Origin of the sequence: Burkholderia sp. NLJ2 (assembly GCF_049487195.1) — a bacterium.
GTDB classification, from domain to species: Bacteria; Pseudomonadota; Gammaproteobacteria; order Burkholderiales; family Burkholderiaceae; genus Burkholderia; species Burkholderia pyrrocinia.
In genome coordinates this window covers 1-57,671 of sequence record NZ_CP137808.1, presented here as the reverse complement: position 1 = coordinate 57,671, position 57,671 = coordinate 1, and the positions used below count along the sequence as shown (strand labels likewise).

The 57,671-nt window shown below is 61.3% G+C and carries 38 protein-coding genes, 1 tRNA gene and 3 rRNA genes (1 of these 42 running past the window's edge); 20 read left to right on the top strand and 22 right to left on the bottom strand.

Features of this window, described 5'->3' with window-relative positions; genetic code table 11:
* The 7 genes from R9B84_RS00210 to R9B84_RS00180 form a co-directional block, all read left to right on the top strand.
* On the top strand, positions 1–545 hold the 3' portion of the coding sequence (locus tag R9B84_RS00210; protein ID WP_423758811.1) for an ABC transporter ATP-binding protein. The gene continues 253 nt to the left of window position 1, outside the view; the window shows 545 of its 798 coding nt (coding positions 254–798); its start codon lies beyond the left edge, outside the window; its stop codon occupies positions 543–545.
* 38 nt (positions 546–583) lie between these two features.
* Positions 584–1,441, top strand: coding sequence for an ABC transporter permease (locus R9B84_RS00205; RefSeq protein WP_107310438.1), 858 nt, complete (start codon positions 584–586; stop codon positions 1,439–1,441).
* Between the two features lie 88 nt (positions 1,442–1,529).
* Complete coding sequence (locus tag R9B84_RS00200; protein WP_423759932.1) at positions 1,530–2,897, top strand: sensor histidine kinase; 1,368 nt, start codon at positions 1,530–1,532, stop codon at positions 2,895–2,897.
* A gap of 12 nt (positions 2,898–2,909) precedes the next feature.
* The gene (locus R9B84_RS00195; protein WP_053059928.1) at positions 2,910–3,587 is read left to right on the top strand and encodes a response regulator; all 678 of its coding nucleotides are present in this window, start codon (positions 2,910–2,912) and stop codon (positions 3,585–3,587) included.
* Between the two features lie 282 nt (positions 3,588–3,869).
* On the top strand, positions 3,870–5,000 hold the full coding sequence (locus R9B84_RS00190) for a porin (RefSeq protein ID WP_423758810.1): 1,131 nt from the start codon (positions 3,870–3,872) through the stop codon (positions 4,998–5,000).
* Between the two features lie 335 nt (positions 5,001–5,335).
* Positions 5,336–7,354 (top strand): site-specific DNA-methyltransferase, encoded by a 2,019-nt coding sequence (locus R9B84_RS00185; RefSeq protein WP_423758809.1) that lies wholly within the window; start codon positions 5,336–5,338, stop codon positions 7,352–7,354.
* Entirely contained in the window at positions 7,354–10,380 is a 3,027-nt protein-coding gene (locus tag R9B84_RS00180) for a type III restriction-modification system endonuclease (protein ID WP_423758808.1), read from the top strand. Before R9B84_RS00185 ends, R9B84_RS00180 begins: the two co-directional genes overlap by 1 nt.
* Before the next feature lie 174 nt (positions 10,381–10,554).
* On the opposite strand, the gene R9B84_RS00175 is transcribed toward R9B84_RS00180, so the two are convergent.
* The 6 genes from R9B84_RS00175 to egtB form a co-directional block, all read right to left on the bottom strand.
* A complete protein-coding gene (locus R9B84_RS00175) occupies positions 10,555–10,695 on the bottom strand; it encodes a hypothetical protein (protein WP_423758807.1) in 141 nt (46 codons plus the stop codon).
* A gap of 18 nt (positions 10,696–10,713) precedes the next feature.
* Entirely contained in the window at positions 10,714–11,094 is a 381-nt protein-coding gene (locus tag R9B84_RS00170; protein ID WP_423758806.1) for a hypothetical protein, read from the bottom strand.
* Positions 11,095–11,299: 205 nt separating this feature from the next.
* Positions 11,300–11,554 (bottom strand): hypothetical protein, encoded by a 255-nt coding sequence (locus R9B84_RS00165; protein WP_423758805.1) that lies wholly within the window; start codon positions 11,552–11,554, stop codon positions 11,300–11,302.
* Between the two features lie 37 nt (positions 11,555–11,591).
* On the bottom strand, positions 11,592–11,912 hold the full coding sequence (locus R9B84_RS00160; protein WP_423758804.1) for a hypothetical protein: 321 nt from the start codon (positions 11,910–11,912) through the stop codon (positions 11,592–11,594).
* A 295-nt stretch (positions 11,913–12,207) separates the two neighbouring features.
* Positions 12,208–13,221 (bottom strand): L-histidine N(alpha)-methyltransferase, encoded by a 1,014-nt coding sequence (egtD, locus tag R9B84_RS00155; RefSeq protein WP_423758803.1) that lies wholly within the window; start codon positions 13,219–13,221, stop codon positions 12,208–12,210.
* A complete protein-coding gene (gene egtB, locus R9B84_RS00150) occupies positions 13,205–14,428 on the bottom strand; it encodes an ergothioneine biosynthesis protein EgtB (RefSeq protein WP_423758802.1) in 1,224 nt (407 codons plus the stop codon). Before egtB ends, egtD begins: the two co-directional genes overlap by 17 nt.
* Before the next feature lie 565 nt (positions 14,429–14,993).
* On the opposite strand from egtB, the gene R9B84_RS00145 reads away from it, so the two are divergent.
* Both R9B84_RS00145 and R9B84_RS00140 read left to right on the top strand, forming a co-directional pair.
* Positions 14,994–15,470, top strand: a complete 477-nt coding sequence (locus R9B84_RS00145; protein ID WP_047899397.1) for a carboxymuconolactone decarboxylase family protein — start codon at positions 14,994–14,996, stop codon at positions 15,468–15,470.
* Positions 15,470–16,351, top strand: coding sequence for a sigma-70 family RNA polymerase sigma factor (locus tag R9B84_RS00140; protein ID WP_423758801.1), 882 nt, complete (start codon positions 15,470–15,472; stop codon positions 16,349–16,351). Before R9B84_RS00145 ends, R9B84_RS00140 begins: the two co-directional genes overlap by 1 nt.
* A 126-nt stretch (positions 16,352–16,477) precedes the next feature.
* Here R9B84_RS00140 and R9B84_RS00135 read toward each other — a convergent pair whose 3' ends face one another.
* Together R9B84_RS00135 and R9B84_RS00130 are read right to left on the bottom strand one after the other, a co-directional pair.
* Positions 16,478–16,993, bottom strand: coding sequence for a DUF2628 domain-containing protein (locus R9B84_RS00135; RefSeq protein ID WP_423758800.1), 516 nt, complete (start codon positions 16,991–16,993; stop codon positions 16,478–16,480).
* A 306-nt stretch (positions 16,994–17,299) separates the two neighbouring features.
* Positions 17,300–17,376, bottom strand: a tRNA-Val gene (locus tag R9B84_RS00130).
* Positions 17,377–17,724: 348 nt separating this feature from the next.
* On the opposite strand from R9B84_RS00130, the gene R9B84_RS00125 reads away from it, so the two are divergent.
* From R9B84_RS00125 to R9B84_RS00110, 4 genes are all read left to right on the top strand, one after another.
* Positions 17,725–18,660, top strand: a complete 936-nt coding sequence (locus R9B84_RS00125; protein WP_423758799.1) for a glycosyltransferase family 2 protein — start codon at positions 17,725–17,727, stop codon at positions 18,658–18,660.
* A 76-nt stretch (positions 18,661–18,736) separates the two neighbouring features.
* Positions 18,737–20,308, top strand: coding sequence for a hypothetical protein (locus tag R9B84_RS00120; RefSeq protein WP_423758798.1), 1,572 nt, complete (start codon positions 18,737–18,739; stop codon positions 20,306–20,308).
* Positions 20,309–20,370: 62 nt separating this feature from the next.
* Positions 20,371–21,159: a class I SAM-dependent methyltransferase gene (locus tag R9B84_RS00115; RefSeq protein ID WP_423758797.1), complete on the top strand. Its 789-nt coding sequence runs from the start codon at positions 20,371–20,373 to the stop codon at positions 21,157–21,159.
* Complete coding sequence (locus tag R9B84_RS00110) at positions 21,156–21,494, top strand: EamA family transporter (RefSeq protein ID WP_423758796.1); 339 nt, start codon at positions 21,156–21,158, stop codon at positions 21,492–21,494. The genes R9B84_RS00115 and R9B84_RS00110 overlap by 4 nt, the downstream gene beginning before the upstream one ends.
* 1,839 nt (positions 21,495–23,333) lie before the next feature.
* Here R9B84_RS00110 and R9B84_RS00105 read toward each other — a convergent pair.
* Together R9B84_RS00105 and R9B84_RS00100 are read right to left on the bottom strand one after the other, a co-directional pair.
* Positions 23,334–24,092, bottom strand: coding sequence for an anti-sigma factor family protein (locus tag R9B84_RS00105; protein WP_423758795.1), 759 nt, complete (start codon positions 24,090–24,092; stop codon positions 23,334–23,336).
* Positions 24,089–24,610 carry a sigma-70 family RNA polymerase sigma factor gene (locus R9B84_RS00100; RefSeq protein WP_034183763.1) on the bottom strand — a complete coding sequence of 174 codons (522 nt, stop codon included), beginning with the start codon at positions 24,608–24,610 and terminating at the stop codon, positions 24,089–24,091. The genes R9B84_RS00105 and R9B84_RS00100 overlap by 4 nt, the downstream gene beginning before the upstream one ends.
* Before the next feature lie 157 nt (positions 24,611–24,767).
* On the opposite strand from R9B84_RS00100, the gene R9B84_RS00095 reads away from it, so the two are divergent.
* From R9B84_RS00095 to rrf, 5 genes are all read left to right on the top strand, one after another.
* Positions 24,768–25,856 carry a catalase family peroxidase gene (locus R9B84_RS00095; RefSeq protein ID WP_175920595.1) on the top strand — a complete coding sequence of 363 codons (1,089 nt, stop codon included), beginning with the start codon at positions 24,768–24,770 and terminating at the stop codon, positions 25,854–25,856.
* Complete coding sequence (locus R9B84_RS00090; RefSeq protein ID WP_423758794.1) at positions 25,856–26,386, top strand: cytochrome b; 531 nt, start codon at positions 25,856–25,858, stop codon at positions 26,384–26,386. Before R9B84_RS00095 ends, R9B84_RS00090 begins: the two co-directional genes overlap by 1 nt.
* Before the next feature lie 576 nt (positions 26,387–26,962).
* A 16S ribosomal RNA gene (locus R9B84_RS00085) occupies positions 26,963–28,495 on the top strand.
* Positions 28,496–28,934: 439 nt separating this feature from the next.
* A 23S ribosomal RNA gene (locus R9B84_RS00080) occupies positions 28,935–31,816 on the top strand.
* Between the two features lie 120 nt (positions 31,817–31,936).
* Positions 31,937–32,049 (top strand): 5S ribosomal RNA (rrf, locus tag R9B84_RS00075).
* The 16S, 23S and 5S rRNA genes sit together here, the layout of an rRNA operon.
* A gap of 281 nt (positions 32,050–32,330) precedes the next feature.
* Here the strand turns inward: rrf and R9B84_RS00070 are convergent.
* Positions 32,331–32,618 carry a hypothetical protein gene (locus R9B84_RS00070; RefSeq protein WP_423758793.1) on the bottom strand — a complete coding sequence of 96 codons (288 nt, stop codon included), beginning with the start codon at positions 32,616–32,618 and terminating at the stop codon, positions 32,331–32,333.
* Positions 32,619–32,862: 244 nt separating this feature from the next.
* On the opposite strand from R9B84_RS00070, the gene R9B84_RS00065 reads away from it, so the two are divergent.
* Positions 32,863–33,555 carry a hypothetical protein gene (locus tag R9B84_RS00065; protein ID WP_423758792.1) on the top strand — a complete coding sequence of 231 codons (693 nt, stop codon included), beginning with the start codon at positions 32,863–32,865 and terminating at the stop codon, positions 33,553–33,555.
* Positions 33,556–33,697: 142 nt separating this feature from the next.
* On the opposite strand, the gene R9B84_RS00060 is transcribed toward R9B84_RS00065, so the two are convergent.
* Both R9B84_RS00060 and R9B84_RS00055 read right to left on the bottom strand, forming a co-directional pair.
* Positions 33,698–34,957: an IS256 family transposase gene (locus R9B84_RS00060; protein ID WP_423758791.1), complete on the bottom strand. Its 1,260-nt coding sequence runs from the start codon at positions 34,955–34,957 to the stop codon at positions 33,698–33,700.
* Between the two features lie 214 nt (positions 34,958–35,171).
* A complete protein-coding gene (locus R9B84_RS00055) occupies positions 35,172–35,384 on the bottom strand; it encodes an ankyrin repeat domain-containing protein (RefSeq protein ID WP_423758790.1) in 213 nt (70 codons plus the stop codon).
* Between the two features lie 349 nt (positions 35,385–35,733).
* On the opposite strand from R9B84_RS00055, the gene R9B84_RS00050 reads away from it, so the two are divergent.
* Entirely contained in the window at positions 35,734–36,153 is a 420-nt protein-coding gene (locus tag R9B84_RS00050) for a very short patch repair endonuclease (RefSeq protein WP_423758789.1), read from the top strand.
* On the opposite strand, the gene R9B84_RS00045 is transcribed toward R9B84_RS00050, so the two are convergent.
* From R9B84_RS00045 to dnaA, 9 genes are all read right to left on the bottom strand, one after another.
* Positions 36,135–36,761, bottom strand: coding sequence for an MAE_28990/MAE_18760 family HEPN-like nuclease (locus R9B84_RS00045; protein WP_423758788.1), 627 nt, complete (start codon positions 36,759–36,761; stop codon positions 36,135–36,137). The genes R9B84_RS00050 and R9B84_RS00045 overlap by 19 nt on opposite strands.
* 2 nt (positions 36,762–36,763) lie before the next feature.
* Positions 36,764–37,861: a DUF262 domain-containing protein gene (locus R9B84_RS00040; protein WP_423758787.1), complete on the bottom strand. Its 1,098-nt coding sequence runs from the start codon at positions 37,859–37,861 to the stop codon at positions 36,764–36,766.
* Positions 37,862–37,914: 53 nt separating this feature from the next.
* Positions 37,915–39,090 carry a DNA cytosine methyltransferase gene (locus R9B84_RS00035; RefSeq protein WP_423758786.1) on the bottom strand — a complete coding sequence of 392 codons (1,176 nt, stop codon included), beginning with the start codon at positions 39,088–39,090 and terminating at the stop codon, positions 37,915–37,917.
* A gap of 540 nt (positions 39,091–39,630) precedes the next feature.
* Positions 39,631–40,125, bottom strand: coding sequence for a DUF3883 domain-containing protein (locus R9B84_RS00030; RefSeq protein WP_423758785.1), 495 nt, complete (start codon positions 40,123–40,125; stop codon positions 39,631–39,633).
* Between the two features lie 457 nt (positions 40,126–40,582).
* Positions 40,583–46,405, bottom strand: coding sequence for a DEAD/DEAH box helicase (locus R9B84_RS00025; protein ID WP_423758784.1), 5,823 nt, complete (start codon positions 46,403–46,405; stop codon positions 40,583–40,585).
* Between the two features lie 8 nt (positions 46,406–46,413).
* The gene (locus R9B84_RS00020; RefSeq protein ID WP_423758783.1) at positions 46,414–48,645 is read right to left on the bottom strand and encodes a hypothetical protein; all 2,232 of its coding nucleotides are present in this window, start codon (positions 48,643–48,645) and stop codon (positions 46,414–46,416) included.
* A gap of 3,490 nt (positions 48,646–52,135) precedes the next feature.
* On the bottom strand, positions 52,136–54,610 hold the full coding sequence (gyrB, locus tag R9B84_RS00015; protein WP_423758782.1) for a DNA topoisomerase (ATP-hydrolyzing) subunit B: 2,475 nt from the start codon (positions 54,608–54,610) through the stop codon (positions 52,136–52,138).
* Positions 54,611–54,817: 207 nt separating this feature from the next.
* A complete protein-coding gene (gene dnaN / locus R9B84_RS00010; RefSeq protein WP_006750113.1) occupies positions 54,818–55,924 on the bottom strand; it encodes a DNA polymerase III subunit beta in 1,107 nt (368 codons plus the stop codon).
* A gap of 169 nt (positions 55,925–56,093) precedes the next feature.
* On the bottom strand, positions 56,094–57,671 hold the full coding sequence (gene dnaA / locus R9B84_RS00005; RefSeq protein ID WP_423758781.1) for a chromosomal replication initiator protein DnaA: 1,578 nt from the start codon (positions 57,669–57,671) through the stop codon (positions 56,094–56,096).

Sequence of the window (57,671 nt, the reverse complement as noted above, 5' to 3'; positions counted from 1 at the left end):
CGCGCATCGGCTTCGTGTTCCAGGCCGACGCCGTGTTCCCGTGGCGCAACGTGATCGACAACGTCGCGGCGGGCCCGCTGTTCCGCGGCCGCTCGAAGGACGTCGCGTACACGCAGGCCGAGGAATGGATCCGCAAGGTCGGCCTCGACAAGTTCACCAAGCACTACCCGCACCAGCTCTCCGGCGGGATGCGCAAGCGCGTCGCGCTCGCGCAGACCTTCATCAACCAGCCGGAAATCCTGCTGATGGACGAGCCGTTCTCCGCGCTCGACATGCAGACGCGCACGTTGATGCAGGACGAGCTGCTGCAGCTCTGGTCGGCGAACAAGGGCTCGGTCGTGTTCGTCACGCACGATCTCGAAGAGGCGATCGCGCTCGCCGACCGCGTGTTCGTGCTGACCGCGCGCCCCGCAACGCTCAAGCGCGTGTACGAGATCGACCTGCCGCGCCCACGCGTCACGTCGGAGATTCGCTACGACACGCGCTTCATCGAAATTTCCAAGGACATCTGGCACGACCTGCGCGAAGAAGTGCAGATCGGCTGACGCAGACGCCGCACGCAAAGAACAGCAAGGACAGGAGCATGACCGACATGACGCTTCCCCCCACCGCCCTTCCGGCGACCACGCTCGAGGACGACGAGCGCGCCGCGCAACGCCGGCTGCGCCGCCGGCGCAACCTGATCGTCACGCTGCGGATCGCCGTGCTCGTGATCGTGCTGGGCGGGTGGGAACTCGCCGCACGGCTCAAGTGGATCGATCCGTTCTTCTTCTCGATGCCGTCGCTGATCTTCGCGCAGATCCAGGACTGGTTCGTGAACGGCACGTCGCAGGGCCCGCTGCTCACGCAGGTCTGGGTCACGCTGGAGGAAACCGGGATCGGCTTCATAATCGGCTCGGTTGCCGGCGTGATCTGCGGGATCGTGCTCGGCCGCAACAAGCTGATGGCCGACGTGTTTGGCCTCTACATCCAGATCGCGAACTCGATTCCGCGCGTCGTGCTCGGCTCGATCTTCGTGATCGCGCTCGGCCTCGGGATGGCGTCGAAGATCGCGCTGGCCGTCGTGATGGTGTTCTTCGTCGTGTTCGGCAACGCGTTCCAGGGCGTGCGCGAAGCCGACCGCTACCTGATCGCGAATGCGCAGATCCTCGGCGCGTCGCGTCGGCAGATCACCACGGCGGTCGTGATCCCGTCCGCGCTGAGCTGGATTCTCGCGAGCCTGCACGTGAGCTTCGGCTTCGCGCTGGTCGGTGCGGTCGTCGGCGAATTCCTGGGTTCCAAGCAAGGCATCGGCCTGCTAATCTCCACCGCCCAGGGCGCGTTCAACGCGAGCGGCGTGTTCGCGGCGATGATCGTGCTGGCCGTGGTCGCGCTGGCCGCCGACTACCTGCTGACCTGGCTCGAGAAACGGCTCTTGAAGTGGCGCCCCGCCGCGTTCTGAACGCAGCGTCAGGACGCCTGACATGACACTCCCGACCGCGCCGGCGACCCCGGCGCGGTTCGGCATTTCGGAGAAGGAGCGCAACAGGATGGCGCACAGCCTGCGCGGACGGCTGCTGTGGTGGCTGCTGCTGCCGCTCGCGGTGTTCGTGCTGATCGCCGGCGCGATGTCGTACGACACCGCGCGGACCACGGCCGGGCTCGTGCAGGACAGCGCGCTCGTCGCGTCGGCGCGCACGATCGGCGAAGACGTCGAATGGCGCAACGGGCTGCCGGTCGCCGACGTGCCGCCGGCCGCGCTGGAGATCTTCGAATCGCCGTCGCGCGATTCGGTGTTCTACAAGGTGATCGACGGCCACGACCGCCTGCTGGCCGGCACGCCGACGCTCGACATGCCCGCGCGGCACGGCGTCGAGCCGACGCTGTACGACACGGCGCTCGACGGCGTGCCGCTGCGCGCGGCGGCCTACGATCGCCAGCTTTACAACGAGGGGCAGATCGAAACGGTCACGGTCGTCGTCGCGAAGACGGTGCGCTCGCGCAAAGCGATGGTCGACACGATCTGGCGGCCGCAGCTCGTGCGCCTGTCGCTGATGCTGATGCTCGCGGTGGTGCTCGTCTACCTCGGCCTCACCTTCGAGTTGCGCCCGCTGATGAAGCTGAAAGACGATGTCGCCGACCGCGGGCCGATGGAGCTGGAGCCGATCCGCCCCGAGCGGCTGCAGCACGAGCTGCGGCCGATCGTCGACGCGATCAACCAGTGCATCGCGCGGCTCAATACGCATACGGCCACGCAGCGCCGCTTCATCGCGGACGCCGCGCACCAGCTGCGCACGCCGATCGCGGTGCTCGACACGCAGATCCAGTACGCGCAGCGGCGCGGGCACGGCGATGCGGAACTCGCGTCGGTGCTCGACAGCATGCAGCGCAGCAGCCGCAAGATGGCCGACGTGACCGACAAGCTGCTGCTGCTCGCGCACGCGGAAACGACGCCGTCGACGCTGCTGACCCATCGCGTCGATCTCGCGGCCGTGGTGTCGAGCGTGCTGGAGGAGACGATCGTGCTCGCGCAGCGGCGCGATATCGACCTCGGCGCCGATCTCGGCGAGCGGCTCGACGTCGCGGGCAGCGACAGCCTGCTGACCGCGCTGGTGATGAACCTCGTCGACAACGCGGTGCGCTACACGCAGCCGGGCGGCTGCGTGACGGTCGCCGCGCGGCGCGACGGCGACGCGATCGTGCTCGACGTGGTCGACAACGGCCCCGGCATTCCGGCCGAGGCGCGGCCGCACGTGTTCAAGCGGTTCTACCGCGTGTCGGCGGATACCGAAGGCTCGGGCCTTGGCCTCGCGATCGTCCGCGAGATCGCGCAGGCGCACGGCGGCGGCGTGTCGCTTGCGCCGGGGCCGGGCAATCGGGGTATCGTCGTAACCGTGCGGCTGCCCGCTTACGATTGAAGAGATGTCGTCATGAAACTCCTGCTGGTCGAAGACAACGCCGAACTCGCGCACTGGATCGTGAACCTGCTGCGCGGCGAGGATTTCGCGGTCGACAGCGTCGGCGACGGCGAACGTGCGGACACGGTGCTGAAGACCGAACGCTACGATGCGGTGCTGCTCGACATGCGCCTGCCCGGCATCAGCGGCAAGGAAGTGCTCGCGCGGCTGCGGCGCCGCAACGACAATGTGCCGGTGCTGATGCTGACCGCGCACGGCTCGGTCGACGACAAGGTCGACTGCTTCGGCGCGGGCGCCGACGATTACGTCGTGAAGCCGTTCGAGTCGCGCGAGCTGGTTGCACGGATTCGCGCGCTGATTCGCCGGCAGGCCGGCGTCGGCACGACGCAGCTCGTGTGCGGCGATCTCGTCTATGCGTTCGGCACGCGCGAATTCCGCTGCGGTGAAGCGGTGCTCGCGCTGCGACGCCGCGAGCATGCGATCCTCGAAACGCTGATGCTGCAGCAGAACAAGACGGTGTCGAAGGCACGGCTGATGGACAGCGTGTTCGCGCTCGACGACGAACCGAGCGCCGACGCGATCGACATCTATATCCACCGGCTGCGCAAGCATCTCGCGGGCAGCACGGCCGAGATCATCACGCTGCGCGGGCTCGGTTACATCCTGCGTGCGAAGAGCGCGCAGGACTGACGGGCGTTCCTCCACCGCCCCGAGCCTCGATTCGTAGCACGAAACGCGTCAGAAGCCTGCCGGCGCGTCCGGCGGGCGCGCCTCCGCACGCCTGCCCGATCCGCGATTGTTGCGCGTTCGGTGTTTTCACCGATCCGATTCTTGCGTCCGGGAAAGCGTCGTGAAGGATTGCACCCTCTACGATGCTACGCGTCGGCCCTCTCGCTGTGGCCGGCAAGAGTCGGCATACATTGCGTACTGCCAACGACCAGATTTCAATGCGGCAGCTCGGAGGAGACGATCTTGAAACGAAAAACCCTTGCCCTTTCCATCGCGGCGGCAGGCCTGTGCGCCGGCACCCAGGCGCATGCGCAGTCGAGCGTGCAGCTCTACGGCCTGATGGACCTGAGCTTTCCGACCTACCGGACCCACGCCGACGCGAACGGCAAACACGTGATCGGCATGGGCAACGAAGGCGAACCGTGGTTCAGCGGCAGCCGCTGGGGCCTGCGAGGCGCCGAAGACATCGGCGGCGGCACGAAGGTCATCTTCCGCCTCGAAAGCGAATTCGTGGTCGCGAACGGCCAGATGGAAGACGAAGGCCAGATCTTCGACCGCGACGCATGGGTCGGCGTCGAGGACGAACGCTTCGGCAAGCTGACGGCCGGCTTCCAGAACACCATCGCGCGCGACTCGGCGGCGATCTACGGCGACCCGTACGGCTCCGCGAAGCTGACGACCGAGGAAGGCGGCTGGACCAACTCGAACAACTTCAAGCAGATGATCTTCTACGCGGCCGGCCCGACCGGCACGCGCTACAACAACGGCATCGCGTGGAAAAAGCTGTTCAGCAACGGCATCTTCGCGAGCGCCGGCTACCAGTTCAGCAACTCGACGCAGTTCGCGACCGGCTCCGCGTACCAGGTCGCGCTCGGCTACAACGGCGGGCCGTTCAACGTGTCGGGCTTCTACAACCACGTGAACCACGGCGGCTTCAGGAACCAGACGTTCTCGGTCGGCGGCAACTACACGTTCGACATCGTGCGCCTGAATGCGGGCTACTTCCGCTACAACGGCGACCAGGGCGCGCTCGGCCAGCGCCACGACGATTCGTGGACGGTGTCGATGAAGATCGCGCCGAAGGGCGCGCTCGACTACGAGCTCGGCTACCAGCAGATGCGCATCAAGAACGCCGCGAACAACGCGGACGGCTTCACGCCGAACGCGAACCTCGGCGCGTTCAGCCTGACCAACGGCGTCGCCAACGGCTTCAAGGAGACGATCTACGGGTCGGTGTTCTATCACCTGAGCAAGCGCACCGAGGTGTACCTGGCCGGCGACTACATGAAGCTGCATGGCGGCTACACGGCGGCGTCGACGTTCGGCGCGAAGAACCAGCTCGAACTGACTTCGGGCATCCGTACGCGTTTTTGACCGGAAGCGGGGCCCATCGGGCCCCGCCGTACCCTCCGTCCGGGATTCTCCATGCGGGCACGCCGGCGCTTTGCGCCGACCGTGCCCTTTTTTTCGTCCTTTCCGCGGTGCCGCCGGACACCCGCGACGCGGCCACCGGCGGCCCGTGCGACAACCGGCGCGAAACCGCTTGTGGCCCGTCCGGCGGGCGATCGCGGCCGATGCGCGCACGCTCGGCGCACATCGGCGCTTGACCTGCGCCGACCGACTCGCTAGCGTTTCGGGTTTGCCCGGGCGGCCATTGCCGCCGGTGCCGTGAGCGCGCCCGACGTCCTGGCGCGCGCGGCCGGGCTCCGATGGAAAAGACGATGCAGAAACTCGATGCGGCGAACCCGCAGGCGATGTCGACGGATTTCACCGCCGACAACGTCGCGCGCCTGAAGGCGCTGTTCCCCGAACTCGTGACCGAAGGCCCCGACGGCGCGTCGGTCGACGTCGACGTGCTGAAGGCGCTGGTCGGCGAGCGCACGGTCGGCGACGCCGACGAGCGCTACGGCTTCCACTGGCACGGCAAGCGCAGCGCGCGCCAGGCCGCGCTCACGCCGTCGACTGGCACGCTGCGCCCCTGCCCCGACGACAGCGTCGCGTGGGACGACACGCGCCATCTCGTGATCGAGGGCGACAACCTCGACGTGATGAAGCTGCTGCACAAGAGTTACGCGGGCAAGGTGAAGCTCGTCTACATCGACCCGCCGTACAACACGGGCAGCGATTTCGTCTATCCGGACGACTTCAGCGACAGCATCCGCCACTACCTGGCGATGACCGGGCAGACCCAGGGCGGCGCGAAGCGCAGCACCAACACCGAGGCGAACGGCCGGTTCCATACCGACTGGCTGAACATGATGTATCCGCGCCTGAAGCTCGCGCATGCGCTGCTGTCCGACGAAGGGCTGATCGCCGTGCATATCGACGAGCACGAAGTGCATGCGCTGGTGCTGATGCTGCGCGAGATCTTCGGCGAGGAGAATGAGCTGGGCGTCGCCGTGTGGGACAAGCGCAATCCGAAGGGCGACGCGCGCGGCGTCGCGTACCAGCACGAATCGCTGGTGCTGTTCGCGCGCAACGCCGAGACGCTGCTCGAACAGGCGCCGCTCAAGCGCCCGAAGCGCAATGCGCAGCGCATGCTCGACGCCGCGCACGACGCGGTGTACCGCAGCGGCAACCCGAAGGACGCGCAAAAGGCGTACCGCGCGTGGATGAAGGCGCAGACCAACCTGTCCGGCGGCGAAGTGATGTACGACCGGCTGTCGGAAGACGGCCGCGTGTACCGCCTCGTGTCGATGGCATGGCCGAACAAGAAGAAGGCGCCCGAAGAGTATTTCACGCCGCTGATCCACCCGGTCACCGGCAAGCCGTGCGCGATGCCGGCGCGCGGCTGGCGCAACCCGCCCGCGACGATGCAGGCGCTGATCGAGCGCGGCCAGATCGAATTCGGCGCGGACGAAAGCACGCAGCCGCAGCGGATCTACTACCTCGACGAGAACATGTACGAGAACGTGCCGTCGGTGCTGCCGTTCGCCGGCTCCGACGACGCGCTGCTGAAGACGCTCGGGATCCCGTTCGACCTGCCGAAGCCGGTCGATTTCGCGGCGGCCGTGATCGGCTGGTGCACGCGCGGCGACGACATCGTGCTCGACTGCTTCGCGGGCTCCGGCTCGACCGGCCACGCGGTGATGCAGGTGAACGCGACCGACGGCGGCGCGCGCCGCTACGTGATGGTGCAACTGCCCGAAGCGCTCGACCGCCGCGACAAGACGCAGCAAAGCGCGGCCGATTTCTGCGCGAAGCTGAAGAAGCCCGCGACGCTCGCCGAAATCACGAAGGAGCGCCTGCGCCGCGCCGCGCAGCAGGTCGCGCGCGACTATCCGGAGAGCTATGGCGACCTCGGCTTCCGCGTGTACCGGCTCGACACGACCAACGTGATCGAGTGGGATCCGCGCCGCGACGACTTCGACCATGCGCTGTTCGCGTCCGTCGAGCACGTGAAGACCGGCCGCAGCGAGGACGACCTGCTCGCCGAGCTGACGCTGAAGCTCGGCCTCGACCTGTGCACGCCGGTCGAGCATCACCCGATCGCCGGCAAGACCGTGCACCTGATCGGCCGGTCGATCGTCGCGTGCTTCGATGCGCGCATCTCGCGCGACGACGCGGGCCCGCTCGCCGACGGCATCGTCGGGCTGCTCGACGCGACCGGCGCGACGCGCGACGTCACGTGCCTGTTCCGCGACAGCGGCTTCGTCGACGACGTCGCGAAGCTCAATCTCGCCGCGCTGCTCGAACAGCACGGCGTGAAGCGCGTGCGGAGCCTGTGATGCGGCTGCATTTCGAAGCGGATCTCGACTACCAGCGCGAGGCGATCGACGCCGTCTGCGACCTGTTTCGCGGCCAGGAATCGTATCGCGGCGACTTCAGCGTGCTCGCGAACGCCGCGCCCGGCACGACGGCCGCAGCGCAAGGCTCGCTCGGCTTCGCAGTATCGGAACAGGGCGTCGGCAACCGGCTGTCGCTGACCGACGACGCGCTCGCGCGCAATCTCGCCGACGTGCAGTTGCGCGGCGGGCTGCCGCCGTCCGGCCTGCCCGGCTCGCGCGACTTCACCGTCGAGATGGAGACCGGCACCGGCAAGACCTACGTATACCTGCGCACGATCTTCGAGCTGAACCGCCGCTACGGCTTCACGAAGTTCGTGATCGTCGTGCCGTCGATCGCGATCAAGGAAGGCGTGCACAAGACGCTCGCGATCACCGAGGATCATTTCCGCGCGCTGTACGCGGGCGTGCCGTACGACTACTTCCTGTACGACTCCGCAAAGCTCGGCCAGGTGCGCCACTTCGCGGCGAGCGCGGCGATCCAGGTCATGGTGATGACGGTGGCCGCGATCAACAAGAAGGAAATCAACAACCTCTACAAGGACAGCGAGAAGACCGGCGGCGAGAAGCCGATCGACCTGATCCGCGCGACGCGGCCGATCGTGATCGTCGACGAGCCGCAGAGCGTCGACGGCGGGCTCGAAGGGCGCGGCCGCGAAGCGCTGGCCGCGATGGCGCCGCTCTGCACGCTGCGCTATTCGGCGACGCACGTCGACCGTCACCACATGGTGTACCGGCTCGACGCGGTCGACGCGTACGAGCGCAAGCTCGTCAAGCAGATCGAGATCGCGTCGGCGATCGTCGAGGATGCCCACAACAAGCCATATGTGCGGCTCGTCGGCGTGTCGAACCGGCGCGGCGCGATCAGCGCGCGCGTCGAGCTCGACGTCGCGACGACGGCCGGCGTGAAGCGCCAGATCGTGTCGGCCACCGACGGCGACGATCTCGAACGCCTGACCAGGCGCGCGCTGTACGCGGGGCTGCGGATCGGCGAAGTGCATGCGGTGAAGGGCGCCGAATACGTCGAGCTGCGCCATCCGGAAGGCGAGGCATTCCTGTCGCTCGGCGAGGCGTTCGGCGACATCGACACGCTCGCCGTGCAGCGCGAGATGATCCGCCGCACGATCCGCGAGCATCTCGACAAGGAGCTGCGCCTCGCGGAGCGCGGCGTGAAGGTACTGTCGCTGTTCTTCGTCGATTCGGTCGAGCGCTATCGCCGCTACGACGAGAACGGGATGCCCGTGAAGGGCGACTACGCGCTGATCTTCGAAGAGGAATATGCGCGCGCGGCGCGTGTGCCGGCCTACCGTGCGCTGTTCGACGGGGTCGACGTGGCGCTCGAAGTCGGGCGCGCGCACAACGGCTACTTCTCGATCGACCGCAAGGGCGGCTGGACCGACACGAGCGAAAGCAGCGCCGCGGCCCGCGAGAACGCGGAGCGCGCGTACGGCCTCATCATGCGCGAGAAGGAAGCGCTGCTGTCGTTCGACACGCCGCTGAAGTTCATCTTCTCGCACTCGGCGCTGAAGGAAGGCTGGGACAACCCGAACGTGTTCCAGATCTGCACGCTGCGCGATATCCAGACCGAACGCGAGCGCCGCCAGACGCTCGGCCGCGGGCTGCGTCTCGCCGTCGACCAGGACGGCGAACGCGTGCGCGATGCGGGCGTGAACACGCTCACCGTGATCGCGACCGAGCGCTACGAGTCGTTCGCGGAAAACCTGCAGAAGGAAATCGAAGCCGATACGGGCATCCGTTTCGGGATCGTCGAGGAGCACCAGTTCGCGGCGCTGCCCGTGCAGGAAGGCGACGGGCCCGCGCATGCGCTCGGCATCGAGCTGTCGCGCGTGCTGTGGACCCATCTGCACGAGCAGGGCTACGTCGACGCGCAGGGCAAGGTGCTCGACCGGCTGAAGGATGCGCTGCGCCAGAGCGCGCTCGTGTTGCCGGGCGCGTTCGAGATGCTGCGTGCGCCGATCGTCGCGACGCTGCGCAAGCTGTCGGGCCGCTTCGCGGTGCGCAACGCGGACGAGCGCCGCGCGATCGCGCTGCGGCGCGATGCGTCGGGCAAGGCCGTCGTGTTCGGCGAGGATTTCGGCGCGCTGTGGGACCGTATCCGTCATCGCACCGTGTACCGCGTCGAGTTCGACAACGCGAAGCTCGTGCGCGACTGCGCGGCCGCATTGCACGACGCGCCGGAGATCGCACGCGCACGGCTGCAGTGGCGCAAGGCCGAGATCGATATCGGCAAGGCCGGCATCGAGGCGATCGAGGTCGCCGGCGCCGGCACGGTGCTGATCGACGAAGGCGAGCTGCCGCTGCCCGACCTGCTCACCGAACTGCAGGACCGCACGCAGCTTACGCGCCGCTCGCTCGCGACGATCCTGGCCGACAGCGGCCGGCTCGACGATTTCCGCGTGAATCCGCAGCAGTTCATCGCGGTCGCGGCCGATGCGATCAACCGCTGCAAGCGGCTCGCGCTCGTCGCGGGCATCGCTTACCGCAAGCTCGGCGAGCGCCACGTGCATGCGCTCGAATCGTTCGAGAACGAGGCGCTGACCGGCTATTTGCGCAACCTGCGGCCCGATGCGCAGAAGTCGATCCACGAAGCGGTCGTGTGCGAGACGGATGCGGAGCGCGCGTTCGCCGATGCGCTCGAAGCGCACGACGGCGTGAAGCTGTACGCGAAGCTGCCCGCGTGGTTCCGCGTGCCCACGCCGCTCGGCAGCTATCACCCCGACTGGGCCGTGCTCGCGGAACAGGACGGCGGCGAGCGGCTGTACTTCGTCGTCGATACGCCGAATGCGGACGGCAACGTGCCGAGCGAGCACGAGCGCGCAAAGCTCGCGTGCGGCGAAGCGCATTTCCGTGCGCTGGTGGACGGCGACGGCGCGGCGCGCTTCGTCCGCGTCAGGCACGCAGACGCGTTGTTCGATCCTGCGGCGCCGCTGGCGGGCGCCGGGCGCTGAAACGAAGGGCGGCGATGAGCCGCCCCAGACTGCTGACGAACCCCACGTTTTTCGGAGCGTGGGGTTTTGTTTTTCCAGGAACAGACTCGGGGGCGCGAGGCGCGGTTTTTTCATGGATCGGGCTGTGCGCCGGCACCCGTGCGATGCCCGCTACCGACGTCGATTTCCCGTCTGTTAACCGCGTGAAAGCGATTCGTATTCTTGTGCGTTTGCGGCGCGGTTACGGCTGGTTGCAAATCGGGTCGGCACGATGTTTTCGCGCGACAGCGGCGTTGCGTTGCCGCAATAAAAAAGGGCGCCGAAGCGCCCTTCCATCGCATTTGCGCGCCGTGCTTACAGCGTGCGGCCGAATGCGTTGTGATGCGAATGCGAATGGTGCGTGGACGTCGACGCATGCGTGGTATGGCCATGCGTATGCCCGTGCGTGTGACCGTGGCCCGGCTGCATGCCGGCACGATCGGCGATCGTGTCGGAGCGGTCGGCCGCGCGCGACAGTCCCTTGTCGCGGTCGCCCGCATGCACGCTGTTCGAGTTGCTGAGCGCCGAGCCGCTCATGTGGCCGCCGGACATGCCGCCTGCGTTGCCGCCGAGGCCGCCTGCGCCATGACCTCCGCCGTTGCCACCGCCATTGCCGCCGGCAGCCGCATACGCGGAAACCGTGCCGAGCGCGAGCAGCGCGGCCGTCAGGACGGACAGATATCGTTGATGTTTCATTTTGGGTTCCCTGGAGCGCGTTCGTATGATTGCATTCTAAGAACGCGCACGATTCGCGCCACACGACGTTGTAAATGATCGTAACGATGCGCGCGGCGTGCATTCGTCAGATCAATCCGGATGGCGCCGCCATCCGGTCATGCGAGAACGGGGAAACGAAGCCGGGAGGCGCGGCGCCGCAGCGCCGCCCCGGTGACGTTTGCGCCTACTGCGCAGGCTGCATGCCCTGCGCGGCGGCCTTGTGCTGCGCGGCCTGCTCTTCCGCGTGTTTCTTCGCCATGTGATGGCCGACGATACAGCCGCCGACCGCGCCGACGACGGCGTGGTGCCCGGCGTAGTGGCCGGCAACACCGCCGACCACCGCGCCCTTCATGCAGCCCGCCGCGTGCGCGCTGCCGATCGTTGCGAGCGCAACGACGGCGGCGGTCGCGCACAGCCTGATGTGTCGAATGGGCCTCATGTGTTTACACTCCTCTTGTTTTGGTCATTCGAACCGCTTAGTCCCAGCGGCCGCCGCGCCAGCCGCCGCGGTCGTGCCACTCGTGCTCGCGCCATTCACGGCGACGCCACTCGTGTTCGCGCCATTCGCGCTGACGCCAGCCATCGCCGCGCCAGCCATCTCCGCGCCAACCGTCATCGCGATAGCCGACCGGCGCATACATGACGGGCGGAGGCGGAGCCACGTAGACGGGCGCCGGCGCCGCGTAGACGCCCGGCACGCCGATACCGACCGACAGGTCGACGTGGGCCGATGCGATGCCCGAGGCTGCCAGCGCCGCTACACCAAGAACTGCACCGAGAATAAGTTTCTTGCTCATCTCGCGACTCCCTGCACGTGTCGTGCGTCATGTGAATACGGTTCGGAGTCTAGGCACGGGGCGCCGACACAGGTGAAACCGGTATGCGAGACCGGTAACGGACGATTACGGCGATCCGCAAAGCGTTGCGGGACAAGGGAGAGGCGGCATTCCAGGCACCGTTGCAACGGCGCATCGAGCCGGTAAAAGGGGATTTTCGGCACGAATCCGGGCGATCGGAACGCGCCGGAGTGCGCTGGTGTGCCCGGAGTACAAACCGCCCGCACCGTGCGCGAGCGGTTCGCCGGAGCGCGCGTTACGCGCGGATATCGTCGACGCTGCGCAGCCAGTGCACGCTGAACAGGTTGTCCGCGTCGGTCCACACGGTATCGGGCTCGAATCCTGCACGGCGCGCGATTGCATGGAAGCCGTCGATCGTGAACTTGTGCGAGTTCTCCGTGTGGATGCGCTCGCCGGCTTCGAAGCGGAACGCATGGCCGCGCACGTGCACCGTCTGCGCGATATCGCTGACGAGATGCATCTCGATGCGCTGCCGCTCGCGGTCGTAGAACGCGCAATGCGAGAACGCGTCGAGATCGAAGTCCGCGCCGAGCTCGGCGTTCGCGCGCACGAGCAGGTTCAGGTTGAACTGCGCGGTCACGCCCTGCGCGTCGTTGTACGCGTAATGCAGCGTGCGCTCGTCCTTCACGAGATCGGCGCCGACCAGCAGGCCGCCGCCGCGCAGCAGCCGCGCGGCATCGCGCAGGAACGCGTCGGCCTCTTCCGGCGAGAAATTGCCGATCGTCGAGCCGGGAAAGAAGCCGATGCGCCGCCGCGGCGTCGCGGTCAGCTCGGCCAGTTGCTCGGCCTTCGTGTAGTCGGCCGCGATCGGCGCGACGTCGAGCCACGGATAGGCCGAACGCAACCGCGCGGCCGCGCCGTGCAGGTAGTCGGCCGAGATGTCGACCGGCACGTAGCGCGCCGGCGCGTTCGCGTAGTTGCCCGCGAACGCGTCGAGCAGCACGCGGATCTTCTCGAGCGAGCCCGCGCCGAATTCGACGATATCCGCATGCGGGCCGACGCGCCGCACGATCTCCGCCGCGCGATCGCGCAGGATGCCGAGCTCGGTGCGGGTCGGGTAGTACTCGGGCAATTCGCAGATGCGGTCAAACAGCGCGGAGCCGGCCGCATCGTAGAAGTATTTCGGCGGAATGCTGCGCGGCGCGCGCGACAGTCCGTCGATCAGGTCGCGCTCGAACGCGCTCGGCCGCGATTCGCGGGCGGGTTGCTGGCCACCGCTCGTGGCCGCCAGGTCAGACGTCTCGCGCAAGTCGCACCCCCGTGAACTGCCAGCGCGCGGCCGGCGGAAAGAAATTGCGGTACGTCGGCCGTTCGTGCCCGGGCGGCGTCGCGATGCTGCTGCCGCGCAGGACCTGCTGGCCCACCATGAACTTGCCGTTGTATTCGGCCGCGACACCCGCGAGCGGCCGAAAGCCCGGATACGGCTCGTAGGACGAGCGCGTCCACTGCCACACGTGCCCGAGCATCTGACTGATGCCGTCCGCGGCGAACGCGGCTTCCCATTCGAACTCGGTCGGTAGCCGCGCGCCGGCCCATTCCGCATACGCGGCCGCTTCGTAGAAGCTCACATGGCACACCGGTGCGTCGGGCGCGAGCGGTTCGACGCCGTGCAGGCCGAACGTGCGCCGCACGCGCGTCGCGGCCGCATCGTCGTCGTCGGGCATCCAGTACGCGGGGCCTTGCCACCCTTCCCGCTGCACCGTCGCCCAGCCGTCCGACAGCCAGTATTCGGGGCGCGTGTAGCCGCCGTCGGCGACGAACGCCGCGAATTCCGCATTCGTCACGAGCCGGTTAGCAATTTCGTACGGCCGCACGAGCGCCGTGTGGCGCGGCCGTTCGTTGTCGAACGAGAACGCATCGCCGTCGTGGCCGATCTCGACGAGCCCGCCCGGCTGGTGCAGCCAGTGCTGCGCACCGGCATCGCCCGCGGCCATCGCATCGCCGTCGATCCCGTTGCGCGGCCGGAACGCCGGCTTCAGCGGGTTGCACGAGAACGCATGCAGCATGTCCGTGACGATCAGCTCCTGGTGCTGCTGCTCGTGATGCAGGCCGAGCTCGATCTCGGGTGCGATCGCATCGAGCAGCGCCGGATCGGCGCCGGCCAGCGCGCGCAGCATCGCTGCGTCGACGTGCTGCCGGTACGCATGCACCTCGTCGAGCGACGGACGCGTGAGCAACCCGCGCTGCGGCCGCGGATGGCGCGGGCCGAGCGCTTCGTAATAGGAATTGAAGAGGAACTGGAAGGCGTCGTTGAACGGCGCGTAGCCGGGCACGCGGCGCATCAGCACGACGGTCTCGAAGAACCAGGTCGTATGCGCGAGGTGCCATTTCGTCGGGCTCGCATCGGGCATCGACTGCACGGCCTGGTCTTCGGCGGACAGCGTCGCGGTCAACGCGACGCTATGGGCGCGCACGTCCTGGAAACGGCGCTCAAGCTGTGATGCAAGGAGGCTCATCGGTTTACCGTTCACGTCGCGATTCGCTGCGTTGCGTTGCCGGAAAAGGGAAAGCCTTGCGCGTGATGCGCGCGGCTGACTAGCGACCTGCTGCTGCGTCGTCGGGCAGCCGGCGCGCGCGCCGGGCCGCTGATGCGGCTTCACTTCATCTGCCCGTGCAGAACAGTATGGTCCAGAAATGTGAATGCTGCGAATCGGGATGCCGATGAAGCGCGATCGAAAGAAAAATGAAAGTGTTGGCCGCGCGCGTGTCGCATGCGTGACAAGCCGTCGACGCGTGCCGGGACGCGGCCTTGCGGGCGGGCGCAACGCGCATGCCGGCGGTTGCGGCTACTGACGGCCCATGACATACGCGCGGCGATCGTGATGGCATCGCCGATGCATGGGCTCTCGTCTGACAAACCCCGTCATGTCGTTCGTGGTCGTCGGCGCCCTGCTGAACCGCCCTGCCGTTCATCCGCGCCCCGCGTCCCCGCACGCCTCGAAAATTTTTTTGCGTCGATGTCACACACGCGGGGGGCTCGCTCGTCATATCACCGGAACCCACACGAAAGGAGAAGGAACCATGACTGCGAAACTCAATCCGTTTGCCGCCGCGCCCGCGCTGATGAAGAACTGGATGACCGTGTCGGTCGCCGCCGCCGGGAGCCTCGAGCCGACGCTGATCGAGCTGGTCAAGATCCGTGCATCGCAGATCAACGCGTGCGCGAACTGCATTAACATGCACACCGCCGAGGCGCGCGAGCAAGGCGAGACCGAGCAGCGCATCTACCTGCTGTCCGCGTGGCGCGAAGCGCCCTGCTACACCGACCGCGAACGCGCGGCGCTCGGCTGGACCGACGCGCTCACGCGGCTGTCCGAGGGGCACGCCGCGCACGAAGCGGCCTATGCGGCGCTGAACGACCACTTCAGCCAGGAGGAACAGGTGAAACTCACGCTGATGATCAACGTGATCAACGGCTGGAACCGGCTTGCCGTCGGCTTCGGGCTGTGGATCGATCCGGCCGACGCGAAGGCCGCTGCCGCGAAGATGGTGGCCTGATGACGCACCTCGATCCGGCCAAGGGCAGCGCCGAGGAACGGGCCGACGCGGCCGCGAGCTTCGACCCGCTGCGCCGCACGCTGATCCGCGTCGCGTACCGGATGCTCGGTTCCGTCGCGGATGCCGAGGACATGGTGCAGGAGGCGTTCATCCGCTGGATGGACGTCGACCGTACCGAAGTGCGCGTGCCCGAGGCGTTCCTGCGCCGCATGGTGATGCGCATGTGCCTCGACCAGTTGAAGTCCGCGCGGCACCAGCGCGAGACCTATATCGGCCCGTGGCTGCCCGAACCGGTCGTCGAGGAAGATGAACAGGAGGATGTCACGCTGCCGCTGATGCTCGCGCTCGAACGGCTCTCGCCGCTCGAACGCGCGGCGTTCCTGCTGCACGACGTGTTCGGCCTCGAATTCGACGAAGTCGCCACGACGATCCAGCGTGACCCGGCCGCGTGCCGGCAGCTTGCCGCACGGGCGCGCACGCATGTGCGCGAGGCGCGGCCGCGTTTTCATGTCGAGAAGCAGCGCGGGATCGAGCTGGCCGAGGCGTTCTTCGCGGCATCGCGCAGCGGCGACATGCGTGCGCTCGGCGCGATGCTCGCCGAGGACGTGAGCCTGCATTCGGACGGCGGCGGCAAGCGCGCGGCAGCGGGCAAGCCGGTGTTCGGCTTCGAGCGCGTGATGAAGGTGCACGAATACCTGGCCGAACTGTTCGCCGCGCATGCGTCGAAGCTCGTGCGGGCCGGGTTCATCAACGGGCTGCCGGGTTTCGTTACGCTGGAATCGGATGGTGAGCTGCAGACGACGGCGCTTGAGATCGAGGACGGCAAGATCGTCGCGATCTATGTCGTGCGGAATCCTGACAAGTTGAAGCATCTGCATTGAGGGTGGCGGGGTGACGCGTCGCGCGCACGATGTTGCCGCCCTCGCCCGCTTTTCGCTGCTTCTTCTTGTTTCCCGCCCCGCGTCGCTTTGCCGGGTCGCTCGTCGGCAACGGCGGCATGACTTCGGTTATCCCAGCACAACCACGATGTAGCGGATCATGAACACCAGATAGCCGAGTACCGGCGTCGCGACCGCGAAACCGGTCGCCGCGAGCCAGTTCGTGCCGCCTTGTGCCTCCAGCAGCGCGAGAAACGATTCGTTGGACGTCGCGTTCGGGCGCAGCTTTTCGATCTTGCGTTCGACGTGCGTCTTGTAGATGTTGTTCCCGCACCAGCCGAGCGTCACCGCGATCCCGATGGTGACCGGATCGATCGTGGTCGATTCGAAGTATTTCGGGAAGTACAGCAGCTCGACCAGCGTGATGCCGAGCGTGACGCCCAGCACGGCGGCTGCCTGCCAGTACATGCATCGATACGCCATCCAGACCGGGCCCAGGAAACAGGCTGCCCAGTTCCAGGACTGCCGGTTCTTGCGCGAGGCGGCGATCGCCCATTTCTTCTCGAACCAGTCGGCTTTCTTGCCGACGTAAGCGGCGATCTCGTCGTTGCTCGCGGATGATGTGGCGGTCGTGACCTCGGACATGGTCGTTTGCTCTCAGTCGCGCGAATCGCGCGTTGTTGTTGTGATGCGGTTTGGGTGCGCTGGTAATCGGACGGCGTGCGGTGCAGCGCGCTTCGATGCGCACACGATTCTACTCGGTGCGTATTGCGATTCGGGATGTCGGTGAGGATGCGATGCCGCGGATCGCGCAACGCATCGGGGCACCGTGCGCTGTTTCGGCCGGGAAAAGAAAAACGCCACGCGAAGTTGCCGCGTGGCGTTTGTATGTTTGGCGAGCCGCATTGCCTGTAGGCAATTTGCGCTGCCGGACCCCTTCATTTTGTTCGTTGGTAGGCTCGATTGGATTCGAACCAACGACCCCCACCATGTCAAGGTGGTGCTCTAACCAACTGAGCTACGAGCCTAAGAAGCCGCGAATTATAGAGAGGGTTTTTGCAGAGCACAAGCCCCTTCGTGAAAATTGTTCGATCGATGGCGCTGCGCGCGGGATGGCGCCGATCCCCGACCCCGCGCGCGACGCGAACCGCGATCGCATCCGGGTTCATCCTCCTCACCGGGCGGATGCGCGTCCGCCATAATGGATTTGTCGCGAATCCGGATCCGGGTTCGCGAACGATAATCAAGCGCAGAAACCGGCTCGATCCGGCCGCGAGAAGACACGCGCATGGTGCACCGCTCGTCCCGCATTGCGCGGACCGGCGGCTTCTCGCGACGACAGACCGCAACCGGTGCATAACGATATCGGGGTGGGTATGGTCGCGCTCAATCTGGTGATTCCCTGCTTCAACGAAGAAGCCGTGTTGCCGGAAACCGTACGCAGGTTGACGATCCTGCTCGACCGGCTTGCCGGCGACGGCGTCGTCGACGGTGCGAGCGGCGTGACCTTCGTCGACGACGGTTCGCGCGACCGCACCTGGTCGCTGATCGAAGGCTTCCATGCCGCCGATTCGCGCATCCATGGCCTCAAGCTGTCGCGCAACCACGGGCACCAGAATGCGTTGCTCGCCGGCCTGATGAGGGTGAACGGCGACGTGCTGATCAGCCTCGACGCCGATCTCCAGGACGACCTCGACGCGATCCCGCGCATGCTCGGCGAATACCACGCCGGTGCCGAGATCGTGTTCGGCGTGCGGCAGCGTCGCGACAGCGACGGCTTCTTCAAGCGCGTCAGCGCGCGCGCCTACTACCGGCTGCTGCGCCGCTTCGGCGTCGACATCTTGCCGGATCACGCGGACTTCCGGCTGATGAGCCGCCGCGCGATCGAGGAATTGCGCGGCTTCCGCGAGGTCAACCTGTTCCTGCGCGGCATCGTGCCGCTGCTCGGCTTCCGTACCGCGATCGTCCAGTACGACCGGCAACCGCGCTTCGCCGGCGAAAGCAAATATCCGCTGGTCAGGATGATCATGCTCGCGTCGGACGGTGTCGCGTCGTTTACGACGAAGCCGCTGCAATGGAGTGCGTACGTCGGCGGCCTGCTTGCGCTGGCGTCGACCGTGTGCGGCATGTGGGCGCTGTCGATCCGGCTGTTCACCGATCGCTCGGTCCCCGGCTGGGCGTCCACCGTGATCCCGATGTACTTTCTCGGCGGCCTGCAGTTGCTGTTCCTCGGCGTGATCGGCGGTTATGTCGCAAAGATCTATGCCGAGACGAAGCAGCGTCCGCGCTTCATCGTCGAGAAGACGCTATGACGCGCGATCGGTCCTGTGCCGCAACGATCCGGCATCAAGCCGGCAGTGCAGGATTTTCCTGCTGGGCGCGCGCGCCATGGACGACTGCACGGTAAGCAGCCGCCTGCCGCGCGCATGGCCGTATCGCACGGCGGATCGCGCATTGCGCGCGCTGTTCGTTGCGACGGTCGCGGCGGCCGGCCTGCTGTTCTGGCTCGCGCCGCATCCGCCGATGGTCGATCTTCCGCAGCACGCGGCGCAGGTCGCCACGCTGCACGACCTGCTGCTCGGCCAGTCGCCCTGGGCGCCGCTGCTGCGGATCAACCTGTTTACGCCCTACCTGCTCGGCTATGGCGCGGCGGCCGTGCTGTCGTTCGTGATGCCGGTCACGGCTGCATTCAAGGTCATGCTGACGCTGTCGTTCTACGGTTTCGTCGCCGCGTACATCGCGCTGCGCCGGCGTCTCGGTGCGGACCCGCGTCTCGACTGGCTGTGCGTGCCCGGGTTCTTCGGCTTCGCGTACGAATTCGGCCTCTATTCGTACCTGGTCGCCGCGCCGATCGCGATGATCTTCCTGGCACTCGCGCTCGAATATGCGGAGCGGCCAACGGCCCGCCGTGGCGCCGTGCTGGCGCTGGTGAATCTCGCGCTGTTTTTCTCGCACGGGCTGATCTTCGTGTTCGCGAACGCGATCGGCGGATTGTTCCTGCTCGTGCGCCAGACCCGCACATTGCCGCGCACGCTGCTCGCCGCGTGGCCGTATGCGGCCCTCGCGTTCGTTACCGTGCTGTACTCGGTGTTGCATCGGGATATCGATCTGGCGCCGATGTACCCGTTCACCGTGATCTGGTCCGTCGATCCGCTGCTGCGCCTGTTCGCGGCCGTGATCTATCCGTGGGGTGTCACCGCCGGCAGCCATCCGCTGCCGGCGTTCCTGCTGATCGTCGCCGCGCCGTTCCTGATGGCGTCGAAGGCAAACCGGCACGTCGTCGCCTATGTGCCGGCGATCGTCGTGGCCGTCGTCTGGTTCGGCGTGCCGATGTTCGCGATCAACACGTTCTTCCTGTTTCCGCGCTTCGCGCTGTTCCTGTTTCCGTTCTATGCATTGATGTTCCAGGCGCCCGCGCCGGCGGACCCCGGCCGCGCGGGTGCGCCGTGGCTCGCGCTGACGTCGCAACTGATGCTTGCCGCGATCTGCGCCGGCTTCGTCGTGCAGCAAGGCGTGCGCGCGCTGCGCTTCGCCGACGAGAGCGCCGATTTCGACGTGGTCGCCAACGCGATCGAGCCCGCGCAGCGCGGCCTCGGGATCATCGTCGACAAGGCGAGCTTGGCCGCCGGCAACCCGGTCGTCTACGAGAATTTTCCGGTCTGGTATCAGGTCGAGCATCGCGGGTTCGTCGATTTCAATGCCGCGCAGTTTCCGCCGCAGATCGTCCGCTTTCGGCTCGACCGGCTGCCGGGCGTCGGGCCGTCCGATGTCTCGCCGCAACCGCTGTACCGGAACTTCAACTGGCAGCGGCACCAGGGGCGCCTGTACCGGTATTTCTTCGTCCGCGCCGAGACACCGCTGCCGGACGCGTTTTTCGCCAATCCCGACTGCCGCGTCGTGCGCGTGAAGACGGCGGGCGAATGGTCGGTGTATGAGAAACAGGCTTGTCGGGGCGATTGATTGCACGGCCGTCGCAGGTCATGCGATGCGCCGTGCACCGATCGCGCCATCGGGAGATTGCGATGCCATTTGAATTCATTGCGGACGACGCGCCGCGGCCGTATGACGAGACCTTCTACCGGTACCAGCGCGAAGGATCGGTGCGATCCGCGCGCGGCGTACTGCCGGGCATCAATGCGCTGCTGCGGCCCGCAAGCATCCTCGACGTCGGTTGCGGCGCCGGTGCGTGGCTCAGCGTGCATCGCGAGCTCGGCGTGCAGGACGTCACCGGCGTCGACGGCGACTATGTGGATCGTTCGGTGCTGCTGTTCGACCCGGCCCGCTTCGTGCCGGCCGATATTTCGAAGCGCTTCGATCTCCGGCAGTCGTTCGACCTCGTGCAGTGCCTCGAAGTCGGCGAGCACGTGCCGAAGGCATCCAGCGAGGCGCTCGTCGACAATCTCGTCCGGCATGGCAAGCGCGTGCTGTTTTCCGCCGCCGTGCCCGGCCAGGGCGGCGAAAACCACGTGAACGAACAGGGCTACGGGTTCTGGCGCGACCTGTTCGCACGGCGCGGCTACCTGCTGTTCGATTTCGTGCGGCCACTGATCGGCGCGGATACGCGCATCGAGCCGTGGTATCGCTACAACCTGCTGTTCTTCGTGGCCGCCGAGGAAGCGGAACGGCTGCCGGACGCGATCCGGCAACGCCTCGTCGACAGCCGTTCGGGCGTACCGGACGTGTCACCGCCCGGCTACAAGGCGCGCAAGCTACTGCTGCGCTGGCTGCCGGTGCGCATGAAGACCCGCATCGCGATCCTGAAGAGCCGCATGGTCGTCAACCGCTTGAAGCGCAACGGGGAAAACCGGTGAGACTGTCCGTCTACGTTCTCATTCTGGCCGGCGTGTTCCTGGCCGCGGCCGGCCAGGTCGCATTCAAGGTCGGCGCCGACGGCCGCCACGCACTCACCGAATTCATCAACGCATGGGTCGCGCTCGGGCTGGTCTGCTACGGCGCCGGCACGGTGCTGTGGATCTTCGCACTGAGCAAGGCCGAGCTCACCGTCGTGTATCCGTTCACCGCGCTCACGTTCGTGCTCGTCTTTCTGGCCGGAATCGTGTTCCTCGGCGAGCGTGTGTCGTATGCGCAGTGGGGAGGCGTCGCGATGATCCTCGGCGGGCTGTACCTGATTACGGTGGTTCGATAGCGGGCGGGTTGGCTCGCGGATTGCGTCGCAAGTTATCCACAACACCCTATGGATAACCGTTTTGCAAGCATCTGGATTCACAGTGGAACGATTGAGGATATCTGTGCGATCCGCGAATTCGACGGAAAGTTGTTCAATGCTTTCGCCAGCTGTGCACGCGCGTCACCCGGGGTTATGCATTCCGCATCGCATTGATTTTTCAGTGGGTTAACCAGGTTATCCACTGTGGGGCACAGGGTTTGTTAACTATTACTACGTATGTATACGAACTCTGTTAACACCTTTGGATAAGCACAGTCCGACGACTGTGATCCGGGCAGGATATGCACTGCGTGCGGTGAACAGACGAACGAATCGGCAGGCTGTGGTGCGTGTAGGCGATGTGCGAACCGCAGTGTCTGTAGAATCGCCGGCATTCAGGATGCGAAGGCCATGGCGACATGGCACTTGCGATTCGGGTTCGTCAAGAAAGAGGGGTGGTTGACGCGGCCCGTTTTTCGTATCGACGTCGGCAGCGACGGATAGCTGGATGAAGATGTCCAGCGCTTATGCTCACCGGCGTAGCTGCTGACAAGTGGAGCGGTGCGTTATCGCATGTCGCAGAAGGTCACCTCCGGTGGTCATGCGGGCGAAGCAGTGGAAGCACCAATGCATCCGCTGGCAATTCGCGAAGTACTTGATAGGAAAGGATTTCCGTTGTGGATATCCACGCCGCGCGACAACTCGAAACGCTGTGCATCCCGCCGGTGAAGGTCGCAGACATGTGGATATCCGCCCGTCAAACAACTCCGGATGCTGTGCATCCAGATGGTGAGCGGTGGCCGACGTCGGGCTTTCGCTCGTGCGGCTTGTCTCGCATTGCTTCACGACGAGCGATGTGCGGGAAAGCGGTGCAGCGATTGTCGTAGCGCGGGCCGCTTTCCCCAGCGTCATCGGGGAACGCCTGTTACTGCTTTGCGGCAACCCACGGATCGGCGCCGGAGAATGTCATCCAGTCGGGGGCTCCGGTGCGTCGGAGAACGCGTGCATGAGATCGATGCCAAGATCGATCAGGGCGCCTGGATCAGGTCCTGCGCTTGTGACTCGAGGTGTGCGTTCGCGACTTGCCCGTGCATCCTCCGGCAGGACGCCTCGACCATCATGCGTGGTAACGCGCAACGGGGATCGGACGGCGCGAGGTATCGAACTGCCACGTATTCGAACGGATGTGGACAAGCGCTGCCGAATACTTTGCAAACGCTGTGGCGGCATCGAGTATGCTTGCGCCGCGTGAAGTTTGCGCATGGCGAAGCCGGCAAGTGTGTCGACGATTGTCGCGGACACCACGGCGCGCGCTGCACTCGATGTGGACAACTTCACCGCAAATCACTCGAAGCACTGTGCATCGAAGCGGTGAGCGTCTCGTCGGCTGCGGGGTTTCGTGCGCTCGAAGCCTTGTCCGGTATGAGGTGCGGGGAAGGAGGGGGTTGAATCGGCCAGCGTGTCGATCATTTGTCGCACTGTCGGGTGCGATGTGGATATCTTCGACGAAAACCACTTGAAACGCTGTGCACCCGGCCGGTGAGGGCGATCGACTACGACCGCAAGCGTCAGATCGCGTGGTTATCGGTGTGGATATTTACCCCGGAAGCGACTCGAAACGCTGTGCGATTCGATGGTGAGGATGTCGCGACCCGGTGCGCATTCGGCACCGTCGGCACGATGTGGACAACCCATTCAGCGACAAGTAGAAATGCTGTGCATCCCGATGGTGATGCGTGCGCATTCGGCCGCTCAAGCCACGCAGTGCAAGGCACTGCCGGCCGACGTACGCGGCACGACAGCACGCGTCGTGATCGCTCAAGTCTGCTGATCGAGCGCCTGCGCGACCGCCTTTTCCCCAAGACTCCCGGCCGGCCCGACCACCGCATAGTTGAGGCCGTTCACCGACCCATACCGCGCGAGCAACGCGCCATCCACGCGTTGCCCGGCCGGCAGCAGCCGATGTGCCGATTCCGCCGGCCGGAGATAGAAGCTCAGCGTTCGCCCGGCACCGTCCTCATAGAGCACCATCGCAGCCGTGCCCCCACTGTCCGTCGTGAACAACCGTCCGCCGACCGGCCTGAACCCCGCCGCGCTCAAATCCGGCAGCTTCGCCGACGCGCCGACGCGCCGGGTGAGCCACCCCTGCAAATCGCCCGCACCCGTCGGCCGGTAATCCACTTTCGCCGTTTGATCGACCACCATCATCCGGTAAGCCTCGACCGCGTCGCTCATCGGCGCGACCGCCGGCGCCGCGTTCCACCCGCGCGCGTGCCACCCGCCGAACGTCCCCAGCCCGACGCAGAACACGAACGAAGCCGCCATCGCAAACCGCATCCGCGTGCGTTCCGTGCGCCGTGCCCGAATCGCGGCCGGATCGAGCGCGGGGTTGTCCGCCGGCATCCGCACGCTTTCCAGCGCCGCCCGCAACCGCTGCGCATCCTGCTGCCATTGCTTCACCTGTTCCGCGCGCTCCGGATGCAGCGCGAGATAACGCTCGACCGCGGCGCGCGCATCGTCGTCGAGCTGGCCGTCGACATAGGCCTGGAGGTCGTGTTCGTTCGGAGGCGTGTTCATTTCTTCATCAAGCGGAGAGAAGGAGCGGGAAGCTCGCCGTCGCTGAGCTGGCGCAGCGCCTGGCGCGCGCGGGAGAGCCGCGACATCACGGTGCCGATCGGCACGTCGAGCAGGTCGGCGACTTCCTGATAGGTGAAGCCCTCGACCGCGACCAGCAGCAGCAGGCTGCGCTGCTCGTCGGAGAGCCGGCCGAACGCTTCGAGCGTCGCCCGCGCCGCGAATTCGCGTTCGGCGGACGGCCAGTGCGCTTCGTCGTCGTCCCGGATGCGGCCGAGCAGCCACGCGTAGCGCTTTGCGCTGCGTTTGCCGTCGAGAAACTGCCGGTAAAGGATCGTGAAGAGCCAGCTGCGCAGCGACGCGTCGTCGCGGCGGCTCGTCCAGCGCGACAGTGCGCGCTCGAGCGTCGACTGGACGAGATCGTCGGCCGCGTGGACGTCGCGCGCCAGCCAGAGCGCGAAGCGTCGCAGCCTGGGGAGGAGTTCGCGCAACGCTTCGTCGTCGAGGGCGGTGGAGGGCATGGCCGGGCCGGTTGCCGAAAGGGTCGAGATGCCGCGTAGGACGTCGGTCCGCGTCGATTATTCCATCAAGCAAAGGAAAAAATTTTTCGTGGAATAAAGCGGCGCGGGTGGCGTCCTACGCGGGTTCGACAATGATCTGACGATCGGGAGTGCATCCATGAAGCAATCTTCCTCTTCTTCGCCGCAGCGCGAGCCCGGGCGCGGGTGGTGGCGCTGGGCCGCGATCGGCGGCGCGGTGGCCGGCGTGGCCGTCGCGTTCGGGTATGCCGGCGGGTGGCTCGCGCCGGCGCGTCTGACCCCGCAGCGGCTCGTCGACGCGCTGCAGACCAACAGCGGCGTCCATCCGGGCTTCCGGCGCAATCACGCGAAGGGCGTGTGCGTGACCGGTTACTTCGAAGGCAACGGGGCCGCGAGCGCGTATTCGGTCGCGCCGTTCTTCAAGGCGGTACGCACGCCGGTGGTCGGGCGGTTCGCGCTGCCGGGCGGGAATCCGTATGCGCCCGACAGCAGCGTGCCGATCCGCAGCCTCGCGCTGAAGCTCACCGCGCCTGACGGCGAGCAATGGCGGACCGGGATGAACGCGATGCCCGTGTTTCCGGTGGCGACGCCGCAGGTGTTTTATCAGCTGACGGTGGCGACCCGGCCCGATCCGAAGACGGGCAAGCCCGATCCGGCGAAGGCGAAGGCGTTTTTCGGCGCGCATCCGGAGACGGCCGCGTTCCTGCAGTGGGTGAAGGGTGCGAAACCGAGCGCGAGTTACGTCACCGAGAGTTATTACGGGTTGAACGCGTTTTACTTCGTCGACGCGGCGGGCAAGCGGCAGGCGGTGAGGTGGCGCGTCGTGCCGGAGCAGACGGCCGGCGCCGGGGACGTCGCGACGGCCGCCGACCCGAACGTGTTGCAGCAGGACGTGACGCAGCGCATCGCGGCGGGTGCGCAGAAGTGGAAGCTGCTGGTCACCTTGGCGGAGCCCGGCGATCCGGTGGACGACGCGACGAAGGTCTGGCCCGCGCAGCGGACGACGATCGATGCGGGGACGCTCGTGCTCGATCGCGTGGAGGCGCAGGACAGCGGGCCGTGCCGCGACGTGAATTACGACCCGACGGTGCTGCCGCAGGGGATACAGGTGTCGGGGGATCCGTTGCTGGCGGCGCGGTCGGCGGCGTATGCGGATTCGTATCTGCGGCGGACCAGTGAAGAGGCTGGTGTGGCGGGGGTGGCCAAGTTGAGTTCGGAGGGGCGGTGATGAAGACTTCTACGACGTTTAGTCTGCCGGCGAGGGCGCTGCATTGGGTGATGGCCGCGATGATCGTCGCGATGCTATTTATCGGGGTGGGGATGGTTTCGTCGGTGTCCGAGCGGCATGCGGTTTTGGTGGCGATTCATAAGCCGCTGGGTGTTGCCGTGCTGGTGCTGGTTTGCGTGCGGCTCGTGGTGCGGTTCTTGTCGAAGCCGCCGGCGTTGCCTGAGGATCTGCCGTGGTGGCAGAAGGTTGCCGCGCATGGGTCGCATCTCGTGCTGTATGCGCTGATGGTCGCGATGCCGTTGATCGGGTGGGCGATGCTTTCGGCCGGCGGGTATCCGGTGACGCTGGGCGGCGGCGTGCAGCTGCCGGCGCTGGTGTCGGCTGATCCGGTGACGTTCGCCTGGCTCAGGGTCGCGCATCGCGTGCTGGCGTATTTGTTCTTCGCTACGTTCCTCGCGCACTTTGCCGCGGCGCTGTACCACGGGTTGATTCGGCGGGACGGGGTGGTGAGGGCGATGGTGGGGAGGTAATCGACGGAAGGTTGAGTTCGCGGCGGCGGGGCGGTAGACGGGCGACCGAGGCTGCTCTTGCCGTGCCGCTTATATATGACCACTGGGTCGGCTCAGCGGCTCCCCGCTTAGCATGTCAAAAATATTTCACAAAGGGGGTTGCGGAGACCGGGGCAGGTGCTTAGAATCACGCCTCTTTCGCGCTAACGGAAACGCAGCGCGGGGAGAAGAAGGGAAGCGGTGCTGTTGAAGTTGGTTTTAGCGACTCCAGTGCACACGAAATTAAACCGCAGTCGTCGCAACGAAGTAGTTAAAAAAGTTGTTGACGAGTTTTAAAAAACGGTTAATAATCTCGCTTCTCTGCTGCTGAAAACGCAGCGCTGCTGAGAAACTTCAGGTTTCTCGCAGAAATGCTCTTTAAAAATTAACAGCCGATAAGTGTGGGCGCTTGATGGAAGCGAGCTGATCCTCGGATCAGATAGCGAAAGTATCAAGAGTCTCACACTAAAGTAAGTCAGGTTTATGAAGTGATTCATATTCCTGTCAGCTTTGAGTGAGCGACCGGTTCTTAACTGAACCGAAAACAGTAACAGGTTTAAACTGAAGAGTTTGATCCTGGCTCAGATTGAACGCTGGCGGCATGCCTTACACATGCAAGTCGAACGGCAGCACGGGTGCTTGCACCTGGTGGCGAGTGGCGAACGGGTGAGTAATACATCGGAACATGTCCTGTAGTGGGGGATAGCCCGGCGAAAGCCGGATTAATACCGCATACGATCTACGGATGAAAGCGGGGGACCTTCGGGCCTCGCGCTATAGGGTTGGCCGATGGCTGATTAGCTAGTTGGTGGGGTAAAGGCCTACCAAGGCGACGATCAGTAGCTGGTCTGAGAGGACGACCAGCCACACTGGGACTGAGACACGGCCCAGACTCCTACGGGAGGCAGCAGTGGGGAATTTTGGACAATGGGCGAAAGCCTGATCCAGCAATGCCGCGTGTGTGAAGAAGGCCTTCGGGTTGTAAAGCACTTTTGTCCGGAAAGAAATCCTTGGTTCTAATATAGCCGGGGGATGACGGTACCGGAAGAATAAGCACCGGCTAACTACGTGCCAGCAGCCGCGGTAATACGTAGGGTGCGAGCGTTAATCGGAATTACTGGGCGTAAAGCGTGCGCAGGCGGTTTGCTAAGACCGATGTGAAATCCCCGGGCTCAACCTGGGAACTGCATTGGTGACTGGCAGGCTAGAGTATGGCAGAGGGGGGTAGAATTCCACGTGTAGCAGTGAAATGCGTAGAGATGTGGAGGAATACCGATGGCGAAGGCAGCCCCCTGGGCCAATACTGACGCTCATGCACGAAAGCGTGGGGAGCAAACAGGATTAGATACCCTGGTAGTCCACGCCCTAAACGATGTCAACTAGTTGTTGGGGATTCATTTCCTTAGTAACGTAGCTAACGCGTGAAGTTGACCGCCTGGGGAGTACGGTCGCAAGATTAAAACTCAAAGGAATTGACGGGGACCCGCACAAGCGGTGGATGATGTGGATTAATTCGATGCAACGCGAAAAACCTTACCTACCCTTGACATGGTCGGAATCCTGCTGAGAGGTGGGAGTGCTCGAAAGAGAACCGATACACAGGTGCTGCATGGCTGTCGTCAGCTCGTGTCGTGAGATGTTGGGTTAAGTCCCGCAACGAGCGCAACCCTTGTCCTTAGTTGCTACGCAAGAGCACTCTAAGGAGACTGCCGGTGACAAACCGGAGGAAGGTGGGGATGACGTCAAGTCCTCATGGCCCTTATGGGTAGGGCTTCACACGTCATACAATGGTCGGAACAGAGGGTTGCCAACCCGCGAGGGGGAGCTAATCCCAGAAAACCGATCGTAGTCCGGATTGCACTCTGCAACTCGAGTGCATGAAGCTGGAATCGCTAGTAATCGCGGATCAGCATGCCGCGGTGAATACGTTCCCGGGTCTTGTACACACCGCCCGTCACACCATGGGAGTGGGTTTTACCAGAAGTGGCTAGTCTAACCGCAAGGAGGACGGTCACCACGGTAGGATTCATGACTGGGGTGAAGTCGTAACAAGGTAGCCGTATCGGAAGGTGCGGCTGGATCACCTCCTTTCCAGAGCTTCTCGCAAAGTTGAGCGCTCACGCTTATCGGCTGTTGATTAAGACAGACTAGCTGTCTGCGGTTTAAACCGGTTATAATGCCGGCCGCTTTCAATAATCATCAATGACAAACATTCGAATGAAGTTTGGTTCGAGTTTTTCTCATTGGCGATTGAGCCAGTCAGAGTGATACGTAGGTTGTATCGGCTGTCGTTCTTTAACAATCTGGAAGAAGTAAGTAATTTGGATAGCGGAAGCGTCTCGAGATGGACGTGGAAGTTATCCGGGTTGTGATTGTATCGATGTATCTCAAGATGATTCGGGTCTACTCCCTTCGGGAGTGGGGCCAGCGTAAGCGCTAAAGCGCTAACGCCGGACCGACATCAATTGGAATACGGCACAACGCGAAAACTCAACCTGTAACGGCTGTCGGAGAGACAGACTCGTTATAGGGTCAAGCGAACAAGTGCATGTGGTGGATGCCTTGGCGATCACAGGCGATGAAGGACGCGGTAGCCTGCGAAAAGCTACGGGGAGCTGGCAAACGAGCTTTGATCCGTAGATGTCCGAATGGGGAAACCCGGCCCTTTTGGGTCATCCTAGACTGAATACATAGGTCTAGTGAAGCGAACGCGGTGAACTGAAACATCTAAGTAACCGCAGGAAAAGAAATCAACCGAGATTCCCAAAGTAGTGGCGAGCGAAATGGGATGAGCCTTGTACTCTTTATTTGTATTGTTAGCCGAACGCTCTGGAAAGTGCGGCCATAGCAGGTGATAGCCCTGTAGGCGAAAACAGTATGAAAGAACTAAGTGTACGACAAGTAGGGCGGGACACGTGAAATCCTGTCTGAAGATGGGGGGACCATCCTCCAAGGCTAAATACTCGTGATCGACCGATAGTGAACCAGTACCGTGAGGGAAAGGCGAAAAGAACCCCGGGAGGGGAGTGAAATAGATCCTGAAACCGCATGCATACAAACAGTCGGAGCCTCGTAAGGGGTGACGGCGTACCTTTTGTATAATGGGTCAGCGACTTACGTTCAGTAGCAAGCTTAACCGTATAGGGCAGGCGTAGCGAAAGCGAGTCCGAATAGGGCGTTCAGTTGCTGGGCGTAGACCCGAAACCAAGTGATCTATCCATGGCCAGGATGAAGGTGCGGTAACACGTACTGGAGGTCCGAACCCACTAACGTTGAAAAGTTAGGGGATGAGCTGTGGATAGGGGTGAAAGGCTAAACAAACTTGGAAATAGCTGGTTCTCTCCGAAAACTATTTAGGTAGTGCCTCGTGTCTCACCTTCGGGGGTAGAGCACTGTCATGGTTGGGGGGTCCATTGCGGATTACCCCGCCATAGCAAACTCCGAATACCGAAGAGTGCAATCACGGGAGACAGACATCGGGTGCTAACGTCCGGTGTCAAGAGGGAAACAACCCAGACCGCCAGCTAAGGTCCCCAAATATAGCTAAGTGGGAAACGAAGTGGGAAGGCTAAAACAGTCAGGAGGTTGGCTTAGAAGCAGCCACCCTTTAAAGAAAGCGTAATAGCTCACTGATCGAGTCGTCCTGCGCGGAAGATGTAACGGGGCTAAGCTATATACCGAAGCTGCGGATGCGTGCTTTGCACGCATGGTAGGAGAGCGTTCCGTAAGCCTGCGAAGGTGCGTTGAAAAGCGTGCTGGAGGTATCGGAAGTGCGAATGCTGACATGAGTAGCGATAAAGGGGGTGAAAGGCCCCCTCGCCGTAAGCCCAAGGTTTCCTACGCAACGTTCATCGGCGTAGGGTGAGTCGGCCCCTAAGGCGAGGCAGAAATGCGTAGCTGATGGGAAGCAGGTCAATATTCCTGCACCATTGTTAGATGCGATGGGGGGACGGATCGCGGAAGGTTGTCCGGGTGTTGGAAGTCCCGGTCGCTGCATTGGAGAAGGCGCTTAGGCAAATCCGGGCGCGGAATTCAAGGGTGTGGCGCGAGCTCCTTAGGGAGCGAAGCAATTGGAAGTGGTTCCAAGAAAAGCCTCTAAGCTTCAGTCTAACGATGACCGTACCGCAAACCGACACAGGTGGGCGAGATGAGTATTCTAAGGCGCTTGAGAGAACTCGGGAGAAGGAACTCGGCAAATTGGTACCGTAACTTCGGGATAAGGTACGCCCTTGTAGCTTGATGCCCCTGCGGGCAAAGGGTGAAGGGGTTGCAATAAACTGGTGGCTGCGACTGTTTAATAAAAACACAGCACTCTGCAAACACGAAAGTGGACGTATAGGGTGTGACGCCTGCCCGGTGCCGGAAGATTAAATGATGGGGTGCAAGCTCTTGATTGAAGTCCCGGTAAACGGCGGCCGTAACTATAACGGTCCTAAGGTAGCGAAATTCCTTGTCGGGTAAGTTCCGACCTGCACGAATGGCGTAACGATGGCCACACTGTCTCCTCCCGAGACTCAGCGAAGTTGAAGTGTTTGTGATGATGCAATCTACCCGCGGCTAGACGGAAAGACCCCATGAACCTTTACTGTAGCTTTGCATTGGACTTTGAACCGATCTGTGTAGGATAGGTGGGAGGCTATGAAACCGGAACGCTAGTTTCGGTGGAGCCGTCCTTGAAATACCACCCTGGTTTGTTTGAGGTTCTAACCTTGGCCCGTGATCCGGGTCGGGGACAGTGCATGGTAGGCAGTTTGACTGGGGCGGTCTCCTCCCAAAGCGTAACGGAGGAGTACGAAGGTACGCTAGGTACGGTCGGAAATCGTGCTGATAGTGCAATGGCATAAGCGTGCTTAACTGCGAGACCGACAAGTCGAGCAGGTGCGAAAGCAGGTCATAGTGATCCGGTGGTTCTGTATGGAAGGGCCATCGCTCAACGGATAAAAGGTACTCTGGGGATAACAGGCTGATACCGCCCAAGAGTTCATATCGACGGCGGTGTTTGGCACCTCGATGTCGGCTCATCTCATCCTGGGGCTGTAGCCGGTCCCAAGGGTATGGCTGTTCGCCATTTAAAGAGGTACGTGAGCTGGGTTTAAAACGTCGTGAGACAGTTTGGTCCCTATCTGCCGTGGGCGTTGGATATTTGAAGGGGGCTGCTCCTAGTACGAGAGGACCGGAGTGGACGAACCTCTGGTGTACCGGTTGTCACGCCAGTGGCATCGCCGGGTAGCTATGTTCGGAAGAGATAACCGCTGAAAGCATCTAAGCGGGAAACTCGCCTTAAGATGAGATATCCCTGGGGACTAGATCCCCTTGAAGGGTCGTTCGAGACCAGGACGTTGATAGGTCAGGTGTGTAAGCGCAGTAATGCGTTCAGCTAACTGATACTAATTGCCCGTAAGGCTTGATCCTATAACAAGTCTGTTTTACAGACAGCGGTTGAATGACCGCGATGTGCTGATACGCACAACTCAAAATTACTGCTTCTTCCCAGATTGGTTGCGCTGCGAAGCAGCGCAACAACCCTCTTTGCCTGATGACCATAGCGAGTCGGTCCCACCCCTTCCCATCCCGAACAGGACCGTGAAACGACTCTACGCCGATGATAGTGCGGATTCCCGTGTGAAAGTAGGTAATCGTCAGGCTCCCTAAGCCAAGAACCCCCGCCCGAAAGGCGGGGGTTTTTGCATTGGCGCATCGGAAATGCGTGCGGGGCACCCGGCATGGGATGCATCTCGTGCTGTATGCGCCGATGGTCGCAATATCCGAACGCAACTTTCTGTTGTTTGTTGTGACGGTTGTTAAAGTTACCCACAGCAAGGACGCCGCAGCATTTGAGCCAAGGTGTATGGCGACTCGCTGAAGGAAGTGCTTCACGTTGAGCTACCACCAGACAGTAAGGGCCGCGAAAAGCGGCCCTTGCTGCTTATGCCGGTTCGTCTTCCTGGGCAGCCTGACCGTAGGGCTGTTCTCGCCAGTTCAGCGCGCTGTGGTCGGGCGTGATGATGACCTTTCGGAGGTCGAAATTGAACTCGAGATAGACGTGGTCACCCGGTTTGAATCCGAATATCTCGAAATGCGCGTCGATGGCGCGCATCCATCGCATGTATGGCTGGCCATCCTGCGGAAGGTCCGGCTTGTTGTCGAGGGTCAGCTCAACCTCGGGGTACCGTTTGAGCTTCTCGGGACGTGTTTTACTATTGGCGTTAGCCATCTTCCGACTCCTGCTGTGAGTTGGTGGCGGTCAGCGGGTCGTATGGGTGGCAGCCCATGCGGCCCGCGCTTTTTGCGGTGAGGCAGTTCGAGTTTAAGCGAAGAAAGGCGCTTGAAGAGGCCAATACGTGCAAACTAGCCGAACGGTATAGGGTGCATCAGCCATCTCGAATTTCGTGCTGTTGAACCGTGAGGAGCGGAGGTGGCGGCTGGCGAAATTGCCGGCGAGTGGCAAGGAGAACTACGTGTCGTTGTTGAAGCGGATGTTCGATCAATTTGTGTGCGAGCGTCGGAATCAACGCATCGCACGGGCGTTGCTGAAAGAGCACAAGGCAGCAGCGGTACGACTCTTCGATACGAATCTGGATGACTTGCGCAAGACCTTCGCGAGTACGCCAACGGCGCTTCAGTCCACACCTCTTCCGAACTATCCTGGGGCCGTGTGGATGGGGCACATCGGCATCAACGCGTTTGGTGTGACGCAGGATATTGAGGTCGAACAGTTCCCTGTCTATTTCAATCTCGTGGCGGCTGGCAATGAGCGTCTGGGGCAACACCGGTTCGAGCGCAGTGATGCGACTCAGACGCTTTTCTCCAGTGCTGACCGCTTCTCGGGAAAAACGATCAATTTGCTGACGAGCGATGTCGAACTCATTTGTGCAGTATCAGCGGCGAAATTCAATCCGCCACCGCCCTGGATCGCATGGTACGAGCTCGGGCCGCTGATTCACAATCTGCAAGGAGATGCGCAGTATTGGTACGAGAACGTCTGGGATCGATACTGGGAGAGTCTGAGTCTGGCCGAGCAAGATACGTTTGTCGAAGGGCGACGATCGTCGACTAACGCCTACCTGACTGAAGAGGAGTTGGGGATGTGGCTCGAAGCTGTCCGAACGAGGGACGCCCGGTATCTGGATCGGCTGGGGATGGAGTACTAGACAGATGTGCGTTCGGGTTGCTCGCAAGGTGCTTGCGAGAAGTGCAGCTTAGCTAAGCTGCATAGTGATGAATCGTCTTGGTTTGCTGTCTAGGAGCGAGAGGGGAGGTATCCGGAATTTCGTGTGTGAGGCGGGTAGAGATTCAGACTCCAATGTTGAATCGTTCCGGGTAAAGCAGTGCAAACTGCGTCATCGCGCTCTTCCAATCGTGCCGGGAACCGGTCCACTTAGCCACGACGTTGCGCAGCGCCAGCCAGATCAGTTTGAGTGCGGCCTCGTCCGACGGGAAGTGGCCGCGCGCCTTGATGATCTTCCGAAGCTGCATGTGCAGTGACTCGATCGCGTTGGTCGTATATACAATTTTCCGGATGTCAGGCGCGAAGGCATAGAACGGAATCACCTGATCCCAGGCCCGGCGCCAGAGTGCGGCGATCGGGGGGTATTTCGTGCCCCAAGGGCTCGTATCGAACGCATCTAACGCCACGGCGGCGGCTTCGGCGGACGGTGCCCGGTAGACCTCCTTGAGCGCCGCTGCGACCGATTTCCTGTCTTTCCAGCTGGCGAAGTCCAGCGAGTTTCGGATCAGATGCACGATGCAGGTCTGGACCGTCGTTTCCGGGAACACCGTGTTGATCGCTTCTGGGAAGCCCTTCAGGCCGTCGACCACGGCGATCAGGATGTCCTGCACGCCGCGCAGCTTCAGGTCGTTCACCACCCGCAGCCAGAACTTGGCCCCCTCGGTCTGCTCGATCCAGAGGCCGAGCACGTCACGTGTGCCATCGCGGCGCACGCCCAGCGCCAGGTAGATCGCCTTGTTGCGCACGACGCCTTCGTCGCGGATCTTGACTCGCAAGGCATCGAAGAACACGACCGGGTACATCGGCTCAAGCGGCCGCTGCTGCCATTCGCGCACCTCGTCGATCACGGCATCGGTCACCGTGCTGATGAAGTCTGGCGACACCTCGATGCCGTACATCTCCAGCAGGAAACCCTGAATCTCCCGCACGCTCATGCCGCGTGCGTATATCGCGATGATCTTGTCGTCGAAGCCGGTGAAGCGTCGTTCGCCCTTGGCGATCAGCACCGGATCGAAGGTGCCTTCGCGGTCGCGCGGAATCTCGACGTCGAGCAGGTCATCGTCGGTCGCGATGCGCTTGCGGCTGGTGCCGTTGCGATGGTTCGTGCGGCCTACCGGCTTGGCTTCGCCCTTCTCGTAGCCCAGGTGGTGGGTCAGTTCGCCGCCCAGCGCGCGCTCGAAGATCGCCTTCTTGAGCGCGGCGAGCTGCTCGTTGATCGTCGCCCGATCCAGCGTTCCGGGTACCAGTTGCTTGATCAGTTCCGGGTCCAGGTTCAAGCCCTTGCCCGGTTCAATCGTCACTTCTTCCTTGCGTTTGCGTGGCATAAAGTGGCTCCTTGGCCGTCAGTTTATGCCTCACACACAAAGATTCGGATAGGCTCGCGAGAGGCCGGGGGACCATTGAGCACCATGCCGCCGTGGCGCCTTTTCGGATGATGACCTTTATCGTCTAAACGTCTCTCAGAGCAGTATCGCGGCTTCCGCTGCAAGATCCGGATGGTGATGTTGCCATTCGATGCGGCTCATCTCTTCGTGAATGTCATCGCCCTGCTTCGAGAAGACGAATCATCTCTTCGATTCCACTGAGCTTGGCGACGTCCAGCGGCGCCTCTCCAAACTCGTTCCTTGTCTGCTTGGTTGCACCGTGTTGCAGAAGAAGCCTTGCCGATTCGAGTTGACCTATCATGATCGCTTGATGGAGTGGTGTGTTGCCCAGACCGCCGATGCTGTTCACATTGGCCCCTGCATCCAAGACGAAGTCATACGCCCAGATGTACCGTGCCGCCGTCACAGGCTGCGGCCGGGGACAGGGACGGCAAATCGTCACACGCCTGCTTGGTCGCTTGCGCGGAACTGACCTGCAGACCGGAAAGACGCCATACCCATTCGCTGGCTCGAGGCACAGCACAGTGCCGTATGCGTTGCCAGTGTCGGCCTGTAGGACTAGAACCGGAGTTAGATCAGGGCTGCTAAATTGCGCGCGATGCCGGGCGTCGCTTCGTGTCGCTCGCCCGTGGAGCGAGAATATGGGTGGCTTCAAAAATTGCTCACTGCTGGTAAGCTGCTCAGATCGTGTGCTGTAAATTTGAAACGGTCTCTTTATGGTCGATATTCTTACGCACGAGCAGCGGAGTGCCCACATGGGGCGAGTGCGGCAGACGGGAACTGATATCGAGCTGCGGTTACGACACGCACTCTGGGCGACAGGCCTTCGATATCGCGTCAAGGCGGCGAGTTCGCTGCCTGGTCGGCCAGATATTGTATTCGTCACCGCCAAGGTCGCTATTTTCGTAGACGGGTGCTTTTGGCATGGATGTCCCCTGCATGGCACGAAACCGGCTTCAAACGCGATCTTTTGGAGCGAGAAAATCAGGCGGAATCAGCAGCGAGATCAACAGGTCGATGACAAACTGTCTGCGGCCGGGTGGCGCGTTGTACGCGTGTGGGAGCATGAAGTGAAAAAGGACCTAGCGGGATGCGTAAGCCGGATACGCGTAGTGGTTCAAACCGCGGATAGATAGTGACGTTGATTGAGAAATTCTTCAACGTCGTTGAGTACAGAAACTAGCAAGGTATTTACGCGTTCATAATCGCGAATGAGTTCGCCTGCGGTCAGGTCCTTGCCGTAATCGCCAAAAGATTCTGCTCCGTGCGCGAGTCGGTTTCTGGCCACCATGATGTCATTTAGGCGCTCCTCTTTATAGGCATTGGTCATTTTAATTCCGAATTCGATCATTTTTTCGCGTATTTTTTTTGAATTTACGTTTCCGTTGAATACCCTTGCCTTGTCAAACGTGCAGCCGATGATGTCGGTCGTTATGGCGACGAGCCTATCAGTTAGTTTGTCCGCAGCCACATTTTTAACGTTCGCAAGTACGGCAACCTTGAGGCATGTGCTTAGTGAGTCGAATGCCACTTTTCTCATTTGCAACTCGTCAAATATGGCCTCTACCGCGTTGGTCATGGTTGACTCAACTAGGTTATAAAGCAAAAGCATCGCGGCAGCCTTCATCGTGGGCGGCAATCCCTTGGGGATGCCGTGGTCCTTCGATTCGGTGTCGTCAAGCCAGTCGAGATAGTCTTTGATTTCGGCACATCGTTTATCAAAATCGGCGCGAACGGAGTGCATTTTTATACGCGCAGAAGTTGATCTCGGACAAATTCGATGCGAGCCTTCACCTTGGGCCGCGAATTGCTCGCGTCAGAAACGGTATGTTTCGAAAATTCCTCTGAGGCTAACCAGTCTGAAATGTCTTGCTTCGATGCATTAATCTCAGGTTTTTTCAGCAGTGCGAGCGTTACGCCGACAGATATTGCTTCGAAACGAACTCGTGGAACGGACGAGTTGGTAGGGGATTTCCGAAAGCCAAAAGGAAAATTGTCGCGAACGAATTCAAGCATTACTACAAAGCGCGAGAACAACTTCTCCTTATCAAACTTGTGCTGATGGTCTTTCAGGTAGCTGTCGAGAAAGCTTCGCACGCTATGATTGAATTGTTCATATCGGTCGGCATACGCGAAATAACGAAGTACCATTTCTTCCGCTTCTTCCCTTCTTTGCTTGCGATACGAAATTGGGCACACTTCGTTAAACAGCGGAAGGGCAGCGCATTCCGCGATGAAATCGTAGAAAGGTCCTGTAAAGATACCCTTGCGCTTCTCCATCGCCCTGAGCTCGTCGCTGCCGGTATTGATGCGTTCAAATATGTCGCGCCTGACGGATTCTGTTGCTTTCTCCGATAATTCAATCACGCGGATAGGGCGCCGTTTGAACTTTCTCTGTCGTGAGAGTTCAATGTCTGAAAAGCGGAATCCGTTGAGCTTGGACAGCTTTTCTAAGCCATCGAGAATCAGTTCGTCGTTTAGGAAAGCCGCGAGAGTGCGAATGCGTTGCGAACCGTCGACGATTTCGACGCGACCTTCGTCCGAATCGATGTCTTTCGCGAGGGACGCTGTGAACACATAAGGTATCGGGAGACCCAACATCACCGATTCGATGAACTTGCTTTGACGGTCGGGGTTCCATACGAAGTCGCGTTGGTAGGCCGGAACGAAAAGTTCGTTGGCGTCCTCGGGCTCTCCTTCCAGATACTTCTGCACAATGAGTTCGACCGTGTATTCCTTCGTTTCATAGTCGACGTCAGTTTGCAGTTCACGAACCTGTACTTCAGCTGCCGTTTTGTCGTCTTCCGTGATAAACCGGAGTTGGTTTCGTGCTGTCGTTGCCATAGTAAATTATCTGAAATGTTCCGTATCTCGTACGGTGTTCCTCAACATCAATGTCAAGCCGGCAGCAGCGCCAGCTGCCTTTCTAACCGAGGTGGAATCTCGCCACCTAGAAGCTCGACATGACGCTCCACGGCATCTATGAAGGCATTGTCAAACTTGAGCTTGGCGCGGCGGGTTCGAGTCAGAAAACCAAGTGTTGCTTTGAGCGAAAGAGGATCACCATCATCCAGCAAAAAATCTGACAGCGAGGGGGGGCGGTGCCCTAACGGGTCGACGCCGATAGCTACCTGGTATCTGCGCCTTCCGTCAAAGCGCGCTGCCCGTGGTATCCGGCCTGCTGTTGGAAACTCGCGGTCTAGTTGCGTGTCATAGGCCCCGGGATTGGCTAGCCGTTGCCCCAGCCATTGGGCAACCGGGACGCTGACGGCACTCCCAACGAGACTCCAGCGAAACGACGGCCGGACAGCTGTCTCGGCGGGCTCCGTCCACCCCGGTTCAAATCCCTGCAGTCTTTCCGCGTCACGGATACTCGGTTTGACAATTTGTCCATCTGGCAGCAGCACTGCAGGTGGCGACGGAATGCCAATCGTCGAGCCATTTTTGAGCGTCGGAACGCTGTCGACGGCCCATCCGAGACCTGTCAGTCCCTCAGTCCAGTAAAATCCATGTGCAAGCCGACCCACGTCGGTCGTCGGACGAGCCAGTACATTCTCGTCGGCGAGAACAACCCCTGCCGGGTCGATTTCGCGTGAAGCCACCATAAAGACCCGTTCGCGCCGCTGCGGTAGGCCGAATGCAAAGGTATCTACAACACGGTATGCCCAGCGATAGCCACGGCGCTCGAACTCATCAGTGATAGCTCGCATGGCTGCGCCTCCGCTCAGCTGCAGCATGAACGGCACGTTTTCAATAACAACCGTAGGGACACGCCGTCGCGACAGCAGGCGGAATACTTCCGCAATGAGCCCCGACTTCTGGCCGTCAAGCCCCGCACCGCGGCCCGCTTGGCTCAAGTCCTGGCATGGGAAGCCAGCGCAGATTGCGTCAATGTCAGACGGCAGGGACCTTAGCGTCGTTATGTCGGCATGGTAAGGCACGTCGGCGAAATGGCGTTTTAACACTGCTTCGGCCGCGACATTGACGTCGCAGAGCAGCCCGGTATGGTGTCCGGCCCTCGCCAGGCCAAGCTCGAATCCACCGATTCCGGCAAAGAGTCCTGCAAATCTCATTTTTTCATCTGTCGCTGTTTCGGGGCGCGTGCGAAACCTCACGTTGGGACCGAGTCGCACATTTCTGACGCGTTCATCCAGGATCCGGGTTATCGGGCGCCACCCGAAAGGATACTCGAGTTTGCCAACGGCCTCGAGGACTTTTAGCGGGTAGTGTGGCCTTCACGTGCAGACGGTCGAAGCGCCGCGACTCCTGTGAGCCAGTGGAGGGGGCGCACGGCACCGGATGCGCTCCCGCCCGGTGGGTCCGAACGCGGGAGCGCACGGGTGGTCGCAGGGAGGTTTATAGCAGACCACTAGCGAAGGATGCAAAAGGCTATGCTTTTTCTGGATGGTGCTTGGCCTTGCGCTTGTCCTTGAGCTGCTACGTTTCGCCGGCAATCTGCACAACGAGCATGTGGAGCAGCAGCCGCTCCAACAGTGCGAAGCACCGAACCAATGGCGAGACAACTCAACGCATATTGCTCCAGCATTAGGGAGTACGTCCTCATCGACAAAGTGCCGCTCCTCGTCGTTAACGAGTCGGTGAGCAGCGTGAAGTCACCCGTGACTAGGACTAGACTTCAGGCAGTATTGGAATGACACTGGAAGCAGTGGAAAGTCGTCGATTGCCCATGGCTCGTAGCGTGTGAGAAGGCCGCCAGAGGCCACAAAATCCGTCTTCGACAGCTCAATATCGATCTCGGATACAACGTACAGGGCCACACGTGGATGCTGACTACGAGCATGTAGGACCTCGTTCCGAGTCAATATCACCGTCGCGCCGTCGCTGGTGGTGCCCTTCACTTCGACATGGAGGATCTCTTCACCTGATCTGCATAAAATGTCGAACGATTCCGTCGCAGAGACGTCCATGACGACCATCCACTTCTCGCGAAGATGGTCAACCGCAACTTGCATGGCGCGTTTTTCCACAGCCTTACGAGCGGCAGTATTCTGCTGATATAAGGGGGGAAAGTCTTCCAGCGAGGGGCGCGACGCTAAAGTCACTGCCTCGACGTCCATCGCTCCTGACGGCTTGATCAGTTGCTCCATCAGCCATATCGGGGGGCGTCGGCTCAGCCCGTCAATAATGAACCGAATCGTTACTCGTTTCGCCCTATTCCCTGGACCCGTGGCTCCTTCGCGCCGTGCAATTTCGGCAGCTCCACGGCGAAGCATACGCGCAGCTTGGATCGCGTCCATGTCTGGAGTCATCCTGACAGGGTACGGCGTCGTTCCCATTAGAAATCGACGGCTAGCTTCGTCAAGGCGACGAGTGTCGAAACTAGCAACAACAGCGTCGACTAGCGTTGCACAAAGCGACGCCAGTCTGGTGATGAGTAAGTCATGTGCCCTGAAGTAATCTTTGTTCCGTCCGCCGCCTTGCGACTCAAGAGTAATCGAGGCTGAATCGTTACCCTCCCACTGAAGCGACGCTCGCGCATCAAGCAAGAAACCGCGATCGTCTGCTATTTGCATAGTCTCGCTCAAGACTTCCTCCGTATCGATGCTAACGGGGCCGATCGAACCCGCCCTGGCGGGCAAGGCTAATGACGCTTTGCGGACGCCGGGAGGCGTGGAAGGTGTCGATTAGCCAGGTCCGTCCCCCGAATCCATCCCCACTCAACATTTCTTGCGCAATACTGCGGTCCCAAAATGGATGCACCAAGACGAAACGTTCCACATCCGTCGCCACGGAAACGACACTCGGAAGCCGTAGGTGTCCAGCCGTCGAGGTCCGGAAGCGGTCGGGACTCAGTTGCGATAGGTCGTCAGCAAGTCGTTCTGCATCGGGCATCCAGTCGCGCGTCTCCGGAGCTGCCGCCCAATCTCCGTCCAGCCCCACCCGCCAGTTTGGTTCAATCAAAGTACGCAGAACAGATAGACCCAAGCGCCAGTCAAGGAGACCGTGGTATGACCTATTTCCATATCGTTGAAGACATCGGTAGCACGCTGCCTTGCATTTCTCTCGGTGATCTCCTCCCAAGTAAGAGGCAGTCAACGGATCTCTTGAAGTATCTTCCGCCATGCTCCTGACCAATTGCATCACAAAGCGGCCATTGTCCTCGGCAAGTCTTCGGCAAAAGCCAGCCCCGTTGGAAAGATAGTCAGCTATCTGCAGGACGGGACGTCCTGCTTGGATTCGAGGCTCAAGAGGATCGAACTCCTCGGGATCGATGTCCATTGCCAACGCAGCCCGTTGGACGATAAGTTGCGTTGCGCTCAAAAGGCCAGCGCGGACGCCAGTGTCCGAGAGATGGCGACCCACGCGACCAAGATCAATTCCGTCTGGTAAGGACGCCGGAGTCAAAAACAGCGCATCGGTTGTCTTGCGAGACATGAGCATCACCGTCTCGGGATCCCCGCTTTCGTCGAAGCGCTGACGCGGAAATAGTTCAGAGTGTTTTTCCTGGAGGATGGCTTGACCCGGAAGCCTCCACCACATTCGAGGACCAACAGGTACTCTGTGGTATCCAACGCGGATTACTGTAAACGGCTTTGGAGCATCTGATCCACTTGATAGTCCTTCATTCAAACGCAAAACCTTCGCGCTATCGGAGCACCCGATTTCCGCATTGCTTCCGGGGCTTCGAATAACGTCAATATTATTCGCTTCGATGGTAACAACGCGACGGAATGCCAGCAGGCTTTCGTTTTCGTCGACGGGTTCAGGCTCAAATGTCGTCGTGAAGCCGCTCGGACTCACATGACGGTGATATTCCGCCGGCTCCATTGGCGAACCACATGCCACGCAAGCGCTAGCAGTTGCGGGAAGGGCCGAAAAACTAGCTACGGCGCCGCAAGCTTGGCACTTGCCGATCCAGCGCTCTTCATCCAGCCACCCTTCGAGTTCGAATGCCTTCATCTGCGGCAACCGCGGGGCGCGGAGGGCACCTGAAAAACCAACCGACTCGTAACGACGCTTGTCCCTAACTAGAGAGCGACCAGGCGCAAACTCAAATATCGCCACATCTTGTTCGCGGTCGACCGTGGAGAATTCCGCCTCAGGCGTACTGACGTTGCGAGCGCCGACATATAGCGGGCGGACCCTGGTAGGCATGCCGTACATCGGCATAAGTCCGTGTTCTGCAAGGAACTGCCCAAGCGGTCGCCACCCCGCACCCGAATTGTCGAGGGCCCATATTGCTTCGACGGTTGCCCGAGCAGTTAGCGACTCACGCAAGTACTGATTCAACATCGAGTCGTGGTCCGCCAATGCATGAATAGTTTGATCGCGCACAAATTCGGTATCAGAAAGCGCGCGCTGTATCCTCTCACGCCAACCGTTAGCGGGGTCAAAAATATCTCTCGCGAGCGGAAATTCACCGTGAGTATCACTTAATTCATCGCCCGGGTATCGTTCGCCATCCTCATCCCTAAGTTTCCCAAACGCCGAGACCAACCACGCTTTCCGTGCGATCCGCATCGTGATCGCGCGATGGTCCGCCGAAAGAAATGGCGGCGGCGGAGCATCCCCAGTGATCGACTCTGGACGATGAAAATAATGTAGATCGTGGCTTCTGCTGCGGCAGAGTGTTGCAACGAACGAGAACGCTTGAGCCCTTCGCCCAGCTCGTCCTACTCGCTGCTGATAGTTGAACCGCTGCGGAGGCATGTTCGCCTGATAGACGGCCTGGAGCGGCCCTATGTCGATGCCAACCTCCATCGTCGTGGTTACAGAGAGAAGGTCGATTTCGTTAGCCCGCCGCGAGAGCGGCGACCGATGCGTGCCATTGCCATCGACGAAGATTCCCTTGAACGCTTGCAAGCGCTCGGCCGGGGAATCCGTCTGGCCGGTCAGCTCCGCGCAGCTTAGACGGAACACCGCGCCTCGGTCATCCTCACCTCGGCTCATGCGTCGCGCGAGGAAATTGGAGTGGCGCAGCTCAGCGGCAGTTCCGGATGCAACGGATGATAACGGTTCGAAACACCTTGTACAAAAGCCGACGCCGCGATGAAGGTGTACACGCCCACAATTGCCACACCGATAATAGTGGTGCTTGTCGTCCACCAACCGAATATATAGGCCCTCAAGGCTCACTACTCCTCGGACATGACCAAATCTCGATAGATCATCAAGCAGGCGCAACAGGACTGCGTTCCGCTCCTCTCCTGAGGCACATGCTTCCGCTAGGCCTTTAACGCGCCTCGGCAGATCCTCCGGGCGTTGTACATATGCAGGGTCGCGCCACTTGTTGCCCTCGATTGAATAGCTGTCACCGAGGACGCGAAGAAACGCATCAAGGCGATTGGACTCCGCTGTTTGACTCGGCGTGAGAGATGGATAGCCGATCCCTGTCTCCTCTAGCGCAAAGTAGCTTTTTGAGAAGAGCAACTCGTAGGTAAGGGGCCTCTGCGCATCCGCGATCCTACGCCTCGCCTTCCCAGCCGCGCCGTTTTCATCGACTGAAAGCCACTCGGGCTGCCCATCGGGTGCGCAGACGTCGATCCACTCGTACCATGATCGACCCTCGTACTGGTCGAGTCCCGCAGGATCGGCCGGGTGTATCCCGAGCTCGACATGTCGTCTCATTAATGACCGGAGCTTACGGTCATGCGGGGCTATGGGTTCGAGGATCTCAGCCAGAGGTACACGTGAACCGTCACCAGTGGCCTCAGCGCGTTCCAACTCAGCATCGAGTCGCCGATATTCGTTGCGGTCATTCGCTGCCCACGCAGCATCAAGCTGACGTTTTAGCTCGGCAATGTCTGGTCCATTTTTGTGTTCGCTGGCAATTCTGCGAATTTCGGAGACCAACAACTGGCGGCGAGTGTCTTGGTGGTGGCGACGCTCGATGTCCAAGGCTGCGCGCGCGGCATCCTGTCTGCTATCCGAGAAAACTATCGATTTAGCCGCAGACCCACTAACGTGCAGAAGCGAGAAGACCTCCGTTGCGAGGAGCTGAGAGGCTTTGGCAAAGCCGGTGCGAAAGCTTCTTAGCGGGGAGAGGGCTCCCATCCCACGTCTGCGTGCGGTGTAATCAGTTCCACAAGCTGGGCACGCCCTAGGGAGCGCCGATCCAGGTGCTCGAGGATTTCCAGGCATTTGAAAAAGCCGACCTGGTACACGAAAATCTCCGTCACCAGAGGGAGTCAAAACGCTGTTCCTCGTATCGAGAACTCGCGGCACCCAAAGCTCGTCGGCTTCTCCTTGCTTCGCCTGGTTGCTGCACGGCCAAAACATGGCAAACTCGTTATGCGCCATATTTTCGTACAACGTATCAGACGTACGCTCCGGCAGTTCTTCCAGGTTTGGTGCTGTCGTTAGAAATTCTGAAAGTCCATGTACACCGTCGGGACTGCGTCGACCGCCGGCAAACAATTCACCGCACGCCTCGCAATAAACAAGTTCGAACAGCCGTCTATATTGCCCGTCAGATCCCTTTGCATGGGTCTCGCCGCGTTCGATCGTAGGCGCCTCGAAGCGCACGACGTCCTTCTCATGGCGGAGCGTGGCAAAGAGACCCTCCATACTCCGGAAGAACGTATGAACACGGACGCTGGGAAGACTTGAGGGAGGCCTTATAGAGTAGATGCCATCGTCACCGCCCATGCGGTCACCGAGACCGCGGACAATACACAACCCCTGGACAGCTCGAAGCGATCTATCGTCGTCGCAGGCGAACAGCCTCTGAGCTATCTCTGCCGCCGATGTCGCTCTTGGGCTGGTGGCGCTTTCCGGCGTGCATGCGGCAACGAGTGCTGCAGACACTTCAGTTACGACGTCCACAGCGAGCTGATCTATGGTGTCATCGGATTGTAATCCTAATGATCTGCCAACCTTACGGAGGCAGTCATCCAGCTCAGTGGTTCTCGTAAGCACGGGAACGAACGGATCTGGTCCAACTGAAAAGCGATCGACGATCTCAGCGAACGGTTCGATCTCGAATGGTGGTGCAGCAGTCCCTGGCTCCCTATCTGACTCACCCCTTACTACAGCCTCTAGCCAAGTCGCGCTATCGTCTCTTCCGGTGTCTTGCGCAGATGCCGAAGTACCGAACGACCCAAAGAACTGCTGCAAATATGTGGCTGTTCTATCGCCTTCATCACCTTCGGTCGGAAGAGAAGCACTGGACGCTAGGATTCGCAACTTGTGCCGCTGGTCTAGATGGTTCAGACCTAGCCGCGCAATCAACGAACGAAGCAAGCCAACAATCTCGGCTCCCGCGGAGCCTCGAATCAAGTGAAGCTCGTCAAGTACTAAGAAAAAGCAGGCATTGGGGTCTTGCTCCAGCCATTCACGCGTCAAGTCCCATATCGACGCCTCCACCTCCCGAACAAGCATCGTCGACAGCATGGACGTATTGGTAACGAGAATGTCTGGGGGAGAGAGTTGCATGTCCCAACGGGCGACGAGTTCCCCTCCGTCGAGAGACGGAAACATGAACCGCGTCTCCTCAGGCGTTTCAACCTTCCCGCCTTCTTGCTGGGCACGCAGAGCCCTTTCATGTTCCCGTTCATCATGAGCTCTGGCCGCATCCTGATCGGCCCATATTTTCGTCATACTGCTTGCGAGAGACGCAGTCCGCTGACGTAGCTTTCTCTGCTCTGCTGTCGTTTTTCCGCGACGAGGGTGAGCGAAGTGTCCCGTCACTGGAGATGTTCCGGTGTAGCGACCGAAGAAAATGCGATTGCCGTTGAACCGTTCATCCATCACCGCGTGCGCACTTGGCGAATCGAAAGTACGCCGCAGTCGAGCCATTTGGTCTTCGACGAGAGCGTTCATTGGATAAAGGATGAGCGCTCGCACTGCTTTCGGCCTATCGGGATGTTCGAAGTTGCGTCTCGGCACGAAGCCCTGGCCCTCCGAAAACCAACGACTCGGCTTCGCAGACTGAAGCGGTGTGGGCCAACCTATTGCTTGACGCGATAGCTCCGCCAACAATGGAAGCATGAACGATTCCGTCTTTCCCGATCCCGTACCGGAAGTCACGATGCCTGGCTTCCCGGGCTGTACTCCCCGCATCAACATCGTCCATTGATGCGTGTAAGGTTTGAATACGCTCTTGCGTCTCAGGTTGGAATTTTCACTTTCCTCGCCGGGAAACAGGCCCGAAAGCGCCAGTTCGACGAATGCTTGTCGCGCCGGCATCGAAAAATGACGTAAGGGGTTACTGTCGTCGGGAAGATCGACGAGCGCCTCTAGCACGTGCTCCGCGAGCCGATACCTCGGAACCGGCTCTAAAAATGCCTCAGTCGTCAGCGTGCCTGGTTGGCGAAGCAGTTGCCGGCGCCGCTTCGACAACTCTTCATTCCCAATCCTGAAGGCCGTGTCCAAATAGCTCAACCAGAATTCGCGAATACGGGTGAGTCCGCCAATGGGATCTAGCATTGTTGCCCTCAACGTTGGAAGTGCAGTGCCTTCAGTCGCGCGTGCCCAGCGGAGAGCGCGGGTGGTAGTGCCTCGGGATAGCCGTCAACGAGATACTGGCTCCAAGCTGATGCAAGATCTTCGCTCAGCTGTGCTAGCAACCGTCCCGCTACACTGCATAGACCAAGAGCGCGACGAACGGCCTCGGGATCACGCCCGCTTCGGGCAATTGTCCGAAATGCAGACTGAGGAGGCCGCTCCGAATGCCACGGGCCCACCAGTACCGTTGGCGATGTCGCTTGCCCATCGAAAACCAAATCTAAAAGCTGCATGTTCGAATCAACTTGTGGCTCAAGCGCAGCGAGATGACGACGGAGTGAGTCCGCCCCTGGATAGTTCTCGTTTTGTTGAGGGATATCGGCAAGCGTCGCGACAACGATAAGGTTGCGCGGGCGATTGTGCGAGCGTAGGACTGAAACCAAGGAAGCGAGCCAAAAATGAAAAGGTGCAGCGTCCAGATTGCTCAAGCAGAGAAGCACCGCCTTGTCGCTCTGCACTTCTGCTTGATGCCAGGCCTGAGCGAGCGCCGTGGGGCGTCCGCTGCCGGGAATCCGCCAAAGATCATCAAGTCCAATCGTGCTTGGATCGACGGGATGCGTTCTAATGCAGTTTCCGGAGACAACGCGGGAGTATGCGTGCAATGCAGCATTGGCGTACGGTCCGACAACAAGAACTAGTTCGCCGCTGCGGGCGAACAAATCTAGGATGTGGAGATCTTCCGCTTGTATACCACTCGCACCAGCCTCGTTGACTATACGATCGACAAGGTCATTCGTGGAGATCGGCAGCGCGTCATCCGATGATGACGGCCTCCACCACGGCGGTGTCGCCTCGGGTAGCAGCGACTCCGCGGGATGGTCATCTGCACAAAGTTGTTTTTCCAGCCTCGCTGCAAGCAGTTGCAGTGGGCTATCATCATTTTCACCGGTTGCATCGAACTCTCGCTGCGCCGTTGCGCGAAATTCGGTCACCGTCGTTTTCAGCAATTCGACTTGATTTGCCAACGCGTTGCGGCAACGCTCAGCTTCGGCAATCTCGTCTCGAATTGCACTTCGATTAAGCAACAAATGTTCGATCTTTCCGCGCAGTTCCTCAGAGTTTGTTCGGAGCTCATCCAGGACTGTGCGAGCTCCTTGCAGAGCTTGATCGGCATGTCGCTTTTCGTCTTTGATAGTCGAAACGCTCGCCATGAGCTCGTCACGTGACAACGTCAGCTGCTGTACTTCGTTCGCAAGTGTCGACAGTTCGTCGCGGCTGGATGAAAGGCGGAGTTCGACCTCGCCGCGAATTTCAACCTCCATCTTAGCGATCAGCGCTTCGCGACGGCGCTTGACAGCACCATCGAGCGCTAGCTTTCCCGGAGCCGATTCAAGAAGAAATTGTCCGATTTCTTCAACCGCCAATAGGGCTTGGCTTATGTCTCCCGATTCCGCCCGCATGCGGTCGAGGATCGGACCCAGATCCGATGCTGCCGAGTCGGTCAACCGGCCTTCAGAAAGCGCTCTATGCAGCTTAGTAATTGCTAGTTCCGGAGCTTGTTCCGCTATCCCAGAAAATGCCGAAACCGCAACTCGGTACCTTTCGAGTATCTTCAGAAGGAAAGTTTCGTCGCTTGACCAGTCAGCATGCCCAACGACCTCACCATTAGGCGAACCGCGCATTGGTAAGAAGAAGGTCTTGCCAACAGTACAACCTGTTTTCCACGTTGGATCTGCCGTTCGAAACTCAACAATCCCTTCTGCGGGTAATCGGCCTAAGAATAGATGACCGTGAGCGTCGAAGCGGAACGTACAGTATCTATCGTCGTCAAAGAGGACAACGGCCTGTCCTCCATGGTGCTCGGGAAGAGAAACACCAACCTCGAGAAGCTTGCGCTTCGCATCAGCCAGTGAGTACGAAGATAAATCGATGAGAGGAATTGCGCGTTCGGGGTTTACTGCCCGGATCAGGTGACGATCCATCCCACTCGGCTTACAGCCGAATGTCCAAAGACTACCCTTCGCGCTAGTCTGGCCTAAGTCACTCCGCTTGACCGTGACGCAGCCCTGGGTGGGGAACTGAGCCTCGCGACCTTCGATATCAGTCCACGCGCCTTTTCTCAATGCGGCGACCGGTTGCAACGTTGCAAACCAAGTGTTGGCGTTGCGAAGCCGCCCTAGCCAAATACCCTCGGTTGGTTGAATAGTTTCGTTCAATTCCATTATTAGCCCCGAAACCGCCCACCTAAACGACCTCCTCGATGGCGAGCGTGCCCGACAAGTGTTGAAGCGGATGGGGTATTCATTTCGTTATTGCCCCCCGCCGATTTTAAAAAATGCTGGCCAAGGTTCAAGGATACGAGTGCTACACCCTCGCCACAGGTCGGGTATGAATAAGTCCAGATGTGCCCAATGCGCATTGGACCTCCGTGCCGCAAAGTCATAATACCGAGCGACTTGGCAAGGTGCATCGGCAGGTACCCCTCTCGCGAAGATCTAATCATCACGTCTTCCTCGACGCTGAACATTGGTTGTCGGAACTGTCGGAACGCTTCGGCAAGTGCGACAGTCCGTGACAACGTGGTCAAAGTATTCGGCGTCCGGCCCGCGACCACGTATAAGTCGGCACGATCCCCCTCTGGGCGGCGCCACCATGTTAGGCGTACCGGTTTCTCATTCGTAGACTCCGAGGGATCCACGAACCGTCCGAGCATCCAATCCCATTCCCGATATAAGCGATGCCGTCCCGCGTCTGAGTCGAATGGGGGCCAGCAACCCGGTGCTACTACCGGCTGGGCAAATAGAGCTCTTTCTATGGGCCATCCAAGTTCCCGCGCAAGTTCCGCACCGCTTGCTCCATGCGCAACCACAATCGACGGCATCATTCCACCCGAGGCTCCGCGGACCGCAACTTCGCCTCCCAAAGTTGTTGCGGTTGATATGAATCGCTGACGCACGACGGCAGGAGCCGCACCGGCCAATACCAACGGCCCATCATCTTCGGGAGACAACTGCATGAGATGCGGCCTGACTAACCACAGTCGTGATGCTCGCCAGGCAATAGAGGTAGTCTTCCGCAACCATCCAGCCTCGATCAAAGCGCGCAAGACGTCCCATGGAGAGGGGCCCGGGAGAAGGGTCGAGATAGCTTCAATTAGCTCTCGCTCCCCCCAACCTCGACGACCACTTGCATATACCAGTTCTAGGAAGTCATCGAAGCCCTGATGTGGAGACTCATCACTCGCGCGACTCACCACGATTCCTTTTCCCCGATGCGCACCAAATTCTGTCCAACCAACGCTATCGTCAAACTCAGAATCGTCCTGCCACGCAAGCCCGGGGTGGCCGAGGTCGATATGCTCGGGGGCGTTAGCAACGAAGCGCACACGCTGCTCAATTGCTAGCGCGGTCCCACCCGGGACTTGTTCTTGGAGTCGCAAACGGTATCGGCCGTCGAGCGCCTCTTTTGCTCGAATAGCGCAGGCTCTACATCCGAGATCGTCCACACTCGGCTGCGCGCTATTTGCGCTATCCGGAAGCAGTGCAATTGAACCGTGACCTTGCCGCAAGACGCGCGGTAGTAAGCTGGGGCGACCCAGCCACCCCACTGACGTATGCACGCCCCCCTCTAGTCGAAGTGGAGGAGCAGCCCCGTAAGCACTCGTTCGGCGATGCAAGCCCAACATCGAATGCATGTACCCGGCGTCATCGTCACGAATTGGTCCGACCAAGAACCAACCAGGTGCAATTTGCACCTGGCTTCCGCGCAAGGCCGATTGCACATCGACTCGTTCGCTACGTATCAAAAAAAGCCACCTGTCGTGAGCCGAAATCGGCTCGTCGCAGGCAGCCCATACTCCATATCGGCTCTCTGCAAATGCGACAGCACCGTTTTCGAGTGACTCCCGCCAGCGCATGGCGGCCGGAATTTCGTTTCCCCATGTCCCCAACCGCTCAATCGCCTCGCCAAGCGGACAAGTGAAAGGCGCCGGAAGATCCAATGCGACAGTAAGCTCATCGCGATACGCGGTTACCGACAACTGGGTATCTTCGGGCACTGCTGAAAATTCCAGCTCAATACGAACGGAAGGTGCCTGCCGGTGCGGTTTGCCTTGAGATGTGGGCAAAGTCCTGCACACGGCGGCCCAAAACGGATGAAGGTATAGGAGCGACGCCTGTGATTGGTAGAGACTGTAGTATTCTCCCGCTGCGGCGATCATCGCTGGTGTAAAAGTCCGATGGTCGGTCACAATTGCGCACAGAAGGCGCGCTGCATCTTGAGGCCCCTTTAGCGCGACCACAATTCGCCTGTTGGATTCCAGATACCTGCGCAGGTGGAACACGTCCCTCCAGTTCGGAAAACTAATCGCGTAGGTCCAGCCGATGTGAATGCCGCCGGGCCTTCGGTCCGGAAGGCTGAATTCCCGAATCGGATGGCCAGCGTTGCGCTGCGCCAGGCACCAGTGAGCGAGAGCCGCCCATAGGCCCGTTAGTGCGCGACGGGAACCAATGTGTTTTTTTGTTCGGAAGATTCGCTGTAGATTGCGGCTGAACTCTTGAGAGTTCTCGTCCGCGTCGGCTAATGCGACAACCGTGCAGGTTAGGACGAGGTATCTGAAATACCCAGGAGCCCCCGGATCGGGCCAGCGTGCATGCCAACCCTCCGCAAGTACGCGGGCAATACTGTCATCACCGCCACAGCCTTCGTACAGAATGCGTATTGCTTCCTCGGTGCTTGAGGCATTGAATGCTTCTGCAAGCTCGACGTCACTGGCGTCAATGTACCGAAGAGGACCAGCGCCACCCGCACCATCTCGATAGAGGTAGTGCTGGACCAACCGCCGCTCGACTTCTAGTGGACTCCCTCGACAAACCTGCACGTTCGACATTTCCCCGTTTTTTTTTGCTCTGCCGGGCCAGTCGATAAAAGTTAAACACTTCTGCCCGACTCATCATTATCGAAAGGCGCCAATCCTTTAGTAGCCCGGAAGTAATCACCGTTCCGGCTGGTGAATTTCTCGTCTCTTAGCCCCGCTTTCATGCGTCCGGCCGATCTGCGTTTACATGATTTTAATGCTTTCGAGTTACATATCAATTCATTCCACGCGACTAGCAGTAGCTGCTGGGTAGATGCGGTCCTCGCCGGCGGGCTTGATGCAGAAGCGAAGGTACTCGTGCAGGATAGTATGCACCACCGCCCGGAAACCGTGGCCGGTGATCTCCGTCACCGTGTCGAAGTCAAATCATTGAAGCGTGGCCCTGATCACCGCATGACACATCGGTTTTCGGCGATTGTGGCCCGGACAGGGGTATGGTGCACCTCTCTTAGTGTGGAGCATAAATTCGTAGTCGAGGAGCCCTACACCCGACCAGTTTCCTTCTAACTTGCGCCGAAATTCCCCGGTTGTCAACAGAATCTACAAACCCGAAATAAAAACAAAACCCCGCGAGCCTTACGGGGCACGGGGTTTGCGGAACACTGCGAACTACTTGGAATATACGTTGGTGGCGCGAAGGAGGATAAACCTCCTGACCTCTACCTCGAAAATTTAAAATCCGAGACCACGACTTTGCACACGCAAGAATATCCGTCACGGAAAGTGGCGTGACATGTGCAGCGCATCTTTATTTGATTTTTATAAAATGCGCCTTCTGTTATCAATGTTTATAGCGAATTATTCACTTTTGGTGACATTCGACACTGCAGCACGAGTTAGACATCAATATTCCCCGCCCGCAACGCATTCGACTCAATAAACGCCCGCCGCGGCTCCACATCATCCCCCATCAGCGTAGTGAAGATCCCATCCGCAGCAATAGCGTCTTCGATCTGCACGCGCAGGAGTCGCCGCACCGTCGGATCCATCGTCGTTTCCCACAGCTGCCCGGGGTTCATCTCCCCCAGCCCCTTATACCGCTGCTTCGAAACGTTCCGCTCCGCATCCGCCAGCAGCCACTTCATGGCGCTCTTGAAGTCGCTCACAGCCATGCTGCGCTCACCACGCTTGATAACAGCACCTTCCCCGATAAGCCCCGTGAACGTATTCGCGGTGGCCACGAGCTGCTGATAATCCGCCGTGTGCTGGAATTCCTGATCGATGACTGAAACCCGCACATTCCCGTGATGGGTGCGTTCAACATGCAGCGACCGCTGTTCGCGAACCGGGTCATACGAAGGCACCACGCGCACTTCATTCTTCAGCGCTTCATCGTGCAACGCAGCGTGAAGAGCCTTCGCCGAAGCCTCCGTCGAAGCTTCATTGGAGAGATCAATAGCAACCCCATCCATGATCGCCTCAAGCGCGGCCGGATCATACAACCGGCTCAACCGCTCGATCACGCTCTTCGAAAGCAGATACGACCGCGCCAGCTCCCCAAGCGCATCGCCGGAAATCACGGCCGCATTCTCGCCCGGCACCAGCTCCGACCCTTGCAGCGCCAACCGCAGCATGTGCGCGTTGAGCTCCACATCGTCCTTCAGATACCGCTCGTCCTTGCCCGCCTTGATCTTGTAAAGCGGCGGCTGCGCGATATACACATACCCGCGCTCGATCATGTCCGGCATTTGCCGATAGAGGAACGTGAGCAGCAGCGTGCGGATGTGCGCACCGTCGACGTCCGCGTCGGTCATGATGATGATGCGGTGATAGCGCAGCTTGTCGAGGTTGTAGTCTTCCTTGCCGATGCCGCAGCCGAGCGCGGTCACGAGCGTGACGATCTGCTCCGACGACAGCAGCTTGTCGTAACGCGCCTTCTCGACGTTCAGCACCTTGCCGCGCAGCGGCAGGATTGCCTGGAACTTGCGGTCACGCCCTTGCTTGGCCGAGCCGCCTGCCGAGTCGCCCTCGACGATGTAGATTTCGCACTTCGCCGGGTCTTTCTCCTGGCAGTCCGCGAGCTTGCCCGGCAGGCCGACGCCGTCGAGCACGCCCTTGCGGCGCGTCATCTCGCGCGCCTTGCGCGCCGCATCGCGCGCACGCGCGGCTTCGACGATCTTCCCGCAAATGATCTTCGCGTCGAGCGGCGTTTCGAGCAGGAACTCTTCCAGCGCCTTCGCCACGACTTCTTCAACCGGCGCGCGCACTTCGGACGAAACCAGCTTGTCCTTCGTCTGCGAGCTGAACTTCGGCTCCGGCACCTTCACCGACAGCACGCACGACAACCCTTCGCGCATGTCGTCGCCGGTCGTTTCGACCTTGGCCTTCTTCGCGATTTCGTTATCGGTGATGTACTTGTTGATGACGCGCGTCATCGCGGCCCGCAGGCCGGTCAGGTGCGTGCCGCCGTCGCGCTGCGGAATGTTGTTGGTGAAGCACAGCACGTTCTCGTTGTAGCTGTCGTTCCACTGCATCGCGACTTCGACGCCCACGCCATCCTTCTCGCCGTTGGCGTGGAAAATCGTCGGGTGCAGGTTGGTCTTCGTCTTGTTGATGTACTCGACGAAGCCCTTCACACCGCCGGCGAACGCGAAATCGTCTTCCTTGCCCGAACGCAGGTCGGTCAGGCGAATCCGCACGCCGTTGTTCAGGAACGAGAGCTCGCGCATCCGCTTCGCGAGGATGTCGTAGTGATACTCGACCGTGCCGAAAATGGTCGGATCGGCCATGAAGTGCACTTCGGTGCCGCGGTTCTCGGTATCGCCGGTCACCAGCATCGGCGACACTTCCACGCCGTCCACCATCTCGAGCACGCGATCCTGCGCGACGCCGCGATGGAACTCCATGAAACGCTTCTTGCCGCCGCGGCGCACGGTGAGGCGCAGCCAGCTCGACAGCGCGTTCACGCACGACACGCCCACGCCGTGCAGGCCGCCGGACACCTTGTAGCTGTTCTGGTCGAACTTGCCGCCGGCGTGCAGCTCGGTCATCACGATCTCGGCGGCGCTGCGCTTCGGCTCGTGCTTGTCGTTCATCTTCACGTCGGTCGGAATCCCGCGGCCGTTGTCGGTCACGGAAATCGAGTTGTCGGCGTGAATCGTGACGTGGATGTCGTTGCAGTACCCGGCCAACGCTTCGTCGATCGAGTTGTCGAGCACCTCGAACACGAGGTGATGCAGACCGGTGCCGTCCGACGTGTCGCCGATGTACATCCCGGGGCGCTTGCGCACCGCTTCCAGACCTTCGAGGATCTGGATCGACGAGGCGCCGTAGCTGCTGTTATCGGGTTGCGAATTGTGCTGTTCACTCATGGATATCTTCCGGTTCTGCGAGGCCACTCTAGTGGCGGCGCGGTGCGTTTCAGCGAGAGAAAGCGCGGGGCCGCCCAGGTCGGGCCGCTCCAGTTTCCTGGCTCGTCCACGGTGCCGGTCAGGCACCGAAAGGACGGGTTGTCGGTTCGCCATAAAAACGCCAAAGGGGCTTGCCGCCCCCTGGTGTGTGTCTTGATGTCGCGCGCGTCAGATGCGCATCGGCATCACGACATACTTGAACTCTTCGTTCTCGGGCACGGTAATCAGCGCGCTCGAGCTGGCGTCGCCGAGGCTCACCTGCACGGTGTCGACCTTCAGGTTCGCGAGCACGTCGAGCAGATACGTGACGTTGAAGCCGATGTCGACGGTGTCGCCCTGGTAGGCGATTTCCAGTTCTTCCTGCGCCTCTTCCTGGTCGGCGTTGGTCGACATGATCTTCAGCTGGCCCGGCGCGATGATGCAGCGCACGCCCTTGAACTTGTCCGAGGTCAGGATCGCCGCGCGTTGCAGCGAGCGCTGCAGTTCTTCACGGCCGATCTCGAACGTGTTCTTGTGCGCCTTCGGGATTACGCGCTGGAAGTCGGGGAACTTGCCCTCGACGAGTTTCGACACGAGCTCGACCTGGCCGAACGTGAACTTGGCCTGGGTTTGCGCGATGTCGATGGTGACGGTGTCGTCGATGTCCTCGAGCAGGCGTTGCAGCTCGAGAATCGTCTTGCGCGGGACGATCACTTCCTGGCGGCCGAACGTGCCGCCTTCGAGCTTCATCGACGAGAAAGCGAGGCGGTGGCCGTCGGTGGCCACGGCCATCAGTTGGTCGCCGTCGACGACGAGCAGCATGCCGTTCAGGTAGTAGCGGATGTCCTGCTGCGCCATCGCGAAGTGCACCATGCCGAGCAGCTGGCGGAACGACTTCTGCGGGACGGTGAGGGTTGCGCCGAAATCCTTCGCCTGCGCGACGGTCGGGAACTCGTCGGCCGCCAGCGTCTGCAGTGCGAAGCGGCTCTTGCCCGATTGAACGGTGAGGCGCTTGTCGGCGAGCGACAGCGTGACCTGGCCGTCAGGCATCGCGCGCAGGATGTCGAGCAGCTTGCGGGCCGCGACGGTGGTGGCCACCTGGTCGCCGCCGACGCCGAAATCGGCGCGCGTGGTGATCTGCAGCTCCAGGTCGGTCGACAGGAATGAAACGTCCGGGCCGTTCTTGGTGATCAGCAGGTTGGCGAGGATCGGCAACGTATGGCGGCGTTCGACGATGCCGCTGACCGTTTGCAGCGGCCTGAGGAGGGTGTCTCGTTCGGTCTTGACCAGTTGCATAGAGTTCCTTCGTTGAGTAACGGCCTGCAGCGCAGCAGCCTCGCAGCGCCCCGCCAGCCGGGCTCTTGGCCCACCACCGCCGGGGCGGTCAAACCAGTATTGTGCCTCAAAACCGAACCGCCCCCCTTAATTTGGGGCGGATGCCGAATTATCAAGCGCGCCCGCGCGCTCAGCCCTTCAGCGTCTGTTCCAGCACGTGCAGCTCGTGGTTGAGCTGCGCGTCCTTGCTGCGCTCGTCGGCGATCTTGCGCACGGCGTGCAGCACGGTGGTGTGGTCGCGCCCGCCGAACAGCTCGCCGATTTCCGGCAGGCTCTTCTGCGTGAGTTCCTTCGCGAGGTACATCGCAATCTGCCGCGGCCGCGCGATGTTCGCCGGACGCTTCTTCGAATACATGTCGGCGACCTTGATGTTGTAGAAGTCGGCGACGGTCTTCTGGATGTTCTCGACCGAAATCTGCCGGTTCTGCACGGTCAGCAGGTCCTTCAGCGCTTCCTTGGTCAGCTCGATCGAGATCTCGCGGCCGTGGAACTTCGAATACGCGAGGATCTTGCGCAGCGCGCCTTCGAGTTCGCGCACGTTCGAGCGCAGGTGCTTCGCGACGAAGAACGCGACGTCTTCCGACAGGTTCACGCCTTCCGACTGCGCCTTGCGCATCAGGATCGCGACGCGCATTTCCAGCTCGGGCGGCTCGATCGCGACGGTGAGGCCCGAGTCGAAGCGCGAGATCAGGCGATCGTCGATCCCCGAGATCTCCTTCGGATAGGTGTCGCTGGTGATGATCACCTGCGCCTTGTTCGCAACCAGCGCCTCGAACGCGTAGAAGAATTCCTCTTGCGTGCGCGACTTGCCGGAGAAGAACTGGATATCGTCGATCAGCAGCAGGTCGAGCGAGTGGTAGTAGCGCTTGAAATCGTCGAACGCCTTGCGTTGGTACGCCTTCACTACGTCCGACACGTATTGTTCCGCGTGGATGTAGCGGATCCGCGCGCCGGCCTTGTCGAGCAGCAACTGGTTGCCGATCGCGTGGATCAGGTGGGTCTTGCCGAGGCCGACGCCGCCGTACAGGAACAGCGGGTTGTACGAAATGCCGGGGTTGTCCGCGACCTGGATCGCGGCGGCGCGCGCGAGCTGGTTCGCCTTACCGGTCACGAAGTTGTCGAACGTGAGCACGGGGTTCAGCTTCGAACGTTCGTACATCGAATCGGCTTCGCCGCCGTTCGCGGGTGCGGCGCCGGGGCCCGGACGCCACGTGCGGCGGCCGGCCGCCGCTTCGTGCGCGGGCAGGCTCGGCAGGTCGATGTCGGCGTCGTCGGCGTTCAGGTGGTGCGCGGCGGCCGCCGACGGCGTCATCGGCACGTCGGCCGGCGCGCTGGGCGCGGCGGCGGCATGCGCGGTCAGGTTGGCGGCGATCGCGGCCACCGTCGCGGCGGGGCCGCTCGGCGCCAGCGGCGCGCGCGGGGCGGCCGACGCCGCGCCTGCGGGGGCACTTCGCATGCCTGCCTTCGGATCGAGGACGAACTGGACTTCGATCGGCGCGTTCCAGAAATCCCGGGCCAGATCGGAGATCCGGCCCGAAAACTGGCTCTTGACCCAGTCCAGCTTGAAGCGGTTCGGCGCGGCGATGGACAGCGTGTTCGCCGACGCATCGAAGGCCACCGGGGCCAAGGGTTTGATCCACGTCACGTACTGCTGGGGCGTCAACTCGCGCTCCAGCAGTGCGGAACAGTGTTGCCAGAAATCGTTCAT

Excerpts from the sequence above, each read along its gene's own strand:
- R9B84_RS00205 (WP_107310438.1), top strand. The coding sequence starts at position 584 with ATGACCGACATGACGCTTCCCCCCACCGCCCTTCCGGCGACCACGCTC.
- R9B84_RS00200 (WP_423759932.1), top strand. The coding sequence starts at position 1,530 with ATGGCGCACAGCCTGCGCGGACGGCTGCTGTGGTGGCTGCTGCTGCCG.
- R9B84_RS00195 (WP_053059928.1), top strand. The coding sequence starts at position 2,910 with ATGAAACTCCTGCTGGTCGAAGACAACGCCGAACTCGCGCACTGGATC.
- R9B84_RS00185 (WP_423758809.1), top strand. The coding sequence starts at position 5,336 with ATGGAAAAGACGATGCAGAAACTCGATGCGGCGAACCCGCAGGCGATG.
- R9B84_RS00180 (WP_423758808.1), top strand. The coding sequence starts at position 7,354 with ATGCGGCTGCATTTCGAAGCGGATCTCGACTACCAGCGCGAGGCGATC.
- R9B84_RS00175 (WP_423758807.1), bottom strand. The coding sequence starts at position 10,695 with ATGGAAGGGCGCTTCGGCGCCCTTTTTTATTGCGGCAACGCAACGCCG.
- R9B84_RS00170 (WP_423758806.1), bottom strand. The coding sequence starts at position 11,094 with ATGAAACATCAACGATATCTGTCCGTCCTGACGGCCGCGCTGCTCGCG.
- R9B84_RS00165 (WP_423758805.1), bottom strand. The coding sequence starts at position 11,554 with ATGAGGCCCATTCGACACATCAGGCTGTGCGCGACCGCCGCCGTCGTT.
- R9B84_RS00160 (WP_423758804.1), bottom strand. The coding sequence starts at position 11,912 with ATGAGCAAGAAACTTATTCTCGGTGCAGTTCTTGGTGTAGCGGCGCTG.
- egtB (WP_423758802.1), bottom strand. The coding sequence starts at position 14,428 with ATGAGCCTCCTTGCATCACAGCTTGAGCGCCGTTTCCAGGACGTGCGC.
- R9B84_RS00145 (WP_047899397.1), top strand. The coding sequence starts at position 14,994 with ATGACTGCGAAACTCAATCCGTTTGCCGCCGCGCCCGCGCTGATGAAG.
- R9B84_RS00140 (WP_423758801.1), top strand. The coding sequence starts at position 15,470 with ATGACGCACCTCGATCCGGCCAAGGGCAGCGCCGAGGAACGGGCCGAC.
- R9B84_RS00135 (WP_423758800.1), bottom strand. The coding sequence starts at position 16,993 with ATGTCCGAGGTCACGACCGCCACATCATCCGCGAGCAACGACGAGATC.
- R9B84_RS00125 (WP_423758799.1), top strand. The coding sequence starts at position 17,725 with ATGGTCGCGCTCAATCTGGTGATTCCCTGCTTCAACGAAGAAGCCGTG.
- R9B84_RS00120 (WP_423758798.1), top strand. The coding sequence starts at position 18,737 with ATGGACGACTGCACGGTAAGCAGCCGCCTGCCGCGCGCATGGCCGTAT.
- R9B84_RS00115 (WP_423758797.1), top strand. The coding sequence starts at position 20,371 with ATGCCATTTGAATTCATTGCGGACGACGCGCCGCGGCCGTATGACGAG.
- R9B84_RS00105 (WP_423758795.1), bottom strand. The coding sequence starts at position 24,092 with ATGAACACGCCTCCGAACGAACACGACCTCCAGGCCTATGTCGACGGC.
- R9B84_RS00100 (WP_034183763.1), bottom strand. The coding sequence starts at position 24,610 with ATGCCCTCCACCGCCCTCGACGACGAAGCGTTGCGCGAACTCCTCCCC.
- R9B84_RS00095 (WP_175920595.1), top strand. The coding sequence starts at position 24,768 with ATGAAGCAATCTTCCTCTTCTTCGCCGCAGCGCGAGCCCGGGCGCGGG.
- R9B84_RS00090 (WP_423758794.1), top strand. The coding sequence starts at position 25,856 with ATGAAGACTTCTACGACGTTTAGTCTGCCGGCGAGGGCGCTGCATTGG.
- R9B84_RS00070 (WP_423758793.1), bottom strand. The coding sequence starts at position 32,618 with ATGGCTAACGCCAATAGTAAAACACGTCCCGAGAAGCTCAAACGGTAC.
- R9B84_RS00060 (WP_423758791.1), bottom strand. The coding sequence starts at position 34,957 with ATGCCACGCAAACGCAAGGAAGAAGTGACGATTGAACCGGGCAAGGGC.
- R9B84_RS00050 (WP_423758789.1), top strand. The coding sequence starts at position 35,734 with ATGGTCGATATTCTTACGCACGAGCAGCGGAGTGCCCACATGGGGCGA.
- R9B84_RS00045 (WP_423758788.1), bottom strand. The coding sequence starts at position 36,761 with ATGCACTCCGTTCGCGCCGATTTTGATAAACGATGTGCCGAAATCAAA.
- R9B84_RS00040 (WP_423758787.1), bottom strand. The coding sequence starts at position 37,861 with ATGGCAACGACAGCACGAAACCAACTCCGGTTTATCACGGAAGACGAC.
- R9B84_RS00035 (WP_423758786.1), bottom strand. The coding sequence starts at position 39,090 with ATGAGATTTGCAGGACTCTTTGCCGGAATCGGTGGATTCGAGCTTGGC.
- R9B84_RS00030 (WP_423758785.1), bottom strand. The coding sequence starts at position 40,125 with ATGGAGCAACTGATCAAGCCGTCAGGAGCGATGGACGTCGAGGCAGTG.
- R9B84_RS00025 (WP_423758784.1), bottom strand. The coding sequence starts at position 46,405 with ATGCTAGATCCCATTGGCGGACTCACCCGTATTCGCGAATTCTGGTTG.
- R9B84_RS00020 (WP_423758783.1), bottom strand. The coding sequence starts at position 48,645 with ATGGAATTGAACGAAACTATTCAACCAACCGAGGGTATTTGGCTAGGG.
- gyrB (WP_423758782.1), bottom strand. The coding sequence starts at position 54,610 with ATGAGTGAACAGCACAATTCGCAACCCGATAACAGCAGCTACGGCGCC.
- dnaN (WP_006750113.1), bottom strand. The coding sequence starts at position 55,924 with ATGCAACTGGTCAAGACCGAACGAGACACCCTCCTCAGGCCGCTGCAA.
- dnaA (WP_423758781.1), bottom strand. The coding sequence starts at position 57,671 with ATGAACGATTTCTGGCAACACTGTTCCGCACTGCTGGAGCGCGAGTTG.